This is a genomic window from Staphylococcus coagulans, from assembly GCF_022557135.1.
Lineage (GTDB): Bacteria > Bacillota > Bacilli > Staphylococcales > Staphylococcaceae > Staphylococcus > Staphylococcus coagulans.
Genome location: NZ_CP092966.1, coordinates 1,847,004 through 1,904,674, shown reverse-complemented (window position 1 = coordinate 1,904,674; position 57,671 = coordinate 1,847,004). Strand labels below are relative to the sequence as shown.

At 35.0% G+C, this 57,671-nt stretch carries 50 protein-coding genes and 2 tRNA genes (1 of these 52 only partly in view); 29 read left to right on the top strand and 23 right to left on the bottom strand.

The features are described 5' to 3' along the window. The 3 genes from KM149_RS09050 to KM149_RS09040 all read left to right on the top strand — a co-directional run. Nucleotides 1–410, top strand: partial view of a TerC family protein gene (locus KM149_RS09050; RefSeq protein WP_165545890.1) — the 3' portion only. 394 nt of this gene lie to the left of the window's left edge; only the last 410 of its 804 coding nucleotides appear in the window; the start codon falls outside the window, past its left edge; it ends in the stop codon at nt 408–410. 251 nt (nt 411–661) lie between these two features. Beyond that, complete coding sequence (locus KM149_RS09045; RefSeq protein WP_165545891.1) at nt 662–2,326, top strand: S1C family serine protease; 1,665 nt, start codon at nt 662–664, stop codon at nt 2,324–2,326. Nucleotides 2,327–2,337: 11 nt separating this feature from the next. Then, complete coding sequence (locus KM149_RS09040; RefSeq protein WP_165545892.1) at nt 2,338–3,702, top strand: TrkH family potassium uptake protein; 1,365 nt, start codon at nt 2,338–2,340, stop codon at nt 3,700–3,702. Nucleotides 3,703–3,816: 114 nt separating this feature from the next. On the opposite strand, the gene dltD is transcribed toward KM149_RS09040, so the two are convergent. Genes dltD through KM149_RS09015 form a run of 5 tightly spaced genes read right to left on the bottom strand, consistent with a single transcriptional unit; the run spans nt 3,817 to nt 8,047 of the window. After that, nucleotides 3,817–4,965: a D-alanyl-lipoteichoic acid biosynthesis protein DltD gene (gene dltD / locus KM149_RS09035; RefSeq protein WP_060830145.1), complete on the bottom strand. Its 1,149-nt coding sequence runs from the start codon at nt 4,963–4,965 to the stop codon at nt 3,817–3,819. Continuing rightward, on the bottom strand, nt 4,962–5,198 hold the full coding sequence (gene dltC / locus KM149_RS09030) for a D-alanine--poly(phosphoribitol) ligase subunit DltC (protein ID WP_165545894.1): 237 nt from the start codon (nt 5,196–5,198) through the stop codon (nt 4,962–4,964). The genes dltD and dltC overlap by 4 nt, the downstream gene beginning before the upstream one ends. Before the next feature lie 33 nt (nt 5,199–5,231). Next, nucleotides 5,232–6,449 (bottom strand): D-alanyl-lipoteichoic acid biosynthesis protein DltB, encoded by a 1,218-nt coding sequence (gene dltB, locus KM149_RS09025; RefSeq protein ID WP_050331425.1) that lies wholly within the window; start codon nt 6,447–6,449, stop codon nt 5,232–5,234. After that, nucleotides 6,446–7,900: a D-alanine--poly(phosphoribitol) ligase subunit DltA gene (gene dltA / locus KM149_RS09020; RefSeq protein ID WP_165545895.1), complete on the bottom strand. Its 1,455-nt coding sequence runs from the start codon at nt 7,898–7,900 to the stop codon at nt 6,446–6,448. Before dltA ends, dltB begins: the two co-directional genes overlap by 4 nt. Before the next feature lie 18 nt (nt 7,901–7,918). Next, entirely contained in the window at nt 7,919–8,047 is a 129-nt protein-coding gene (locus tag KM149_RS09015) for a teichoic acid D-Ala incorporation-associated protein DltX (RefSeq protein WP_081635134.1), read from the bottom strand. A gap of 354 nt (nt 8,048–8,401) precedes the next feature. Between KM149_RS09015 and KM149_RS09010 the strand changes: the two genes are divergently transcribed. Next, nucleotides 8,402–9,907: a bifunctional metallophosphatase/5'-nucleotidase gene (locus tag KM149_RS09010; protein WP_241415319.1), complete on the top strand. Its 1,506-nt coding sequence runs from the start codon at nt 8,402–8,404 to the stop codon at nt 9,905–9,907. Between the two features lie 135 nt (nt 9,908–10,042). Here KM149_RS09010 and KM149_RS09005 read toward each other — a convergent pair whose 3' ends face one another. The 3 genes from KM149_RS09005 to KM149_RS08995 form a co-directional block, all read right to left on the bottom strand. Continuing rightward, a complete protein-coding gene (locus tag KM149_RS09005; RefSeq protein WP_214971887.1) occupies nt 10,043–13,153 on the bottom strand; it encodes an SdrD B-like domain-containing protein in 3,111 nt (1,036 codons plus the stop codon). Nucleotides 13,154–13,567: 414 nt separating this feature from the next. Beyond that, on the bottom strand, nt 13,568–14,170 hold the full coding sequence (locus KM149_RS09000; protein ID WP_050331421.1) for a CPBP family glutamic-type intramembrane protease: 603 nt from the start codon (nt 14,168–14,170) through the stop codon (nt 13,568–13,570). Between the two features lie 6 nt (nt 14,171–14,176). Beyond that, entirely contained in the window at nt 14,177–14,362 is a 186-nt protein-coding gene (locus tag KM149_RS08995) for a YkvS family protein (RefSeq protein WP_016424687.1), read from the bottom strand. Nucleotides 14,363–14,551: 189 nt separating this feature from the next. On the opposite strand from KM149_RS08995, the gene lplA reads away from it, so the two are divergent. Next, nucleotides 14,552–15,544 carry a lipoate--protein ligase gene (lplA, locus tag KM149_RS08990; protein WP_182281291.1) on the top strand — a complete coding sequence of 331 codons (993 nt, stop codon included), beginning with the start codon at nt 14,552–14,554 and terminating at the stop codon, nt 15,542–15,544. A gap of 70 nt (nt 15,545–15,614) precedes the next feature. On the opposite strand, the gene KM149_RS08985 is transcribed toward lplA, so the two are convergent. Next, nucleotides 15,615–15,833, bottom strand: coding sequence for an IDEAL domain-containing protein (locus KM149_RS08985; RefSeq protein ID WP_016424689.1), 219 nt, complete (start codon nt 15,831–15,833; stop codon nt 15,615–15,617). Nucleotides 15,834–16,071: 238 nt separating this feature from the next. Here KM149_RS08985 and KM149_RS08980 point away from each other — a divergent pair, with 238 nt between their 5' ends. The 3 genes from KM149_RS08980 (at nt 16,072) to KM149_RS08970 (ending at nt 17,177) form a co-directional block, all read left to right on the top strand. Then, nucleotides 16,072–16,698, top strand: coding sequence for a competence protein ComK (locus tag KM149_RS08980; protein ID WP_050331419.1), 627 nt, complete (start codon nt 16,072–16,074; stop codon nt 16,696–16,698). 314 nt (nt 16,699–17,012) lie between these two features. Beyond that, nucleotides 17,013–17,087, top strand: a tRNA-Asn gene (locus KM149_RS08975). 1 nt (nt 17,088) lies between these two features. Further along, a tRNA-Ser gene (locus tag KM149_RS08970) sits at nt 17,089–17,177 on the top strand. 229 nt (nt 17,178–17,406) lie between these two features. Here KM149_RS08970 and KM149_RS08965 read toward each other — a convergent pair. From KM149_RS08965 to KM149_RS08935, 6 genes are all read right to left on the bottom strand, one after another. Beyond that, nucleotides 17,407–17,754: a tyrosine-type recombinase/integrase gene (locus KM149_RS08965; RefSeq protein WP_342589314.1), complete on the bottom strand. Its 348-nt coding sequence runs from the start codon at nt 17,752–17,754 to the stop codon at nt 17,407–17,409. Beyond that, nucleotides 17,667–17,906, bottom strand: a complete 240-nt coding sequence (locus KM149_RS08960; protein WP_241415318.1) for a site-specific integrase — start codon at nt 17,904–17,906, stop codon at nt 17,667–17,669. The genes KM149_RS08965 and KM149_RS08960 overlap by 88 nt, the downstream gene beginning before the upstream one ends. Before the next feature lie 841 nt (nt 17,907–18,747). After that, on the bottom strand, nt 18,748–19,164 hold the full coding sequence (locus KM149_RS08950) for a hypothetical protein (protein ID WP_182281036.1): 417 nt from the start codon (nt 19,162–19,164) through the stop codon (nt 18,748–18,750). A 78-nt stretch (nt 19,165–19,242) separates the two neighbouring features. After that, complete coding sequence (locus KM149_RS08945; protein ID WP_214970185.1) at nt 19,243–19,827, bottom strand: hypothetical protein; 585 nt, start codon at nt 19,825–19,827, stop codon at nt 19,243–19,245. A 51-nt stretch (nt 19,828–19,878) separates the two neighbouring features. Next, on the bottom strand, nt 19,879–20,253 hold the full coding sequence (locus KM149_RS08940; RefSeq protein ID WP_182281038.1) for a toxin: 375 nt from the start codon (nt 20,251–20,253) through the stop codon (nt 19,879–19,881). Nucleotides 20,254–20,540: 287 nt separating this feature from the next. Then, on the bottom strand, nt 20,541–20,951 hold the full coding sequence (locus KM149_RS08935) for a YolD-like family protein (RefSeq protein WP_060830135.1): 411 nt from the start codon (nt 20,949–20,951) through the stop codon (nt 20,541–20,543). A gap of 151 nt (nt 20,952–21,102) precedes the next feature. On the opposite strand from KM149_RS08935, the gene KM149_RS08930 reads away from it, so the two are divergent. The 3 genes from KM149_RS08930 to KM149_RS08920 are packed head-to-tail and all read left to right on the top strand — an operon-like array spanning nt 21,103 to nt 23,082. Then, the gene (locus KM149_RS08930) at nt 21,103–21,678 is read left to right on the top strand and encodes a GNAT family N-acetyltransferase (RefSeq protein WP_214970188.1); all 576 of its coding nucleotides are present in this window, start codon (nt 21,103–21,105) and stop codon (nt 21,676–21,678) included. Further along, nucleotides 21,671–22,315, top strand: a complete 645-nt coding sequence (locus KM149_RS08925) for an ABC transporter ATP-binding protein (RefSeq protein WP_165545710.1) — start codon at nt 21,671–21,673, stop codon at nt 22,313–22,315. The genes KM149_RS08930 and KM149_RS08925 overlap by 8 nt, the downstream gene beginning before the upstream one ends. A 2-nt stretch (nt 22,316–22,317) precedes the next feature. Then, a complete protein-coding gene (locus KM149_RS08920) occupies nt 22,318–23,082 on the top strand; it encodes an ABC transporter permease (RefSeq protein ID WP_082165761.1) in 765 nt (254 codons plus the stop codon). Between the two features lie 174 nt (nt 23,083–23,256). On the opposite strand, the gene KM149_RS08915 is transcribed toward KM149_RS08920, so the two are convergent. Then, nucleotides 23,257–24,195 (bottom strand): 1,4-dihydroxy-2-naphthoate polyprenyltransferase, encoded by a 939-nt coding sequence (locus KM149_RS08915; protein WP_060830132.1) that lies wholly within the window; start codon nt 24,193–24,195, stop codon nt 23,257–23,259. A 171-nt stretch (nt 24,196–24,366) separates the two neighbouring features. Here KM149_RS08915 and KM149_RS08910 point away from each other — a divergent pair, with 171 nt between their 5' ends. The 4 genes from KM149_RS08910 to menB are packed head-to-tail and all read left to right on the top strand — an operon-like array spanning nt 24,367 to nt 29,000. Then, a complete protein-coding gene (locus KM149_RS08910; protein WP_214970479.1) occupies nt 24,367–25,725 on the top strand; it encodes an isochorismate synthase in 1,359 nt (452 codons plus the stop codon). Then, nucleotides 25,718–27,388 carry a 2-succinyl-5-enolpyruvyl-6-hydroxy-3-cyclohexene-1-carboxylic-acid synthase gene (gene menD, locus KM149_RS08905; RefSeq protein WP_214970191.1) on the top strand — a complete coding sequence of 557 codons (1,671 nt, stop codon included), beginning with the start codon at nt 25,718–25,720 and terminating at the stop codon, nt 27,386–27,388. Before KM149_RS08910 ends, menD begins: the two co-directional genes overlap by 8 nt. After that, nucleotides 27,375–28,169 carry a 2-succinyl-6-hydroxy-2,4-cyclohexadiene-1-carboxylate synthase gene (gene menH / locus KM149_RS08900; RefSeq protein ID WP_214970194.1) on the top strand — a complete coding sequence of 265 codons (795 nt, stop codon included), beginning with the start codon at nt 27,375–27,377 and terminating at the stop codon, nt 28,167–28,169. Before menD ends, menH begins: the two co-directional genes overlap by 14 nt. Nucleotides 28,170–28,181: 12 nt before the next feature. Then, complete coding sequence (gene menB, locus KM149_RS08895) at nt 28,182–29,000, top strand: 1,4-dihydroxy-2-naphthoyl-CoA synthase (protein ID WP_016424699.1); 819 nt, start codon at nt 28,182–28,184, stop codon at nt 28,998–29,000. A gap of 202 nt (nt 29,001–29,202) precedes the next feature. On the opposite strand, the gene KM149_RS08890 is transcribed toward menB, so the two are convergent. Together KM149_RS08890 and KM149_RS08885 are read right to left on the bottom strand one after the other, a co-directional pair. After that, a complete protein-coding gene (locus tag KM149_RS08890) occupies nt 29,203–30,381 on the bottom strand; it encodes an aminotransferase class I/II-fold pyridoxal phosphate-dependent enzyme (RefSeq protein WP_165545706.1) in 1,179 nt (392 codons plus the stop codon). 123 nt (nt 30,382–30,504) lie between these two features. Then, complete coding sequence (locus KM149_RS08885) at nt 30,505–31,512, bottom strand: acyltransferase family protein (protein WP_050331409.1); 1,008 nt, start codon at nt 31,510–31,512, stop codon at nt 30,505–30,507. A gap of 267 nt (nt 31,513–31,779) precedes the next feature. Between KM149_RS08885 and KM149_RS08880 the strand changes: the two genes are divergently transcribed. Beyond that, complete coding sequence (locus KM149_RS08880; protein WP_214970197.1) at nt 31,780–33,588, top strand: acyltransferase family protein; 1,809 nt, start codon at nt 31,780–31,782, stop codon at nt 33,586–33,588. Between the two features lie 145 nt (nt 33,589–33,733). On the opposite strand, the gene KM149_RS08875 is transcribed toward KM149_RS08880, so the two are convergent. The 4 genes from KM149_RS08875 to KM149_RS08860 all read right to left on the bottom strand — a co-directional run bounded on the left by KM149_RS08875 (nt 33,734) and on the right by KM149_RS08860 (nt 40,364). Next, a complete protein-coding gene (locus KM149_RS08875; RefSeq protein ID WP_241415317.1) occupies nt 33,734–37,705 on the bottom strand; it encodes a GW dipeptide domain-containing protein in 3,972 nt (1,323 codons plus the stop codon). 228 nt (nt 37,706–37,933) lie between these two features. Continuing rightward, nucleotides 37,934–38,356, bottom strand: coding sequence for a GNAT family N-acetyltransferase (locus tag KM149_RS08870; protein WP_050331406.1), 423 nt, complete (start codon nt 38,354–38,356; stop codon nt 37,934–37,936). Between the two features lie 299 nt (nt 38,357–38,655). Further along, a complete protein-coding gene (locus tag KM149_RS08865; RefSeq protein WP_050331405.1) occupies nt 38,656–39,126 on the bottom strand; it encodes a DUF2538 family protein in 471 nt (156 codons plus the stop codon). 17 nt (nt 39,127–39,143) lie between these two features. Beyond that, nucleotides 39,144–40,364: an LCP family glycopolymer transferase gene (locus KM149_RS08860; RefSeq protein WP_165545701.1), complete on the bottom strand. Its 1,221-nt coding sequence runs from the start codon at nt 40,362–40,364 to the stop codon at nt 39,144–39,146. Between the two features lie 339 nt (nt 40,365–40,703). Between KM149_RS08860 and KM149_RS08855 the strand changes: the two genes are divergently transcribed. The 13 genes from KM149_RS08855 to KM149_RS08795 all read left to right on the top strand — a co-directional run bounded on the left by KM149_RS08855 (nt 40,704) and on the right by KM149_RS08795 (nt 56,486). Then, complete coding sequence (locus tag KM149_RS08855; protein ID WP_214970203.1) at nt 40,704–42,374, top strand: phospho-sugar mutase; 1,671 nt, start codon at nt 40,704–40,706, stop codon at nt 42,372–42,374. Nucleotides 42,375–42,771: 397 nt separating this feature from the next. After that, complete coding sequence (locus KM149_RS08850) at nt 42,772–44,034, top strand: nucleotide sugar dehydrogenase (protein WP_214970216.1); 1,263 nt, start codon at nt 42,772–42,774, stop codon at nt 44,032–44,034. Nucleotides 44,035–44,064: 30 nt separating this feature from the next. After that, nucleotides 44,065–44,877: an ABC transporter permease gene (locus KM149_RS08845; RefSeq protein WP_050331402.1), complete on the top strand. Its 813-nt coding sequence runs from the start codon at nt 44,065–44,067 to the stop codon at nt 44,875–44,877. A 21-nt stretch (nt 44,878–44,898) separates the two neighbouring features. Next, entirely contained in the window at nt 44,899–46,092 is a 1,194-nt protein-coding gene (locus KM149_RS08840; protein WP_214970219.1) for a glycosyltransferase family 4 protein, read from the top strand. After that, complete coding sequence (locus tag KM149_RS08835; RefSeq protein WP_241415316.1) at nt 46,093–46,665, top strand: hypothetical protein; 573 nt, start codon at nt 46,093–46,095, stop codon at nt 46,663–46,665. Then, nucleotides 46,662–49,244, top strand: coding sequence for a glycosyltransferase (locus tag KM149_RS08830; protein ID WP_241415315.1), 2,583 nt, complete (start codon nt 46,662–46,664; stop codon nt 49,242–49,244). Before KM149_RS08835 ends, KM149_RS08830 begins: the two co-directional genes overlap by 4 nt. After that, the gene (locus KM149_RS08825; RefSeq protein WP_165545698.1) at nt 49,229–50,371 is read left to right on the top strand and encodes a glycosyltransferase family 4 protein; all 1,143 of its coding nucleotides are present in this window, start codon (nt 49,229–49,231) and stop codon (nt 50,369–50,371) included. The genes KM149_RS08830 and KM149_RS08825 overlap by 16 nt, the downstream gene beginning before the upstream one ends. Continuing rightward, the gene (locus KM149_RS08820) at nt 50,358–50,717 is read left to right on the top strand and encodes a hypothetical protein (RefSeq protein WP_165545697.1); all 360 of its coding nucleotides are present in this window, start codon (nt 50,358–50,360) and stop codon (nt 50,715–50,717) included. The genes KM149_RS08825 and KM149_RS08820 overlap by 14 nt, the downstream gene beginning before the upstream one ends. A 15-nt stretch (nt 50,718–50,732) precedes the next feature. Further along, entirely contained in the window at nt 50,733–51,452 is a 720-nt protein-coding gene (locus tag KM149_RS08815; protein ID WP_241415314.1) for a hypothetical protein, read from the top strand. Beyond that, on the top strand, nt 51,449–53,467 hold the full coding sequence (locus tag KM149_RS08810) for a hypothetical protein (protein WP_241415313.1): 2,019 nt from the start codon (nt 51,449–51,451) through the stop codon (nt 53,465–53,467). The genes KM149_RS08815 and KM149_RS08810 overlap by 4 nt, the downstream gene beginning before the upstream one ends. Next, nucleotides 53,464–54,375, top strand: coding sequence for an ABC transporter ATP-binding protein (locus KM149_RS08805; protein ID WP_214970228.1), 912 nt, complete (start codon nt 53,464–53,466; stop codon nt 54,373–54,375). Before KM149_RS08810 ends, KM149_RS08805 begins: the two co-directional genes overlap by 4 nt. A 49-nt stretch (nt 54,376–54,424) precedes the next feature. Beyond that, nucleotides 54,425–55,762: a glycosyltransferase gene (locus KM149_RS08800; RefSeq protein ID WP_241415312.1), complete on the top strand. Its 1,338-nt coding sequence runs from the start codon at nt 54,425–54,427 to the stop codon at nt 55,760–55,762. A 127-nt stretch (nt 55,763–55,889) separates the two neighbouring features. Then, nucleotides 55,890–56,486: a PepSY domain-containing protein gene (locus KM149_RS08795; protein ID WP_165545692.1), complete on the top strand. Its 597-nt coding sequence runs from the start codon at nt 55,890–55,892 to the stop codon at nt 56,484–56,486. Nucleotides 56,487–56,738: 252 nt separating this feature from the next. On the opposite strand, the gene rihC is transcribed toward KM149_RS08795, so the two are convergent. Beyond that, nucleotides 56,739–57,644, bottom strand: a complete 906-nt coding sequence (gene rihC / locus KM149_RS08790) for a ribonucleoside hydrolase RihC (RefSeq protein ID WP_165545691.1) — start codon at nt 57,642–57,644, stop codon at nt 56,739–56,741. Nucleotides 57,645–57,671: the final 27 nt, after the last annotated feature.

The following is a 57,671-nucleotide window of genomic DNA, read 5'->3' as shown; positions in this document are numbered from 1 at the left end:
TTGAATTTGCAGATATTGCGTTTGCCATCGATTCAATGCTCGCAGCATTAGCAATTGCCGTGACATTGCCAAAAATTGGTGTCCACTTCGGTGGTATGGATGCCGGTCAATTTGCGGTTATGTTTGTGGGCGGATTAATTGGTGTCATCTTAATGCGTTTTGCAGCCTCTTTCTTTGTGGAGTTATTAAATAAATATCCTGGCTTAGAAGGTGCGGCTTTCGCAATTGTAGGTTGGGTTGGTATTAAACTTGTCATCTTAGTACTTGCACATGATGACATCGGATTAATTCCACACGATTTCCCACACTCAGCAACATGGCAAATTATATTCTGGACAGTTATGATTGGACTTGTCGTTATCGGATGGTTCACATCAATGGTTAAAAATAAAAAAGATCAAAAACATTAACATGTTAAAAATCAAATAGTGATATACAGGGTTCGAACAAAGGATTGTTCGGACCCTTTCCTATTAAAAGGGTTATGACATGAAAGAAAGAAATTTACTTTTAGAGCCTTGAACGCAACAATCTCATGTCGCTTTGATGATGAATTTTGTAACGACAGATTTAGGATTTTTGATATTAAAAAGTGAATTTTACAGAAATTTAAGCGCTGATATGTCATAATAGAGTAAGAGCAACATAAGGAGGGCGTGCAATGGATCAGGATAAAAAACATGTGATTCCGAGACATCTATATAAAAGAAAAAGACGTGAGTTTTTTCATAATGAAGAGCGTGAAGCCAGATTGAAAGCAGAAAAAGAAGAAAATGCGCTCAAAGCTGAAAAGGAAAAGGCTCAAGTTAAAAATAATGAAGAGCGTGTGAAAGACAATCTACGCAAAGCACGCATTGAAAAAATTACTCATGATGATGGTGATAAGTCCCAAAACAAAGTGAAGCACGAAACAGAACCAAACAAAGAAGCTTCAAGACCGATTCAGGAAACATCGTCTGTGTCAATTAATGGCAGTGAAGCAGAGCAATCAAATCATAAAGATGCAGAGGTACAACAAGAAAGGTCAGAACAGGGGCAATTATCAAAACAGGCGTATCATAATGAAAATCAAGATGATCATCAAGGCGCAATGACTAAAACATCTGACAAACATCAACAAGAACATCCTCCGAAGCATCAGTACTCAACGAAGCGCGATTGGACTGAAAAAATCACACAATTTCTTTCTAGAGAATGGGCTAAAATTCTCATTATATTAGCGATTATTTTAGTGGTCATTTTATTATTTGCAATATTTAATAATGTGAATAAAAGTGAAAATGACAATGTCAAACAAGCGATTCAAGAACAGCAACATCAAAAAGGTACAAACAAAACGGTTACTAAAACGATGGAAAACGCGAATCTCGCAGTTAAATCCGTGGTATCTATAGAAAATAATAGTAAGAGTACACCAGATACAGTTCAAGATGCTAAGCAACAAACGCAAGAAGAAAAAGAAAGCGGATCAGGTGTCGTCTACAAAAAAGTGGACGACACCCTTTATATATTGACGAATGCCCATGTCGTCGGTGATAGAGAAAAGCATGAATTAACATTTGGCGACCATCAAACCGCAATGGGTAAAGTAATAGGAAAAGACAAATGGTCTGATCTTGCAGTCATGACCGTTCATGCACCTAAAGGCGATGTTTTAAAGCCAATTAAACAAGGCGATTCAAGTGCTTTAATTTTAGGTGAGCCTGTGATTGTAGTAGGAAATCCTTTAAGTTTAGATTTTCAAAATACAGTTGGAGAAGGCATCGTATCGGGTCTCAATAGAGATGTACCTGTTGACATCGATAAAGATAATGAATACGATACACTATTAAGTGCCTTTCAAGTGGATGCACCGATTAATCCAGGTGATTCTGGCGGTGCCGTTGTTGATCAAAATGGTGAACTGATCGGGATAGCATCACTAAAAATTAGTATGCCGAATGTACAAAGTATGGGTTTCGCGATTCCTATTAATCAAGCGATACATACAGCAAAATTGCTCGAAAAAGATGGTGAAATCAAACATCCAAATACACATCTTCAGTTAGATAATGTCATCGATGTGACAGATGCAACAAAAGATGATTATAACGTGAATAAAAGTTTAACAGAAGGCGTAATGGTGAGTAATATTGACGATGACAGTTCTGCCCAAAATTCAGGGTTGAAAAAGGGTGATGTCATAGTAGAATTAGATGGTAAGCCGGTTAAAGATAAATTGGCCTATCGACAAAAATTATTTGAACATACAAACTTGAAAGAAGCATTAAAATTAAAAGTGATACGTGAAGGTGAGGTTAAGCAAATCTCATATAAATTGAATTAGCTTTGGGGTGAATGGCTTTGTCCATAGTCAAATTTTTATTGAAAAGATCAAGCCCACAGCAAGGGATTGTCTTATATTACCTTGTCGCTATCGTTGGTGCGTTTTTACTGTTGAATTTGCCGGGTGTACATAAACCTGGTGTCAAAGTAGCACCCATCGATACTTTGTTTGTCGCTGTTTCGGGTGTAAGTGTAACGGGGTTAACACCGATAAACATTTCAGAAACATATTCTGCCTTTGGTTACATTGTCTTATTGGTTATCCTTAACATTGGCGGTATCGGTGTAATGGCGATTGGTACATTATTATGGGTTGTATTAGGAAAGCATATTGGAATTCGAGAGCGTCAACTCATTATGTTGGATAATAACAGAGAATCGATGAGTGGGACAGTTAAGTTAATTTTAGATATTGTAAGAGCAATTTTAGTGATTGAGTTAGTAGGGGCAACACTGTTAGCATTTTATTTTTATCGTGATATTCATAACATCAAAGAGGCTATCTTACAAGGTGTGTTTGTTTCTATCTCAGCAACAACGAACGGAGGTCTCGATATAACAGGTGATTCACTCATTCCATACGCGAATGACTACTTTGTCCAAACGATTGTTATGTTTCTGATCGTATTAGGCTCAATTGGTTTTCCTGTGTTATTGGAGATTAAAGCTTATATTAAAAATAGAATACCTAATTTTAGATTCTCTTTATTTACGAAAGTTACGACCGTCACTTATTTAATGATATTGATTGCTGGTGTACTCGGTATTTTAATGATTGAAGGTCGTGGTGTTTTTGCACACGAATCATGGCACAAAACTTTGTTTTATGCCATGTTTCAGTCTGTGACAACGCGAAGTGCGGGATTAGAGACATTCGACGTTTCTCAATTTTCAGATGCAACCAACTTATTAATGGGTGCATTGATGTTTATCGGTTCCTCTCCAAGTTCTGTTGGTGGCGGTATACGTACAACGACTTTTGCGATTATTATTTTATTTGTGATTAATTACAAGCCGAATGCTGAGAAATCCTCAATTAAAGTGTTTAATCGAGAAATCCATAATCAAGATATTCAACGCTCATTTGCAGTGTTCTGTATCGCGATAATGCTCACGTTTTTAGGGATGTTTATAATCATTCTGTCAGAAGGAAGTCATATTGAATTTGTTAAAATTTATTTTGAAATTATGTCTGCCTTTGGGACGTGTGGGTTATCTACGGGGATTACTTCGCAGTTAAGCAATGTCTCAAAAGTTGTGTTGATGGTTTTAATGTTTATCGGTCGTGTAGGTTTAATCTCATTTATCATCATGATTAGTGGTAACCGTGAACCATCAAAATATCATTATCCAAAAGAAAGAATTCAGATTGGTTAAAAGGATAACTTTGCATTATTTCTTTGAAAGTAGCAATCTATTTTAATCTATAAAAAGGACCTCCATCTTATTTTGGAGGTCCTTTTTATGTTTCATACTTTTAAGGAAGTATGATTAATTTTTAGAATGAATATGTTCGTCAATGTGACGTGTCACATCAACCCAACCACGCCAACCAACGTGAACGGCATCACTCATATAGTAAGGTTCATAATCTTTATCTGATAAATCTACGACATGACCATGATGAGCCTCAATTGTTTTTACTATTTTTTGAGTAACCGGCAATCTTCTTTCTTTTGGAAGATTGATATGGTCATACCACTTACCATTAACAGGTAAGAGTACGTATTGCACGTCTGCACCTGAGTGGTTTAACGTATCTACGAGTAAAGCGAGGTCGTCATATTCAACTGAATTTGTATGGAATTCATGTTGACGGCTTACAGATTTTTTCTTCTGTAATTTTTTCCAATATTTATCTTTAATGTGATATGGATTTGTTTGACTTTGACTTTTTCCATATTCTAAAGCGTTTTCGTCTAATTTATTCCAGTTTAATGGTTGTTTCTTGTGTTCTTCTAACAGTTGTGGAAGTTTATTCGTGTGATGAATCGGTAAATAAGCACGTATCGCTTCCATTTTTTCCAGATGGTTCTCATATAAAGGATTTAAGAAATGACCATCTGAATGATGTTGAGTAGCCATATTTTTTAAAAACTCATTATCTTTATTATCTTTAAAGTGCAATAAGCGTTTTGCAAAACGCACTTTGATATCATTTGGAATATGTGGATTTTCAAAAATACTGTTGATTTGTAACTTAGAAGAACGCCCTTGATAGTTTAACTCAGTTAATCCATGTTTAGTAAACCATTGAGGTGAAACAATCACTGTCATTTTTTTGTCTTTCAAATGATCATATTGAGCGCCCAATGTCATCACTTGAATCAGGTCCGTCGAACCGCCGATACCCATATAAAATAAATCTTTTGTATGTCCTTTAAGTAATAATGCTGGTTGAAAAGGATCATCTTTTGTAAGTTCACTTGAACCATATACAGGGTAATAATGTGAGTCTTTAAGCATGTCAGTTTGTAAATATTCACCTTTTAACATGTTACTGTCATTAGCAACTTGATATTTAGGTAATTGGCTTGAGAGGTGAGGTGGAACAAACCATTTTGCTGGTAACAATATAAAGACAACAAATAATACGATACTTGTTAAAAATGCAATGAAGTAATGTTGCTTTGATTTCATCGTAATTTTGCCAATTCGTTAATGATTTGATTTGGCGTTCCCCAATCCTCTCTATTAAAGTCCATAATTGATACTTCGATATCAAGTTCCTCTTGAAAAGCAACTAATAATTGAACTGACTGTAAAGAATCCATAATACCCTCTTCGAAAAGTTGAATGTCAGGGTTTGTTTTTACAACATCGTCTTCTGCAACTTCCGCAATAATATCTAAAACTTTTTCATTAAAATCCATAAATATCGCTCCTTGTAAATTAAGTTTTAATCATTAAATTAATTGGCCTGAGAAAATTAAAAAGCCGAATGCAACAAAGTGGAATGTGATTACAATGCTTAATACATTGATGACAGGGTGATTCCATTTGCCAAAACGTTTCTTACGCCATTTTTCATAGTAGTTATAAAGGAAAAATAGCAATGCGTGATAGAGACCATACGCGACATAAAACCATTCAAATCCATGCCAAAGCCCCATGATACCAAAGTTAAGTAAAAATGCGATATTAGAAACATGGAACGTTGATTTAATGTATTTTTTCTTTGCCATAAAGAACACAAAACGCATGTAAATACAGTCACGGAACCAGAATGATAAAGTCATATGCCATCTATTCCAAAAGTCTTTGATGTTTTTAGCACGGAAAGGTTGATTAAAGTTCATCGGTGTTTCGATGCCATAGATATAACTTAATGCAATCGCAAATAAACTGTATCCAGCAAAATCAAAGAATAGATAGAAACTGTAAGTGTACATATAGAACCAGTAATCCCCAAATGTTTCTAGATGTCCTGTGTAAGGCGTAACCCCATAGTTTTGTATAACATGGGCAATGATATATTTATAAAGAAAACCAAGCATAATAAAATGAATGGCTTTGCCTAGTAGTTGACGATAACGCTCTTTTGTAAGTTCTTTATCATCATCTTTCTTAAAGCGACGATAGCGATCAATTGGACCTGAAGAAATCGTAGGGAAGAATGAAATAAACTGAATCAGCTTTATGACGTCTACTTTTTCTTTGAGTGTATGGTCATGAATTTCCATAATCAATTGAACACTTTTGAATGTGATATAAGAAATACCAAGGAATGCAAATAATTCAACAAGTTTTGAACTATGCATATGCAATTGTCCTTTACCAAGCCATGAACTTTGTAAAAGTTTAACCATAAATAATGGTGCAATCGATAAAACTAAAGCTAAGACATAGTAAGACGTTGAGCGATTTTGTGAAGTCATTCGCTCATAAACTTTAATAATCAAAGTTTGCCATAAAATATACGCAATGAAACTTATTAGTGGATAACTTATATAGCTAATTCCAAATAGGTTATGTTTTTTGTCAGCAAATATAATGACAATCATGATTGCTGTACTGATAAAATTGTATACTTTAGACCTTTTTCCGAATAACCCTAATATAATAACAGGGAGTAAAACAATGAGTGCAATCACAAAGAAATGAAAACTAGTGTATGGCGTCATGATTGATATACCTCATTAATTCGTTTGCGGTCTAATTTACCATTGTTTGTCAATGGCATTTCATCAGTAATCTCGATTTTTTTAGGAATCATATAGTCAGGTAATTCTTTTTTTAGACGCGTCTTGATTTCATGGCTAATGTCTTCAAAATGAGCGCCTTCAGCATTCAATTTTACAACCCCTGTAAGATAAACAATCTTACCTCTTTTATAAATAGGGACTACCATTGAAGCACTGATAAATGGTAAAAGGTTCATTCTTGATTCGATTTCTTCAAGTTCCATACGATAACCGTTATATTTGATTTGGTTATCGATACGACCTTTAATAAACCACATCTCATCCTGATGTACAGCGCGATCACCTGAATAGTAAGCGCGTTGTGCATCTTCTTTAAAGAATGCTTTTTCCGTCTTTTCAGGATCTTTCAAATAACCTGCACTTACCGAGTTTCCTTTGATGATTAATTCGCCTTCATCAGTTACACTTAACGTGGTACCTGGTCTTGGTACACCAACAGGTACAGTGTCATATTGTTCTAATAAAGATTGTGTGACTCTCACACTCGTGATGGCAACAGTGGCTTCTGTAGGACCATATGTGTTGTATAAATAAGAATCTGGAAACTTATTTAATAATGTTTTAGCTGTACGATGTGCCAAAACTTCACCACAAAATAAAAACGTTCGAAGCCCTTCCATGCCATTAGCATCAAATTGAGGAAGCATCAAACAGATTTCCATAAATGATGGTGTGGAGACCCAAACATTAATTCGTTCACTTTGGAACAATTCATATAAAGATTTAGGTGCAGCAATCATTTCTTTATCAATGAGTAACAGTGTGCCTCCTGAAAGTAAACAAGGATAGATGGCCATTACTGATAAATCAAATGAAAACGGTGCTTGGTTGACCCAAACATCTTTAGTTCCATATTGATTAAGTGAATCCACCCAGTTTGCAAATTCAACGAGACTATCGTAGTAAATTTCGACACCTTTTGGCATCCCTGTTGATCCAGATGTAAAGATGGTGTAGGCAATTGCATCACCTTTAATCGATGTGAAGGGTACCTCTTCTGTAAATGATTGAATATCTTGAATAAAATATTCAGTTGATACGTGTTGACCTATTGTTGCGTCAGTTGTATTAATAATATATTGCGGTACAACTTTCTCTAAAATATGAGAAATACGATTTGCAGGGATGGATTGATCAATTGGGACATAACCACATCCTGCTTTAAGTGCAGCAATCATACCCACAATCATAAATGGTGACATATGACCATATACAACAACTGGTGCGCTGCTATTTGAGAGTTGTGCCGCTAAGCGGTTCGAGTATGTTTCTAATTCTAAATAACTTAATGATTCACCACGATGTTGAACGGCGATATCATTAGGCTGTGTCTGACTGTACTGTGCAATCATTTTTAAAACATCTTTCATGTTTTAGCTCCTTTAATATTAAAAATCATTATAAATAAATGTGTTATGCGCATCGCCATTGCCATATATAAAGTACAAAGTCAACATAATAGCAAAATAAAGTAACGTTAAGGCGACGAATCTAACAGATGAGCGATTGAAATTCATAAACAATATTCACCTTTCGTGTAATGATTCATGACGTTTTGATAATGTAATTTAATCCGATAAAGTTAATTTAAGTTAATATTTTCTGAAAGTCAATTCATTTCTTGTAAAAAAGGATAAAAATACAAGAAAATAGGTCTGAAGATGTATGAGAATTTGTTAAAAAAATAAAAATATTTTTATAGTAAAATGAATAACTGAAAATAGATATATAATTAATAAGGTGCAGTTTAATCAAGGGCTATTGAATTTGATTGTGTTTATTAATGAAAGAGGATTCTTTTTATTCAATCGTTAAAGGGTTTAAAAATATGGTAAAATACGAATTGAATAATAATGATTGGGGTGAAAGCAATGAGTCAGCATGATGAAATGAATATCCAGATTATTGCGACGTCTGATATGCATAGTTATATTTTAAATGAAAGTGAGCGTTCAAATATTTATCGGGCAGGTACATATATTAATGAAGTAAGACGTCAATATGACCATGTCGTCTTATTGGATAATGGTGGTAATTTAGCTGGAAGTATCACTGCGTTTTATTATGCCGTCATTGCACCATATAAACGCCATCCGATGATTAAACTTATGAATGCAATGGCATATGATGCAAGCGGGATAAGTTCGAATGAGTTTAAATATGGTTTGGACTTTTTAAACCGCTCTATAGCACTTGCACGTTTTTCTTGGTTATCAGCTAATATTGAATACTCAAGAACAAGAGAACCTTATTTTTCAACACCTTATATGGTGAAAAATATTAATGGTTTAAAAATTGCGGTTGTGGGTTTAACTTCAGAAGGGCTAATGAAAAATGAAAATATAGAAATGGAATCAGATGTTACAGTAGAGAAAGCAACTGTAGCTGCTAAAAGATGGATTCGTTATATTTACGAAACGGTAGAACCTGAATTTTTGATTGTATTGTATCATGGAGGATTATCTAAGTTAAGTCATGATTCGAAATCACAAGGTGAGAATCAAGCAGAAATGATTATGAAACAAGTGGGAATCATTGATTTAATGATAACAGGGCATCAACATGAGACAGTAATTGAAAATGACGGTGAAACGCTATTTGTTCAAGCGGGACAAAATGCTGAGAATTTAGTGCATGTAAATGTTAAATTTCGTAAAAGACGGAATTCATTTGAACTGCTCGAAATGGAGCCTGAAATTGTCTCTTTAAACGAATATGAAGAGGACCAGTCACTGTTAGATTTAACACATTATGACCGAAAAGCGGTGAGAAGTTGGAAAAATGAATCCATTCATCATCACGATATAGATATGTGTTTTTCACATCTTCATGAGCTCCTTGTTCAACCACATCCATACATCCAATTATTACATGAAAGTCTCGTTCAAGAATTGGAAGCAAACATGACATGCGTCAATTTGCCTTTACCTAATGCGACGGGTTTAAAAGGTGTCTTGAAAAATGAAGACATATACAATATGTACCCACATCCTGATAAGCCAATGGATATGACACTGAAAGGGAGCGTTATTAAACAGCTCATTGAAGAAAGCGTAGCCCACCTTGAATGGGATGACAACTATTTAACTGTTGGTGACATGGATCCGACGCACTTTTTATTTTGGTCAGGTTTTGATTTCACAATTGATATCAATCAGCCGCCATATCATCGTGTGACACAGTTCGGTTTACGTGAAGATTATAGTTATCGCATTGTCATGACAGATTATATTTATCGTCACTATAAGGAAATTTTACAAGATGTGACATTACATCAAACTTATCCAGTAACGATGCCAGAGCTAATTGCGAAAATTCTTAAACAACAGTTAGAAATTAAAAGACCTAAGTCGAATATGTCCATTACCGGTTTATAATAAAAACCCCGTAAGACTAAGCGAAAGTGCTTAGAACTTATGGGGTTTCTTTAGGATAAAGTTGATGTTTTGTAATGAAATGAAGTAGGGGTTTCATTTACAAAATATCGTTACCATATCAGAAAAACGTGAAGATTATTTATCTTGACGGTGACGACGTTTACGTAATAAGAATAAACTACCTAATCCAGCTAATAAAGTACCAAACAGCATACCTTGATTTGAAGAAGTTTGACCGGATTTCGGTAATGCTTTAGATTTTTGCTGTTCATTCATCCCTTCATGATTTGAAGCATTTGATTGAGTCATATGCTGTGCAGGAGATGGAATCGTTTCATGTTGTCCTGGCATTCCTGGTTCATTTGGCATATTTGGTGATGGTTGATTTGGATTACCAGGTTGGTTCGGTTCATTCGGTAATGGTTGGTCCGGATTACCTGGGTCATTTGGTTCATTCGGTGATGGTTGATCTGGGTTACCAGGTTGATTGGGCTCATTCGGTGATGGTTGATCTGGGTTACCAGGTTGATTGGGCTCATTCGGTGATGGTTGATCAGGATTGCCCGGTTGATTAGGCTCATCTGGTGATGGTTGGTCCGGATTACCTGGATCATTTGGTTCGTTCGGTGATGGTTGGTCCGGATTACCTGGATCATTTGGTTCGTTCGGTGATGGTTGGTCCGGATTACCTGGATCATTTGGTTCGTTCGGTGATGGTTGATCAGGATTGCCCGGTTGATCAGGTTCATCTGGTGACGGCTGGTCCGGATTACCTGGGTTGTCCGGCTCATCTGGAGTTACTTTATAAAAGCCACTATCGATAGTCAGATCATTATCATCAACTAGAATCTTTGCTGTCGTACCGTTTGAGTCATTATTTAAAAAGCCTTGACCTGTAATTGTTGGTGTATAACCATTAGGTGTTTCAAAGTCTATAGTATATTCACCTTCTGTAACATCTTTAAATAAATATATACCATTCTCGTCAGTCACTTCTGTACCGATGATATTGCCATCTGCATCTTTAAGTGTAACGGTTACGTTGGCAATACCAGGCTCGTTATCATCTTGAATACCATCTTTGTTTGTGTCTTCCCAAACTTTATCACCCACATTATATTTAGGTTTTTCTGTTCTATAGAAACCTTGGTCAACTGTTAAATTGTTTCCATCACTAATTATTGCTAAAGCATCAGCTGGTCCATCAGAATCTAGAGCGTCATTGCCTACATTTGGCGTAGTTGGTGAGTAATTGTTAGGTGTTTCAAAATCGACTTTGTAAGTTCCGTTAGGTAGATTATCAAAAGAATATTTCCCATTTGCATTTGTCTCTGTCGTTTCAATAACTGTACCATTACTGTCTTTTAATGTGACTTTTACACCCGGGATGCCGAGTTCATCATTATCTTGAATCCCATTTTTGTTTGAATCTTCCCAAACTTTATCACCGAGTGAGTAGACAGCTTGTGAGCCATCAGCTGTACCACTTGAACTACTTTTTAAGATGTTATTATCCCAAGTTAAACGATCGTATTGGCGATATTGATTTTGAGTGTACATCGATGAGCGTAAGTTAAGATCAGCTTTAGAATCAGGTTTTTCCTTACTTGTCACTTTAATAATATAACGTGCACCATTTAAATCGCCAAAATTAATATAGGCTTTACCATTATCATAATAATAAACTTTGAATTGGTTCGTAACATCTTGATACTGACTATCTTCTACACCAAAACTATCATTTAGTTTGTCATTAGGACCGACTTTGAAAATTTGGATTTTAGAATTTTGAGGATCTAATTGACCATTACTTTTAGCTGGATCATCTTGATAAGATTGAAGAGCCACAACTGTTCCGTTAGCTTTGCGTTGCAACGGATTGACATAAATATATTGCTCATAATCGCCTTTATTAGGATCTTCAAGTGTAATCATCGATTTAAGGTTAGAATCGCCAACGTTGTAATATTTACCATAATTTACAGTGATTTGTGTATCTAAACTTTCACCTGCAATTTTGTAGTTCAAAGGATAGACTTTTGAGTCTGTTGCTACTTTACGATCCATAAACTGTGTCAAATTAAACTGACCTGAGATGTTCGTTAAATTATTTACAGCATCAGTAAACGTATAGGTCATACGATGATTTTGAACATCATAATCACCTAGCGCAATCACTTGACCATCCGCATTTTTAATCTTCTCTTGATGCTTAGGGTCAAATCGTGTATCCCCATATACATTGACAGTATTTGGCATTTCAACGGTAAAGTAGTCACCATTTTTTACTTGGCCATCCACGTTAAATTTACTTCTCAAATAATAGCTTCCAGAGTTGTTCGGTTCAATATATGTTTCAGAAGTAGAGATGTCAGTTGCATTAATCTTATCATTTACATTTGACCCTCCTGATGCGACAGGTTGCGCTTCATTTGTACTAACAGCACGCAATTTTGTTGTCCCTTTAACTTTTTTGAGTTCTGAAGATGTCGTAGGTGAAGTTGTCGCGTATACACTTTCTGTAGATGTATTTTGACTGTTCGTGTTAGAAGATTCAACAGGTGGAGTAGGTGTTGTCGTATTCTTTTGAGGAGTACTAGAATTTGAAAGATTTTCTTCTGGTGCATTATTTTGATCTGTTGAATTTTGGTCTTTAGTTGTTTGAGTATTTGTAGGTTGTTCATTCACATTTTGAGTATCTGTTGTTTCTTTTTCAGTAGATGTTGAATCTTGGGATGCTTTAGATTGTGTTTGTTGCTGTTCAGTTGAAGGTTGTTTTTCAGTTGAGTTCGTAGGTTGATTGTTCTCTGTTGTGGCATTTGCAGAATTTGTTGTTGAAGATGAATTTGTAGGTTGCTCACTTTCTGTTGATGCTTTTTCTGGGCTTTGTTGTTCTGCTTGATTTGTGTTTGACACAGATTCTTGATTTTCAGGAGACTGTACATTTTCATTCTGAGTATTTGCGTTATCTTTCGGTTGTGATGCAGACGCTTCTTTAGTTGCATTTTCATCAGCTGAGGGACTGTCGTTATTTGTTTCAGGTTGGGTGCTAGATGCATCTTCGTTATCTGGTGACTGTAACTGGTTAACAGTCACAGGTTGTTGCGTATTTTCTGCCGCAAATGCTTCGTGATGAATACCAAAAAATGCAACGGTACCTATTAAGAATGAGGCGGTGCCTACAGAACATTTTCTAATCGAAAAACGAGAAAGTGTTCTAGCCTTAGTTAGGTAATGCTTGTTCATAAAACTATCATCTCCAAATTCAAATTTATTGATTAACAGATTAATTAATCGTGTAAAAATTCTATCACAACAGATTGTTAATTACAAAGAGTTAAATTAAAGATTTTAATTAAACGCATATATTTAAATAGAAATTTATGATATTTTAAAAAAAGATGTTAAACAACTGTAATGATATTTGTGATAATAAAAAAATATATATTTATTAGAATTAATAGATTTTAAAAATAGGTAGTTTACGAAATCGTCGTAGGTTGAGAATCAGTGCTATTTTTAATTTGTATACGTAAAGTTATAAGGATTTTTGATACATTGAGGCATGATTCTCTATATTTTTGGGGGTGAAGGTAAAAGGGGAAGCGGGTATAAAAAAACAGCAAACGGCCTATAAATCGGCAACATTTGCTGTTGAAATTAACCATGAAAAATTAATAAAATTACAACCGCTACAATTTGGGCTACTGTCGTTGTGACAATACGGCGTGTATACGTATAACTTAAACTGAGGAATAACTGACAAATAAATATAAAGACGACAATCCACCATTGATCAAGGTAGATAAAAAATGAACTAGAAAGTAATGCGCTTATCAAAATTGCAGGCCAATCGCGATGTGTCAACTGCGTGACTGACTTTTGCAAAATTGAGCGAATATAAAGCTCGTGGCAAGGCATAACAAAAAGCAATGTGACGAGCATTTGCCATTTGAAGTAAACCCCTGTCCGCGATAACTGTCGAATTAATGACGTATAGGATAGGTCACTTGTAATCCAAGAAAAAATGACTTGGACAAGGACGAGGACCACACCTGTAATAAGTCCTGTAATAATTGACGTCGTTAAACGCTTAGATTCAAAATCACGTTGGTAAAAAACATAACTAATTCCAGCAATCAGCATGATGCCCGTATACAACTGCCAATAAACTTCATGTTCACCCCACATGATAAATAATATAATGTGAAAGGCAATAAAGCTGAGTATAAACCAAAGTAGCGACTTATTTATTTTTTTCATACGAATTTATCCTTTGTGTTCAATAATTTTATATCTTTTATGGTTAATAACGGTTTTTTCTGGTAAATCTAACTGATTAAAGTTCTCCATAATTGTTAAGTCAACAATAACAGAATTGTCGTTAATCTTTTCCACTTTTCCTTTTATACCATCATAGAATTCTACAATATCTCCTATTTCAGCGATTGTCATTATCGTAGCCCCCTTTAGAAATTAACTAGCATTTATTGTACTAAAATTTACATTTTAAATAAACAATTTACGTCATTTTTCCTAAAATAGTTACATTATGAGAAATTTTAAGGTGAATTATTGGAAAAAACAACTGGAATCGTGCATAACTGAGATAAGGGCATATTTTGGGAAAGGAGCGTACGTATTATGAAATTTATTAGTAACAACAATCATACCGATCCAACTTTAAATTTAGCTATGGAAGAGTATGTGTTGAAAACAGTGCCGATGGACGAAGATGACAGCTATTTTTTATTTTATATCAATAGACCTTCTATTATTGTAGGGAAAAATCAAAATACAATAGAAGAAGTGCACCAACCTTATATTGACGCACATCACATTGATGTGGTAAGACGAATTTCAGGCGGTGGTGCGGTTTATCATGATTTTGGGAATTTAAACTTTAGTTTTATTACTAAAGATGATGGAGATAGCTTTCATAACTTTAAAAAATTTACTCAACCTATCGTAGAAGTATTAAAAGAATTAGGCGTGGCAGCAGAGCTAACAGGGCGTAATGATATTCAAGTTGGGCAAGCGAAAATATCGGGTAATGCAATGGTCAAAGTTAAGGACCGGATGTTTAGTCATGGTACCTTGATGTTAAACAGTGAATTGGATGAAGTTCAAAATGCATTGCGTGTTAATCCAGCTAAAATACAATCTAAAGGTGTTAAATCTGTTCGAAAACGTGTGGCGAATATTCAAGAGTTTTTAGATGAGCCATTAGATATTGAAACGTTCAAATCAATTATTTTGAAAAAGCTGTTTGGCGATGCCGAAGTAGAATCCTATCCATTAACTGAAGAAGATTGGAAAAATATTGAAAAACTAAGTAATGAAAAATATCGAACATGGGACTGGAATTATGGCAAAAATCCTAAATATAACTTTGAGCGAGAACATAAGTTTGACAAAGGGTTTGTTCAATTGAAGTTAGATGTGAAAAAAGGGCGCATTGCGCATGCCAAAATATTCGGTGATTTCTTTGGTGAGGGGGATGTCACAGATTTAGAAAATGCGCTCGAAGGTGTTTCTCATCATAAAGATGCGATTGAAGAGGCGCTAAAAGATTATGATATGTACCATTATTTTGGGGATATTCCACGAGACGCATTAATTGAGTTAATGGTATAAAAATAACAGGACTATTCATTAATAAATGATGGATAGTCCTGTTTAATTTGGAAGTGAATGTGTGATGGAATTACTCAACGTTAACTTCCTCCAACTTCAAATATTCTTGAGTGTACATGTTAAATGCCTGTTCATTTCTATCAATCAGTGCAGCGTCAATTAATTGTTGAAGCTCTCGCTTTCTTTGATTTTTTAAAGCTTCTTCAATGACAAGTTCAACACCAAGCTGGTTAATTGTGTGTACAGAATTTACAATAAAATGTCTTTTTACATCTGTTTGGTTTTCCATGATGTGTCACTCCTTTGTGTATTGTGTATGAATTAAGTTATTAAACAGTATAACGAATGAACCTATAAAACGCAATAAGTTTTCTGAATTTTTAAAGTAATTAAGGCAGAATTTTAACATATTTGTGTAATGAAACATATTTAGTAACTAATTATCATTGACTTACATTAAGATAAACATATAATAAGTATTAGAAAGAGAGAACCTACACCTTTTGACGAATAGGAGGGGTTCTAATATGAACCATAAATTTAATTCAGCCTACGCCATTTGTAAAGGAGATATGTTTCTTAGACCTGTCGATGGACCTGACGGTATTCTCATGAGCACAGAGGTTTTCAGATATGATGGTGAACAGTTTGTTGTTCATGATCGCACACAGCGTATCATGGAAAGAAGTTGTAGGCATTATGGTGAAACCTATGCAGGAAGAAAAGGCCAAGCGAAGCGTATTGCAAGTATCTCCAATAAAACACCAATTTTACTCACTCCCATTTATCAAACTTATTTTTTCCCCACACATTCCGATAGAGTTCCCGAAAACTGCTGGATTAACATGCATTATGTAGTCAAATTAAAATCGATGAAAGGATCGCGCTGCAAAGTTACTTTTGCGAATGAACAATCCATTATTTTAAATGTTTCTCATCATAGCATTAAGCATCAATTTTTAAATTGTATTTATTTCGCTTATTTGATGGGAAGATCTAATCAAGTCCAAACGCATAATCCAGAGAAACCCATTGATTATAGCCAAGAGCGCTTTAATATTTTTGAAGCTTTGTCTCAATATGCATTATTAGAAAAAGCTAAAAAAGACATGAGCGAGAAGAAAAACAATGATAGTCATTTTTTAAATCTTTAGAAAACACCGCATAGTTTTTCGTTTAGGCTGCTTGAACCTGAATGACTGTGGCCGAGTAGCCTAAACTAATATTACATAGCAACATGTAGATTTTTAGCATTATCGCCATAAATAGGTTAAATTAAACATTTTAACAGTGCTTGGTTAGAAGCGGAAAGTTAAGCCAAAGTGCGTTAGGGTGAGATTTTTTAAACAAAGTGTAAAGATTACAGAATATCTATCCGCATAGTGTAAATGTTCTATTAACTTTTTTACAAATTTCTCTTGATTTCTTCATTGATGTTGCTATAATTGTATTTGTGATTGAAAATTAATCCACAGTAGCTCAGTGGTAGAGCTATCGGCTGTTAACCGATCGGTCGTAGGTTCGAGTCCTACCTGTGGAGCCATGGAAACGTACTCAAGTTGGCTGAAGAGGCGCCCCTGCTAAGGGTGTAGGTCGCGAAAGCGGCGCGAGGGTTCGAATCCCTCCGTTTCCGCTAGATAGAAAACAATGGCTAATATTTGTTTTCTTAAAACTATAACGAACGCTGTTGCGACGGCGTTCTTTTTATTTTTTCAAATATCTGTTAGTATCTGTTTTGAAATAGAATGGTCAAATCATGGTAAAATAAATGATATTTTCATCTTTTTAGTCTCTCGTTGACCAAATTTTGACCAGTATAAGTCCTTCAGTGCTTTTGTAACTTTTTCAACTTCTGTTTCTTTTTAGCCATCTAATAAACGACTATATATACGCCATGTTACTTCAATATTTGAATGCCCTAATCTTTTACTAACGTATTGAATTGATAAGCCATTAGCCAATAACATAGAGGCATGTGTATGTCTTATTGCATGTGAAGTGAAGTTACCTAACGAGTTTTGGATTAAAAACCTTTGGAATGTCTTAGTTACAGCATTATGTGTGATTAGTCCTGAACCGGTGTTAAAAATGTATTTGTCGTTAATATTGCTTACTTTGCTATTCAAAACACTTTGAATGTATGTAATATCTTGTGACGCGACTGTAACCGTTCTATCAGATGACTTTGTTTTTGTTCCTGGTAAGTGTATGGTATTTTTTTATAATCAATATCCTTAAAAGTTAATTTTTGTACTTCTCCAAATCTTCCACCAGTAATCAATAATATTAACAATACTAAGTAAGATGCTTGATTGCTAGATTTACTATACTCTTTTAATTTTTTAAAATCTTCATGTTTCATAAATTTTAACTTCTTCTTTTTTGGTGACTTGTATTCATAAATAGGGCATTTCACGTTGAATCTTTTGAAATAAGCTCATCATTTAAAGCGTCTTTTAAAAGCTTGTAAAAAACAATTATTTAATTTACGAACACTGTCTTTCGTTCTTCTTTGTTTTCTTCCACCAACATATTTACCTTCCGAGTATTCTTTTAACATTTCGCGATATTTAATTTGAGAGACCTCAGTTATTGGTATAAGTCCGAATTTTTATTCAAACACATTTATCGCATTATAATATCGGTTTAAAGTTGATTGAGTAACAGTACCTTCTTTGTTTATTTTTTATCCATTCATCAAAATAGTCGACAAAAGGTTGTTTTTTGTTAACTATTATATTATTAGAAGCTTTATCATAAGCTTCATTATATGCTTTCGTAGCTTCTTTCTTTGAGTTGAACCCTGCTTTTCTATACCGTTTTTTTGTTATATCTAAAGTCGTAAGCCTATTTTCCGTTTCGTTTTACTACAGTCATTATAGTTCCTCCCTCAAAAAAATAAAAAGGGTACGAGTGTACCCAGAAATTACATTCTTGAATTGCTGTTTATAATGTCATATAATGTATTTAAGATAACTCGAGAAGGATTAGCTCTGGGTCCCTGAATGGGGGTAGGCGAAAGCTGAGAATTCCTATGACCCTGGGGTTATCTTTTTTTATTTGCTTTTTTAATGTTACTAATTATATTTGGATCGTTTTTAATTTCTTTACACTTTTTTAATAATCGTTTTTGTAAATTTTCTCTCTCCATCCCTCAAACCTCCAATCCAATTAAAAAGGGTACGCGTGTTAACTTTGAATCATTATTGAGTATCATTATTTATAATTTCAGAAACGCTATCATTGTATTCTTCTTGTGGTAGTCCATGAAAATCTTTTTGTATAGTAAGTTCCTCAATTTGTCTTTGAGCCTGTTCAGACATTCCCTCTGTACTAAAATCAGTGGGAGGCATACTATTTAAATCAACTTTTTGTTTTTCGTTTTGTTGAAATTGTGCGTTTTGCTGAGGAACGTAATTTTGTGATGTTTGTTGTTGCGGTTGTTTTGCAACTTCTTTTTCTTGCTTTTCTTTATCTTTTTTCTTTTTATTTTCCTTATCTTTATCAACTTTCTTTTCTTTCGATTGATCCTCTTTTTTAGGTTCTTCCTTTTGCTCGTTATCTCCACATGCAGACAAAACTAAAATACTAGCAAACAATAAAAGCATTAACCTTTTCATATAACACACTCCTTAAAGTTTTTTATATAAAGCGCACAAGGGCACTAAAATTAAAGGGTAGGTGGGTTACCCTGAAAATCATTCGAAACTTGAAACTATAAGGCTTTTCACTTTCCCCTCATCAGTTAGTGATAAAGTAACATAATAATCCTTATTTAAAGACTTGGAATGATATTTTTGTTCTGTGTCTGATTTATTAGAAACAAATTCAGTGTCTTTTGCCATCAAATCTTTCGCATGTTCATTCAAAAAGTTTTTATCTGTATTTTTATCTAATGGTAAATTAGAAAAATCTTTTTCAGCTTGTAATATTTTATCCTTATCACTTAATACATATGTCATATCTTCAATAACCACAGGATTGTTATCGTTATGCTTTCTAGTTAACTTTCCATAAACCGTGTTATCTTCAGGAGTAATTTTTTTCTTTTTAGTTTCGGATGTTTTAGCTTCTTTCTTTTCTTTTTGTTGAGTTTTTTTCTCGTCTTGTTTTTTAGATTGTTCATCTGTTGCTTTTTGTGTTTGTGTTTCAGTATCGCTCTTCTGTTTATCTTCATCGTTGCCAAACAAGGCGCTGCAACCACCAAAAACTAAAATAATTAACACAATGATACCTAGACAACCAAGACAACCTTTTTTGTTTTCATCTTTCTTCTCTGACATTCACATGCCCCCCTTAAGAATGAATTTTATTAAACGCATAAAGCGAATTCATCAGGTTTCTAAATTTTTATATATTATTAATGGTTCAAACTCTATTATGTATTTACCATATCGAGTTCTTAAACCGTATTTTTGTTTATAATGTTGTATGGTATCTAGTACAAAATCTTTAGTGACTTCAAAATATGTAGCTAAATCATAAATATTTTGCACACTATAATCAAAAGCGTTTATTAAGCCTTGCAATGTAATCACTGATTCATTTGCATGGCGTCGCGCTTTTAATTCGAATTTACAATTAAGTATATTAGATTGATCTAAGATGTTACCTGCAGAAATTTTATAATGTGCAATTTCTTCGGCTAAAATTTCGTGCTTCTGATAGGTTTTTAAGCTTTCTATCAACAAGAATAACGTCGTTGTCATAAAATCCTTTGAAGTTACCAGGAAGATTATATTTGTCCTTGATGTCGATATGGTCAGCTTTGAATACGTTATAAAAATTGAGTGCGCATTTTGTACTATCTGATATCAAGTATAGTACTTCATGTTTTCTTTTTTTTATTGTAATAAATATGTAGAAAATAAAATAATTGCCAAAATTTCGGGTATATTAATGTAGGACACGCGAGATGACGTGCATTTTAATGTATGAGTAGCAAGATGAATTATCGTGATGGTTTTCTTAACGATAGGATTATTTTTATTTTATATTATTCGACGCCGTAAAGTTCATTTAAGCCAATTGTGAGTTGATCGGTACGTCGTTCATTCGCAATGACCAATATATTTTCTAATGTGTTAATGCTTGCAATGTAGCCTTGAATGGTATGAATCTGTCCAGAACGCCAATAGCTAATTTGAGTGAAGGCGTTTTTAGCAATTTTAAAATGCAACATTTGATTGATTTCGTTGATTTGATCTTCGCTTAAATCTGGGCGGTCGATTTTTAGTTGATTGGCTTCGAATTGTTTAATCTCTGAAAATTGTTCGGGTAGTGTCGCAAAGGGCGCCCATTTCACAATACCGCGTCCTTTAGGGATGCTCGTATTTAAATATTGTCTAGGAATCTTTCGATAATCAGTTTCAGATTGATACGCAGTCGGCAGTGTTTTATCTTTCATTGGAAATCACCTCACATCAATTATAGAACATATGTTCTGTTTTGTGAAGTAAAATTAGAACGTATATTTGCTAATTTAAATTATTTATTTTAAATCTTGCGTTATATAGACTAAAATATAAAGGGATTACATAGAAGAGGTGTGGAGAATTATGATTAGAAAAGCAACATATGAAGACGTACATGCGATTGCGGAATTGACCTACATGATATGGCAAGATATGGAATTGGAAATTGTGCAACGTTATGCTAAATCGACCGTCATCCATGCACTGATGAAAAGTATTACGGATGTACATTATCGAAATGCATTGGCACATGTTCATGTCTATGAGGTGAACCAACAAGTAGCAGGTATGATTGTGGCATATCCTGGGAAAAATGAAGCACAATATGAAAAAGAATGGGAGCGTTTACAGTTTGATACGCCTATTGAACTTGAACATACGACGCCTTTACCTGTGTTAGAGGCAGATGAAGGTGATATTTATATTGAATCAATTGCGACATTTCCTGAGTTTCGAGGACGTGGTATTGCGCGTCAGTTAATGCGCTATCTTTTATCATATGATAATCATGCTACATGGGGGTTAAATTGTGAATATATCAATGAAAAGGCATATCAACTCTATCGAAAAATGGGCTTTGAAACAGTAAAAGATAAAATGTTGTACGGTCATCGTTATCGCTATATGAAATATAAAGGTGGGAACAAAATAGATGCTTGACGTGAAAAATGTGAGTTACTGTATCGATGATCAGCGAATTTTAGATCGTGTCAGTTTCCGTGTAGATCAAGGTGAAGCGATTGCGGTTGTAGGACCTTCTGGCAGCGGAAAAAGTACACTATTAAGAATAGTAGCTGATTTGATTAGTCCAACGGAAGGAACGATACAGTTTAAAAATGAGCCTTACGAAACATACGAACCAGAAGCTTTAAGACAAAGAATTAGTTATTTACCACAATCGGTTGAACTCTTTGGTGATACGATACGAGATAATCTCATTTTTCCATCGCACGCACGAAAAGAAGGATTTGATAAATCCCGTGCGAAATTTTTATTGGATGCGATGGGGTTGAAAAAGTATAAACTTTCAGACTCTGTTCATCACATGTCCGGCGGTGAAAAACAGCGCGTGACAATCGCGCGTCAATTGATGTTCAAACCAGATTTGCTTTTACTGGATGAAGCAACGAGTGCATTAGATGATATTAATAGCAAAAAAATCGAAAAGTTTATTTTTGATTTAGTCAAAGAAGGAATGTCTGTGATGTGGATTACACATAATACAGAGCAAAGTCACCGTCATTTTCATCGACAACTTGAAATTACAAACGGCACCATTACAAAGGAGGAACAATGATTATGATGAGTACAACTTCTTTGTTGTTAACGTCTTTATTGTTATTGATTCCGATACTAATTTCTTTTAAAGAAAGATTGCACATCGCGAAAGATTTAATTGTTGCTGCGATACGTGCAGTGATTCAGTTGGTCATTATTGGTTATTTGTTAGAATTTGTCTTCAAATTAGAACAAGTATGGATTGTTATCGCTTTAATAGTAGTCATTATGATTAATGCTGCAGCGAATACGCGAAAACGTGCTTCAAAAATCATGCATCATGTTTTTTGGGTTTCGTTTGCTGGAATAATGACAGGTGCTGTCCTTTCTTTAGGAGGCGTTCTGTTAACAGGTGCGATAAGCTTTAAGCCGAATGAAATTATTCCGGTTGCTGGTATGGTAGGGAGTAATGGAATGATTGCGATTAATTTGAGTTATCAAAATTTAGATCGGATTTTTACGAAAGAGACAGAATCTATTGAGGCAAAACTATCGTTAGGTGCGGGACCTTCATTAGCTGCAAAAGAGGCAATTAGAGAGAGTATTAAAGTAGCAATTGTTCCGACAATTGACTCAGTAAAAACATACGGGCTAGTCTCTATTCCAGGAATGATGACTGGGCTTATTATTGCCGGCGTCCCACCTTTACAAGCGATTAAATTTCAACTCATGGTTGTTTTTATTCATACAACGGCAACGATTATTTCAGCGCTTGTTGCAACTTATTTAAGCTATCGACAATTTTTTAATTATCGCCATCAGTTAATTCAAATTAAGGCGGATTAAAACATTTGTATATATCGCTATATATCATTACAATGAAATTGATAGTCTACAAGAGACTTTTGAAAAAAAGAAAAAGGTGGGAAGTGAAATCTCATGATTGAAGCGAGATTTCGTACTTCCACACCCGTCGTGATTTAAAAATACATCACATAAAATGAATGCGTACTGGATGTTTTATACGCCACCCAGTAAAGCGCTGATATAAATGCCTAATGCATACAAAACACCGAAAAATGTATTTGTTTTTCCTGCTGCTGCCATTGCGGGCATCATCGTTTGTGGTGTATCGTTCTTTTTAAAACGGCGATAAACTTTGATTGGCAGTGGAAAACTTAATAGTGCAAGTAAATAGAAGAGAGATCCACCATCTTTGAAAAGTGCCGTATAAATCACGAATAGATATGCTAAAATGTAGCATGCTGCCATAAAAATAAGCGAGCCACGTTTGCCTAATAAAATAGGTAATGTACGACGACCACTTTGTTTGTCTTTGACGCGGTCACGAATATTATTAGCCATATTAATGAGGCCGATAGTAATTACAATTGGAATGCTAATCCAAAAAGCATAGTTTTGCAGGTTGCCTGTTTGTATGTAAAATGCGATGACGATAATAATCATCCCCATGAATACACCAGAGAATAATTCACCTAGGGGCGTCCATGAGATTGGGAATGGCCCACCTGTGTAAAGGTAGCCTACTGCCATACATAAAAGTCCAACAGGTATTAACCAAAATGAAGTTTGGATTGCTAAGTAAAGTCCAAGTAAAGCTGCGATGACGTAAAAAATGAGTGCGAGTCTTAAAACGTGCTCAGGTGTCATGCCATTACGGACGATGGCACCACCGATACCAACTGACTCATGATCATCTAAACCTTTTTTAAAGTCATAGTATTCATTAAACATGTTCGTAGCAGCTTGGATGAGTAGGCAAGCGACCAACATTGCTAAGAATAGACTAAAGCGTAGATGATCTTCGCTGCCTAATAAAAAAAGTTTAGCAGTTGCAGTTCCAACTAAAACTGGAACAACAGAAGCGGTGAGTGTATGTGGGCGCATAAGTAGCCAGTATTTGTGAAATGTTGAATGCTTTTCAAATTCAGTCGCCATATCAATAACCTCTTTTTATAATATTTATAATACATGGCTATTATAAATAAATTTTACTATTAAATCAATAATAATATTATAGGAAAGGCACTTGCGCACACAACGACGATTAAAAATGTTAGAATGGAGTAATGGATGAAACTTGATTATGATGAAAGAAGTGAGAATGAGATGACTGTTGACGTCTGTGAACAGGCAATCATGGATGCGGTCAAACAAACAACACAGCAATGGGTTTCGATTGAAGTGAAGTTGCAAAAACAATTGGATCCGATCACGTTGTTTGAAATGTCAAAAGAAGATGCAGGAGATCGTTTTTACTTTCAGTTAAATGATAGTAAAACAGCTTTTTTTGGTTACCGTGTTGCAACAAAAATTAAAAATGATTTCACAAATAAACGCTCTATTTTTAAAGAATGGGAAAAGTTTAAAGACAACATTGCACTAATCCATCCTGATTCTGAGCGCCATCATTTGCGAATTTGTGGGGGGTTTCAGTTTTCTACAAAGCGTCTAGGGGATGAATGGCGCCGTTTTGGTGTGAATCACTTTATTTTGCCTGAAGTTTTAATATCACAAGTAAACGATGAAACGTTTTTAACCTATACAGTGCAGAAAGAAACGTTTTCTATAGATCAATTTAATGCGCTATTCGATCAATTGAATCATTTAGAAACAATCGAAATAAAAGATACGGCACCGCCACCGGTGAAACGTATGGAAGACATATATAAAGATGAGTGGGAAGCATTAGTTGCAAAGACAACAGAACAGTTAGCTCATGATGAAAAAATTGTGTTATCGCGCAGACGTATGGTGCAATTTGATGCAGATTTAAGTATTCCAACGATACTTTATCGGGCGTTACAAAATGAAAAAAACAGTTATCTATTTGTTTTAGAATCCGAAGAAGATGTCTTTATATCTCAAACACCGGAACAATTGTTTAAAGTTACAAACGGTGAATTATCTACCAAAGCCGTTGCGGGAACAATTCGTCGTACGCATGATGAAAAATTAGACCAAGCACATGTCGAAGCTTTTCTTAAAGATGCAAAAAACTTAGTTGAGCATGAAATTGTAGTCGAAAGCATACTTGAAGATATACGACCTTTTACGACACATGTCGATTATAATAAGGAACCTAAAATTTTAAAAAATGATCATTTATATCATTTATATACAGAGATGGGTGGTCCACTTGCACAAAAATCATATATCGAATTGATAGACGACTTGCATCCCACACCTGCACTTGGGGGATACCCGAAAGCGCGTGCATTAGATTATATTGAAGCGCATGAATTCGGCGCACGTGGTTTATATGGGGCACCTGTAGGCATGATTGATATGTATGATGATTGTGAGTTTATTGTGGCTATTCGTTCGATGTTAATGAACCGACATCAAGCCTTGCTTTTTGCTGGCGCAGGTATTGTTCAAGAATCTAATGCAACTGAAGAAGTAGCAGAAACAGCTTTAAAATTTAAACCAATGATGGAGGCACTAGGGGTGACTGAATATGACTAATCAAAGTGATTTAACAGAACAAGTTTTTCATTTCGTTTCTGAGCTCTATGCGTATGGCTTGCGAGAAGTCGTGATTAGTCCAGGTTCTCGTTCAACACCAATCGCTTTGGCGTTGGAGTGTCACCCTGAAATTAAAACATGGATTCATCCAGATGAAAGAAGTGCTGCTTTTTTTGCACTAGGATTAATGAAGGGAAGTCAACGTCCAGTTGCAATCGTATGTACTTCTGGTACTGCGGCTGCGAATTATGTCCCTGCCATAGCAGAAAGCCATATTAGTCGTCTGCCACTTATCGTATTAACGAGTGATAGACCACATGAGCTTCGAAATGTAGGGGCACCACAAGCCATTAATCAAGTGGGGATGTTTCAAAATTATGTTCGGTTTCAATGCGATTTGCCAATAGCAGATGGTACGATGCATATGACTGAATTCAATGCATATCAAATACAAAAAGCGAGCCAATATTTTGACGGACCACAACAAGGGCCTGTCCATTTTAATTTGCCGTTTCGCGAGCCGCTTACACCTGATTTATCACGTTTAGACTTACTGAAAACAGAGACGTATGACCGTCCTAAATATCAAAAAGCAATAGATTTAAGTAGTATTGAAAAAACATTGAAGCAAGCGAAAGGCTTAATTGTCGTTGGTGATATGCAACATCAAGATATATCACAAATTTTAACGTTTGCTACCGTGTATGATTTACCGATACTAGCTGACGCATTAAACGGCATACGTGCCACACAACATCCAAATGTGATTGCAACCTATGATTTACTTTTGCGTGCTGGACTTGAAATTGAAGCCGATTTCGTTATTAGAGTAGGAAAGCCGGTCGTATCTAAAAAATTAAATCAATGGTTGAAAACAACAAATGCGGATCAAATTTTAGTTCAAAACAGCTCAAACGTAGATGCATTTCCTAAAAAACCTAATTACTTTTTTGAAATGTCACCGAATGACTTTTTTAGAGCTTTAGGTGAGGTGCCTGGTACATATCGTAAAATGTGGCTAAGTCAATGGCAAAATATGGAAGAACAAGCCCGTTTAACGATTATTGAGCATCAAAAAAATGCTAATGATGAGTCTGCATATGTGAGTCAGTTACTGGATAAATTAACAGATGAAGATTGTTTGTTTGTAAGTAATAGTATGCCAATACGCGATATTGATAATTTATATTTTAATCAGCGCGGTCGTATTTATGCTAATAGAGGTGCAAACGGAATAGACGGGGTTGTTTCAACTGCTTTAGGTATGGCTGTCCATCAAAAAGTAACATTACTTATTGGTGATATTGCTTTTTACCATGATATGAATGGTTTACTTATGTCTAAACTAAACGACATTCATATGAATATTGTGCTACTCAATAATGATGGGGGTGGTATTTTCTCATATTTACCACAGAAAAAGAGTGCTTCCCAACATTTTGAACGCTTATTCGGGACACCTACAGGGTTGAATTTTGAATACACTGCGTTGCTTTATGATTTTAATTTTAAGCGTATTCAAGACTTACAGGCATTTGCGTATGCTAATTTGACGACGATGACGCCAACATTGTTTGAAGTGATGACGAATCGTGAAAAAAATTATGACGCCCATCAAAATCTTTATCAGAAATTGAGTGAAATTGTAAATGTTACATTATAATTGGCATCGGGCACAACAACCGACCGACAAGGTTTTAGTATTGCTACATGGGTTTATTAGTGATCAACGCACATTTGATTCACATATCGAGAGATTGACGAGAGAAGCGGACTTAGTTTGTGTTGATCTTCCGGGACACGGCCAAGATCAATCTCCTACAGATATTCAATGGGATTTTGATTGGATTGCTTCTGAATTGCATATAGTGCTTCAACAATTTGACAGCCAAGCTATTTATTTACATGGCTATTCAATGGGGGCGCGGGTAGCACTTTATTATGCACTCAATCATGCTTCATTGTTGTCAGGTTTAATACTCGAAAGTGGTTCTCCAGGAATTCAAGATCCTGTTGCACGTCATGAGCGACAACAAGTGGATGCAGCACGTGCACGTGTACTTGAGATTGCAGGGCTCGAAGTATTTGTGAATGATTGGGAGAAGTTGCCATTATTTCAGACACAGAAATGGATGCCTGAAGTGAAACAGCTTCAAGTTCGACAGTTAAGAATGGCACAGAACGCGGCAGGCTTAATTAAAGCTTTAACAGATTACGGAACGGGCCATATGCCGAACTTATGGAATCAGTTGAATACTTTGGAGTTACCTGTGCAATTAATTGTTGGTGAATGGGATGAGAAGTTTGTATCGATTGCACATCAAATGAAAGTGGCGTTACCTAATGCGAGTTTAGAAATTGTAGAGCGTGTAGGGCATACAGTTCATGTGGAAGATTCACCCAAATTTGATACAATATTATTGGAGTTTATTAAAGGTTACTAGAGGAGGCCAACCATGGAAAGACAATGGGAAACATTAAAAGAGTATAAAGAAATAAAATACGAATTTTTTGAAGGGATTGCAAAAGTCACAATTAACCGTCCGCATGTACATAATGCATTTACACCTAATACTGTACAAGAAATGATTGATGCTTTCACACGTGCGCGTGATGACGAGCGTGTAGGTGTCATCATTTTAACTGGAGAAGGCGACAAAGCGTTTTGTTCAGGTGGAGATCAAAAAGTACGCGGTCATGGGGGCTACGTTGGAGATGACCAAATCCCACGTTTGAATGTATTAGATTTACAACGTTTAATTCGTGTCATTCCAAAACCGGTTATTGCGATGGTTAAAGGTTATGCTATCGGTGGAGGAAACGTTCTTCAAGTCGTATGTGATTTAACAATTGCTGCAGATAATGCACGTTTTGGACAAACAGGACCAAAAGTGGGTTCATTTGACGCAGGTTATGGTTCAGGCTACCTTGCACGTATCGTAGGACACAAAAAAGCACGTGAAATTTGGTATTTATGTCGTCAGTACGATGCACAACAAGCACTTGACATGGGTATGGCGAATACAGTCGTTCCTTTGGCAGATGTTGAAGATGAAACAGTGAAATGGTGTAAAGAAATCATGCGTCATTCTCCAACAGCTTTACGATTCTTGAAAGCAGCAATGAATGCAGATACAGATGGTTTAGCTGGGTTACAACAATTTGCAGGTGACGCAACACTCTTGTATTACACAACAGATGAAGCAAAAGAAGGCCGAGACGCGTTTAAAGAAAAACGTGATCCTGATTTCGATCAATTCCCTAAATTCCCATAAGTTGAAAAGAAGGAAAAGCGATCAAAAATAAAAACCGATGGACTTTTTGTAATCAATGGGTCCATCGGCTTTTTTTAGGTCGTAAAGAGGAGGATAAACGAGCATTTTTAATTATTCTTAAATCGCTCTGATTTTTAGTGAATAAAGTATTTATAAGTAAACAAGCTTATTCAATATTTTAATGATATGTCGATAATGGTGATTATGAGTTGATTAAACGGTCTGCATATTTGCTTTGTAGGTATTGTCTTAAGCGCGCCATACCTTCTTCTAATGACTTCATATCATAGGCATATGAAATACGGACATAACCTTTTCCATAATCCGTAAAAGAAGATCCAGGAACCATAGCGACGCCAACGGTTTCTAAAACATCGACACAAAAGGCAAAGTCATCATCGGTATAGTTTTGAATGTTAGGAAAGATGTAAAACGCCCCTTCAGGTTGCCCTTCTAATTCAAAGCCCATATCTGTTAATGCTTTAATCAAGAAATCACGTCGCTTTACATAAGCAGCATTCATCGTTTGAGGGGCATCTGTAGCCTCAGTTAAAGCAGCAATCGTAGCCATTTGAGCCGGAACATTGGCACAAATACAATTATAAGCATGCATAAATGTTAAGCGATCTATTAAGTATTGAGGACCAGATAAAAAGCCAATACGGATGCCTGTAGCTGAATGTGACTTGCTTAAACCATTAATCAATAGTAACTGGTCTCGGATGGATTCGTATCGTGCAAACGACGTATGTGTAGCGTGAAATGTATTTTCTGCATAGATTTCATCACTAATAATAAAAATCGACAATGTTTTCAAAGTGTCGACGAGTGCTGTCACTTCTGCTTCAGAAAGTATAGCGCCAGTAGGATTAGATGGGTAATTGAGCAGTATCGCACGTGTCTTTGGCGTGATATGTTGTTTGATGAGTTCTGGTGTCACCTTAAAACCGCTTTGACGCGTATCCATAAATATAGGTGTACCACCGAGCGTCTGAATTAAAGGAATATAGCCAGCATAAACAGGTCCTGGAAGTAAAATTTCATCACCTGGATTGATGATACAACGCAGTACAGTATCTAATGCTTCGGAAGCGCCATTAGTAATAATGATTTCTTCAGGGGCATAATGGATATTGAAACGTGTTTGGTAGTATTGAGAGACTGCTTCACGTGTATCCAATCGTCCCTTATTATGTGAATAAGTCGTCTGATTATTTTCAATGGCTGTTTGATATGCCTTTTTAACAATATCGGGCATATTAAAATCAGGTTGGCCAACTGTAAGGTTGATGACATCATCCAACTGATTAATTCGACTCGAAAATTGTCGGATACTCGGTGCTCTTAAATATTTTGCATATGTATTGAGTTCTAATTTCATTTTTAAATCACGTCCTAAAAAAAGAGAAGTTAACATTTAGAATAACATGTGTACGCATGAGAAGCTATCTAAAATGATAGTCAACGATACGTACACATGATCATGTTCTAAATGGTATCTTCTCTAAAAATAAGGTTTAAACTTTGATGGTCGTTGCAAATTAATCATAGGATTAGTCCATTTCGCCACAAAATCACTCGACCATAACCAAACGATGAAGCATGAAAGTACTATATTGTAAAGTAATCCTAAAATTGGTGTATCAATAAAAGGATAAAATTGGTGGCCACGAATGACACCGATAAATAAGCCATGTAATAAATAAACATACATCGTTCTTGACCCTATATAAGTATACCAATGATGGTGTCTTGGAACTAAATTAAAGAAAGAGAACATCGTGACAAAGATAATACCGTATAAAGATAATCTTTTAAGCGGACTCATCAGTAAATGCATGCCGTCCACGTGTTTATATGGTGTACTTGCTAATAACCAGTCCGCATCAATAGGATGAACGATATAAATTACAAAAAAGCCTACTAAAACTAGAATAGAGATAGGGATAAAACGTTTCATCTTAACGAAATGACTAAATTCAATGTTTAATAAATACCCAACATAAAATATAGGGAAAAATACGAGTGTACGTGACCAACTTAAATAGTCTCCTACATTTGAAGAAAAACCTGCTAATAGTGCTACAATGATGGCGATAGGTAAAACGTATTTAGGTTTAAACTGCCGGACAATAACGATAATGACGTTAAAGAAAAACAGTGTTAATAAAAACCATAGTGCAAAAACAGGTTCAAATGGATCTAAGTCTAACTCACTATTTTTTCCTGTAATAAAATAATAAATTGAAAAGAACGCAAAAAAGATGAGATATGGACCTAACAATTTTTTGCCTACTTTTTCTATGTAACCAGATTTACCCACATTATTGGCGAAATAGCCAGAGATGAATAGAAAGGCGGGCATGTGAAAACTATAAATAAGCAAATATAATGCATTAATCGCAATATGAGTATCAACATAAGGCCTAATTAAATGTCCTAAAACGACAAGAAATATTAAACCAGCACGTGCATTATCAAAAAATGCATCTCTTTTTTTTACAGTTGTCATAAATAGGTGACTCCTTTTAACAATCTCATAGTTAATGTATTATAAATACCTTCAAAAATGCAATGAAAATGTATATATGATAAATTAATAGCATACTTATTTTATACAATGCCCAAACAAAAATAAAAAAGAACTTTGAAGCATAAGATTATTTTATTTTGCAAAACCTCATCGACTCACGGTTTAAATTCTACTATTTTTGTGGTAAATTGAAGGGCGTATATCTATAAATCGTTCCTTAAAAAATTGGAATAGGAGAAATCAGCTATGTCTCATAATAATTTTACTGGAATGAAACGATTGAAGCATCCTCCACGATATTTGCCGGGTTTAGATGGTTTGCGTGCGATTTCAGTTATAGGGATTATCATTTATCATCTTAATTCTCAATGGCTTTCTGGTGGTTTTTTAGGTGTAGATACGTTTTTTGTAATTTCAGGTTATTTAATTACATCATTACTACTATTTGAATATGAAAATTACGGTGAAATCAATTTAGTGAATTTTTGGATTAAACGGTTTAAGCGTTTAATTCCCGCAATGTTATTTGTTACTTTATTTACAGTACTCTACGTCTTAGCATTTGACCCTAAGCTTTTAGAATCAATTAAAGGTGATGCGATAGCAGCTTTACTCTACATCTCAAATTGGTGGTATATTTTCCAAGATGTTGATTATTTTGATCAATTTAAACCTATGCCACTTAAGCATTTATGGTCTTTAGCTGTAGAAGAGCAATTTTATATCTTTTATCCTATGATTTTAATGTTATTTTTTAAATTATTTAGACGAAAAAAATGGGTCGTTGTCGTATTCGCTATCATTTCTATCGCTTCAGCAGCATTAATGTTTTATTTATCCGCACCAGGTGCGAATAACTCACGTACATATTTTGGAACAGATACTCGATTACAAACACTATTATTAGGTGTTATATTTGCATTTGTGTGGCCAGCATTTAAATTGAAAGCCAAGCCGCCACAACTTGGGAGAAATCTGATTGATATTTTTGGTATTATCGCATTAGGTGTTTTGTTATGGTTATTCTATGCTGTCAACGAGCAACAGTACTTTCTGTATAGCGGTGGCTTTTACGCCATTTCATTAATGACTTTAGTTATTATTGCAAGTGTAGTGCAACCGTCGGGCTTACTTTCTAGATTTATGGGTAACCCACTTTTCTTATATATTGGTAAAAGATCGTATAGTTTATACTTATGGCATTTTGTCATCGTTACATTTGTACACCATCACTTTGTAGCGGGACAATATCCATTTTACATGTATATTATTGATGTCGTATTAACGTTTGTTATGGCAGAAATTTCTTATCGATTTGTGGAAACACCTTTCAGAAGACATGGTTTTAGAACGTTCTTCCTTAAAGAGAAACCTGTGATTTCAATCATTCGTACACCACTTGTTTTAGCTGCTATTGTGTTAACTGCATTTGTGTTGACTGGACATTTTGATGGTTATGCAAAACAAGAGCAAAAAGCAACGGCTTATAAGACAAATCATAAAACGACTGAAAAACCTAAAAAGCCCGAGCCTGAAAAACAAAACAAAACAACTGATGAAAAATCTTTTGATCCTAAAAAAGAGTCACCTCTATTTATTGGGGATTCATTAACAGTAGGGATGGGCTATTATTTAGATGATCATTATCAAAAACCAACCATTGACGCAGAAGTCGGACGTTCTATGGGTGTTGCCCTCAATGTTGCTAAGAAATATACAGATTACAATAAAGCAGGGCAACCAGTCGTGATTCAAATTGGTACAAATGGAGATTTCAATGAGGCGCAGTTAGAAGAAATCGTGAAAGATTTTGATAAAGCGAATGTTTACCTAATTAATACGACAGTGCCACGTGACTATAAAGATCATGTCAATCAGTTAATGAAAAAAGTCGCTAATAAACATAAGCATGTCACATTAGTGGATTGGAATAAAGTCGGCGTAGGCCATACGGATTACTTTGCTTATGATGGTATTCATTTAGAACATCCAGGTATCCAACGTCTCGTGAAAGAATTAGATCAAGAAATGAAAGATAATCAAGACGATAAATAACGACCAATACAAATTTGAATATCTAAAGTAAATATTATAAGTGTTAAATAGGACCGGTGATTTAAACACCGGTCCTATTTTTAATACAAAAAAGCAAGCCCCAAAAGTGAGGAACCCACCTTTGAGGCTTTTAATATAAGGAATTTTATTTACTTTGACGATATAAATCGATATCGAAGTATTTACCAACTTCACCAATTTGATCATAGAATTGTTTCATACGTTTTGCGTTAAAGTCTGCCCATGCGATATCTGTTGCATATTGATGTGTCGCTGGGTTTTGTGGATTCCAACGCATGCGGTATAACGTGTTTTGACCTGCGTGGATGTAATTTTGACCAATAAATTTAGCGCCGCCGACGATTGCTTTTTTAACAGTATCCCAGCCATATTTTTCAGCTGTTTTAAAGCCACCGCGAATGGCGTCAGTGTCAACTGCCCCGATACCAAACATATTGTAGTATTTTTTAGGACCGTTAGTGATCACTTTATTGTTTTTATCTACGTATCCACCATTTGCTAATTTAGACGTACCGTTTCCAGTTTCTAAAAATGCGTGTGAAATCAAGTAAATTTCATTAATATTATTTGCTTTTGCCGCTTCTGCAAACGCAGCACCTTGGCCAGCTAAGATACCTTTACCTGCGAGTAATCGGTTCAATGCATCTGCACTTAAGCCTTGATATTGATCGAGTTTTAAGAATTGATAAATGCCTGAAGCGCTGTTTTTAATGTTTTGTGTATCCATTGCCGCTTGCACTTCTTGACGGTTTGCATCTTCCCATTTACCTGGTACATGTTGAACTTGTGGTTTGTATGACAATGCCATTTGTTTATTAACGGCTTCTTTTAAAGAAGCGTTAGCATTGTAATATTTAACAAGTAATGAGCGTAAGTCACCAGATTTAATCCAACCTTGTGTACCATTCTCGAAAGTACCGTAAAGCCATGTCACACCATTTACCTTTTGTGTACTTGTCACTTTAAATAATGTTTCATAATACGCATTTAAAGAGCCTAATACTTTCGCATTTGGTTTCGCATAGTAATAGCCATTTCCGTTATAAACAAAGTAATCTTGAGGTTGGCTTAATTTTGTGGCTTTAGTTGCTGAAGTTGACTTAACTGTGTAAGCAGAAGCAACAGGTTTTAAATCTTTAAGATTAATCCAGCCCATTTTATGGTTCACTTGACCGAATAAATAAGTGTCTGAGCCTGCAACAACAGATTTAACGGCACTAAAAGTACGATTTTTTACGGTGCTAGATAGGGCATCGATACGTTGTTTCGCCGTACCCCATGGGATCGAATATAATCCAGCTGTTTTGTCATTAACTTTATATTGACCATGAATTGGTTTTTCAGCACCAAGGGAACGTAGAATCACGTCATTTGCGTTAAACCAACCTAATGGTGTGCGACCGTCAGCGTTTTGTAATAAAACGTAATTGCGATTTTGGTTAGACGCTGTCTTAGCAATTTTGTAAGTACGATCAGTGAATTGGGCAGCATTTTTAGCTGTTTTATCATAGATTGAAGCTCTTATTCCTTCAGTTGATGATTTTAATTGACCAATTTGAGATACACTTTGTGTGGCTTTTTTAGCTGCTTTTTCTTGTGGTTGTGTTAATAATGATTGGTCGATCCATCCAGATAATTGATTAACAGTGCCATAAACGAAAGTTAAGTTTCCAACTTTTTGTGATTTTGTTGCAGCAAAGTTTTGTGCGCTCTTACCAGCGACTTTACCAGCCACTTGTGCGCTAGTGCCCCAAGGGACTTTGTAAAGTGTAGCGCCTGGTTTGATTGTGTAGTTTTGCTTCACGTTTTTAGCCGCTTGACCTGCACGATAGTCAACATCTTTTTGTTGAACCCATCCAACATAAGTGCCCGTTGCATAGTCAGATACAAGATAGAATGATTTTCCATTGAGCGTTGCTTTTTTCTGAACACTTAAAGTTTGATTTGTTGCTGATGTAGGTTGGCCTTTCGCATCGTATACGGTTTTATATAAGCCGTTATTTTTATTATTAATACGACCAAAACCTGAGTCACTCGTCACTTTTAATGGTGAAGAAGGTGCAGTTGTTGATGAAGATGGTGTTTTTACAACGTTACTTGCATCAATCCAACCTGTTAAATTGTTAACTGTACCATAGAGCCAATTTGTATTTGCGACTTTCTGTTCTTTTGTTGCTTTGAAAGCTTGGTTTTTGCTACCGCTAATTGTACCTGTGGCTTGCGCTTTTGTACCCCAAGGCACTTCATAAACAGTTGTACCTGGTTTAACTTGGTATGATTGCTTCACATTCTTTTCAGGTTGTGCACTTTGATAAGTGACATCATTGCTACGTACCCATCCGAGTAAACCATTGTTTTTCGAAGTGGATACAAGATAAAATGATTGACCATTTAGTGTTGCTTTTTTAGTGACTTTTAATGTTACATTTGTTTGATTTGTACGTACACCAGATTGATCATACACTGTTTTGTATAAACCATTGTTTTTAGATGAGATACGGCTATAACCTGTATTGTCAGTCACTTTTAAATTGTTATTTTGTGTTTTAGGTTTTGATGTTTGACCAGAAGTGCTACCAGCAGGGGAAGCATAGCCCATTTTCACTTGGTATTTTTCATTTATAAGATCATACAATTCATCATAAGAATAACCATGTGCTCTTAAATAACCGTGTGGGTCTACGTGGTCTGTACCACCTAAATATCTAGAAACAGCGTCATGTGTCCAAACTGTCCCTTTACCGTCATATTCTGCACTATCAGGTTTTAAACCATAGTATTGTAAGTTAGTTGCTGCGTAATCAGCAAAGTTGTTCATTTGACGTGCAAAGGAATTATAGTCATGCACATGAACAAGTTCAATATGAATAAAACGTTGGTTCGCAATAGGGCCAGCACCCCAAGCTAAATAATCAGTTGGTTGCGTTTCAATAATGCGGTTACCATCGATAAATCCATGAACAAAAGCATTTTGATAATTATTTTTCATATATTGTATTTCACTTGTAATTGTTGAATTATCGTTAGCTGTATCATGAACTACGATGCCTTCAGGTCTTCCAACACCGTAGCGATAACCATAGCGTGGAATAAAGCTTGAATAGTCTTCTTCATATTTAGGAACTGTAAATTTTTGTTTTCGTATGTAGTTGTTAATTTGTGATTTGACTTGTGGTTGATATGCTTTAGGTGTAGTGGCTACTGAACGAACTGAATAGTTTGTAGGTTCAAGTTTAACTGTTGCAGGCCCACCTTTACCTCCAACGCGAGGCGGTGTGGGTCCATTTGGATTAGCATTGATATCTACTTTTTCATTTGTTGGTGTAGATTGTTGTTTTACAGTTGGTGTTTTTTCTGCTGAACGTGCAACGACACGTGCTAAATTTTTCTCTTGATTAGATGTAGCAGTAGTTCTCTCTTGTGCGGAAAAAGCTGTTGTATTTGATTGTACTGTTTTAGCCGTTGGTTGCGTGTTGTTAGTTGGTTGTTGCGTATGAGTTGTTGGTTGCTCAGTTGACGCTTGATTACTTTGTTGTCGTACAGTGACATTTTGTGAATCATTTTTCGGTAATGCATCAGAAGGGGATTGCTGTGACTTTGTGACATCTTGTGGTGTCTCTTGTTGTGCATCTGTTTTTTGATCTTGTGCAGCATGATAAGCTTCAGTTGATACTTCAGCTTCGTGATGTGGATCGATTTCTTCAGCAGTATAAGGTGATGCAACAGGTTGTTCAGCTACGTCTGCTTGTGCATGGTCATTTTGAGAAGTTGCTTCTTGTTCAGTAGCTTGTTGCGTAGCTGATGAAGAAGCAGAAGGTTGTTCTAAAAGACTTGAGTCTGCTTTTGGTTGTGTCGGTTTTTCAATTTCAACTTGATTTGGATCTTTATACGCTTGTGTTCCAGAAATCGTAGGAGCTTTCGTTTCGTTCTTGGCCTGATTGGCTTGCTGAACTTGTTGATGCTCGTCTAATATATTTGTTGGTGTTTCTTGCGCTTTTGTTTGTTCAGCTGCATGTGCTTCATGCGCAGTTAATGCAGACCCCGCTAATGTCAATGCAATGATAGTGGGCGTTTTATAACCTAATTTTTTAACCATTTCATTACTCCTTTTAGATAAGTTAATATAAAGTTGATTAATGCCATTATAGAATTAAAGATACAGGAATTGTGCATTTTAACTTGATTGTAATTTAACTTTAATAATTGTCCCCGTTATTTTATGTAGTTCATGCATAATTAGAAATTATAGAATATTTCAAATAAAGTAATATATAAAGTGAAAGTAACCCGTTTTATTATGATGCCCTATTAAACGCTTTCGTAATTAAAGATACTTCTCCATGTAATAATGCGGGATACCTGCATCTAAAAACTGATCGCCATATGCTTGATAGCCTAATGATTCATAAAAGGGAATCGCATGTGTTTGGGCACCTAATTTGAAATGATGAAAACCTTGGCGTTGCGCTTCTTGCTCGAGCGCGCGCATTAATGCCTTACCCGTCCCTTGACCTCTTTCAGTTTTCAAAACTGCGACACGTTCAATTTTTGCAATGCCATTCACATCTCGAAAGCGTGCAGTTGCGATGGGTTGATGGTCATCGTTATAGGCAATCATATATTGTGCGGTTGTTTCAAATTCATCAATTTCTTCTTCAAGTGACACCCCTTGTTCTTCTACAAAAACGACCTTTCTGATGTCCAATACATCTTCATATTCATGTTCTGTTTCTACTTTTTTAATCATCGCTGTACCCCTTTCTTATCAATATGATATCGATTTTATCATAAATGATTTTGAATAGACTAAGTATGAAGTAAAATGTATAATCTAAATTTAGACACGTGCAAACAATAGGGCATTCGAATTGTATACCTTCTATCGTGAGCACAATGCTAAAAAACAGGTTGATGTCTTAAACACACATGTCAGACGTCAACCTGTTTTTGTATTTATCGTTATGAAGTCAAAATCGTTATATTATCTGCACATTGTGCGCTGGCAAGAGATTATTAGAACATATTTCGCGTCACTAGGCGCTAAAATTACATTGCATTTTGTCGTACTAGTGCGGTATATTGCCAAAAAATCCGCATTTGAATAATATTCCAATTGTTCATTCCCATTGTATAACCAGAAGGTGTGAAAATGTTAACATCGGTTACTTCTAATGCTGCAGCAACGAGATATTGAATAGGCACACTCAAATTTTGCATCTCTGGTGTTAAACCATTTTCATCATAAACCCATGAAAATGGGAGGGGTGATTCAAAGACATCGATCGCATCAAAAATTTCAGGAAGTGCAACGATATAACACGCGCCATTGATCACCGGGTTATTCTGGCTGTCTGAATAATAAAGTAGGAGTGCTTCATAATTTTCACGATGTGCATGATTCACATAAAATAACTCTTGTCGAAAATGCGCCATGTCTTTACTGTGAATGATTTGTTGCTCTAACATGTTGAATATCCCATTGATTTGCATGATTTTGTCGTGTGTAGGGCGTGGCATGTATAGGCACCTCCTTATTAATAAAATGTATTGTTATTTTGAGATGGGTCTGGAACCCCTTGTGACTGTTGCGGTAAAGCAGGCTGTTGACTTGGTGCTTGTTCAGTAACAGCGGGCTGATTTTGATTATTTGCCGGTGATGCTTGACTATCACCATTTTGTTGTTCTGATGATGTGTTATCTTTTTGTGATTTTTGGTGTCCTTTTAATAGCTGATCATCGATTTCTGTTAATGGTGGAATTTCACCGTAAAAGGACTTCGCACGTTGTAACAGAAAATCGCTTTTATTTTTAAGCGGTCTTAATTCTAAATCTTCCCGTAATAAGTTCGATGTCTTAATTAAATCATCTACGTCAGGATTAATGTAGTAAATGCCGTTAAGCAATTCATTTTCACCTTTAAGTTGTTGAGATTTGATTGTGACATCATTCGCTAAATAGTTTGTTGCAAGTGCACGAATTTCAGAGTAATTTAAGTTATGTTTAGAATTTTTTCCTACAATTTCAATAATATCATCTAATTTGTGTAAAGAATTTGTCTCTTGCGCTTTGCGGAAGAGAATTTTTAAAACTTCCATTTGTCTTTCGCCACGTTTTAAGTCAGAGTCTTGTTTACGTGTGCGTGTGATTGCGAGTGCTTCGTCGCCGTTTAATTTTTGCTTGCCTTTTTTCAGCTTGATGCGACCTTTATCTTTAGTGTTTGGTTCATTGAGATCGTATGGCACATTATATTCAATACCACCAAGCTCATCAACTGTATCAGCAAAAGCATCCATATTAATACGAACATAATAATCAACAGGGACATTAAGCTCAGTTTCCACCGCATCCATTGAAGATTCTGGTCCACCATATGCATGTGCATGTGTAATCTTGTCAAAGTAACCGACTTTTGGAATGTAGCTCAAAGTATCACGTGGGATACTCAGTAAACGGATTTGATGTTTATCAGGATTTAAAGTGGATAAAATCATTGCATCTGTACGTGAATGTTCCGTACTTTGTCCGTTTTCTCTTCGTGAACTACTGTCATCAATACCTAAAAACAATATTGAAACAGGTTCCTTTGCAGCATTGACTTTACTATCTCTTAATTTAGATTGACGCTCATCAGTGTGAGAAAATGAATCGTCAAAAGCATGTTTCGATGAATTAAATAGAATAAACGCAAAAATTGTAGGAACAATTACAAGCATTAAAGCAAGTAAGTACAACAGATATTTGAGACCTTTATTCATAATAAATTGCTCCTAAAAAGATATTTTTAACATATGATTATATATTGTAATGCAATTGATTGTAAGATTTCAATCATTTCAGATGCACCGTTTCGAAATAAATTGTTTTTTCATGTGTAGGACTTCGTGTTGGTGTATAATGGAGTTAATAATGAAAGAAGTGGGACATCATATGATCTTTATTGATGATTGTACCAAAATCGATGCACGCGCTGTTGATGACTGGAGGTTGTGTTGTTTTATACAAAGCTTTCCTCAAGCGTGGTATCTTGTTGCAATTTTGAGATTGCAAAATCGTTTTGATTCTGTCCCACCCCAATGATAAAGAGCAAAATAAGGATGGTGGATTTTTTGAAAGCACAATGGATGTCACATCTTGATGAAAGTTTAGTTAAACCCTTTTATGAAGAGCAAACAAAGGAAGAACAAGAAGCGGGCTTTGAAGATGTTTTAACTTTTGGTACCGCTGGAATTCGGAGCACGTTTGGTCTCGGTCCAGGTCGTTTAAACAAGTTTACAATACGTAAAGTGGCATTAGGACTCGCACAATATTTAAAACAAAAAAATGAGCATCCAACAGTTGTGATTCACTTTGATACACGATTTTTATCACATGAATTTTCTCAAGAAATTGCACGTGTATTAGCAACTGAAGGTGTTAGCGTAGTATTAGCAGATACTTATAAATCAACACCGGAGTTGTCATTTGCTGTACGCGAGTTAAAAGCAACAGCAGGTGTCATGATTACAGCAAGTCATAATCCAAGTCATTATAATGGTATTAAAATTTATGGTTCAGATGGGGGACAATTATTACCTAAGGCATCTGAAGACTTGAGCCAATATATTAATGCAATTGAATCTCCATTAGAAATTGAAGCACGAGATTTCAATTCGTTGAAAAAAGAAAAATTGATTACGTCTTTGCCTACTGAAGTGACTGAGGCGTATAAGCAAGGTGTTAAAGATTTAGTTGGCACAATTGAAGAAAACAATGCACGTGTCGTATTGACAAGTTTGCATGGGACAAGCTTACCCATAGCCGCAGACATACTCACAGAGCTTGGATTTGATAACTATGTCATTGAGACAACTCAGTCAGAACCAGATGGCAGATTTCCAACTGTTAAAAGTGCTAATCCTGAAGAAGAAGCTGCGTTTGAATTTGGCAAGCGTTTAGCAGAACAAGAAAATGCATCACTTATCATTGCTACAGATCCAGATGCAGACCGATTCGGGTTTGTTGAGCGCTATGAAGACGGCTCAACACGTTATTTTAATGGAAATGAAATTGGCTTGATCTTACTTAAATTACGTTATCAACAGCTGCAAACATCAGGCAACGCGTTCTACATGGTTAAATCAATCGTTACGGGCGCTTTGAGTGAGGTATTAGCATCAGCATTAGATATTAAAGTTGTGAACGTTTTGACAGGATTTAAATATATTTCTGAAGAGTTAGAACTTCGTCAACAGCAAAATGATGACGCGCAGTTGGTGTTAGCGTTTGAAGAGAGCCATGGTTATTTAGCGAAAGATTTATCAAGAGATAAAGATGCAATTCAGTTTATCCCTTTACTCGTTAAATATAAACAGCTATTGTATCAAAATGGTCTCACATTTAAAGCGGTACTCGAAGATATTTATAAAGAAATTGGTCGCTATGAAGATTTAACGCTTTCGCCGTCTTTTGAAGGACCAAAAGGTAGACAAAAAATAGAGGCCATGATGACTCATTTTAGAAATGATACAAGTGAACATATTGTAGGATTAAAAGTAAAAACAAAAGAAGATTATTTAACGCAAAAGACAACACATCTTCCAACAGGTGAAGAGACTGCAATCATGTTGCCACAAGCGGATTTAATTCGTTACACATTTGATGAAGGCTTTATTGCATTAAGACCTTCAGGGACAGAGCCAAAAATAAAAATTTATTTTTCACTTAATGTGCCTGATTTTAAAGCGCTAGTCAACAATTTTAAAGCATTGTATTTAGCTGAGTCATAATATTTTGTTGTTTAACATAATAAAAATGATGAAGGTAACGTAATTTCGCACATTCACCTTAGCATTTATAAGGTTGTCACAAACACTATATTTAATCTTTTATCACTTTGTCTATTAGCAAACGATAAACCTCTGAAGGAATAACGCATTGTTATTTCTTTTGAGGTTTTTTTGTGCTTAAAAAATTGATCTATTTATAAAAATATTAAAGAGATGTAAAGAATGTTAAAAATAATTTTAGCCCAGTCTAAGATAATGTAAATTTAATAATAAATTTGTATTTTTAATTGAAATTAGACCGAATTTACTTAAAGATTAATATAGATTTAATAATTTAAATAAAAATCAGTTAGATGTGATGGAATGATTAAACTATAGAGAAGAAAGGTGTATGAGCGTGAAATTAACTACAATTGGTTTAGGTTATATTGGTTTACCAACATCTATTATGTTTGCAAAACATGGGGTGGAAGTGCTAGGTGTGGATATTAATCCTCAAGCGGTAGCATGTTTAAATCAAGGACAAATCCATATCGAAGAGCCTGGATTACAAGAAGCATTTGAGGCTGTATTGGAAAAAGGGAATTTTAAAGCATCTCAAACGCCTGAAGAAGCGGATGTTTTTATCATTGCGGTTCCAACACCTAACAACGATGATACGTATGAATCATGTGATATTTCAATTGTGATGCGTGCACTTGAAAGTATTGTACCTTATTTGAAATCTGGAAACACAGTGATTGTGGAATCAACGATAGCACCGCGCACAATTGATGACCATGTCAAACCATTTCTTGAGCAACAAGGCTATACGATTGGTGAGGATTTATATTTAGTACATTGTCCTGAACGTGTCCTCCCAGGAAAAATTTTAGAAGAACTTGTACATAATAATCGGATTATAGGGGGCGTCACACCTGCATGTGTGGAAGCGGGCAAAAATATTTATCGCACTTTTGTTCAAGGAGAAATGATTGAAACAAATGCACGTACTGCTGAAATGAGTAAGCTAATGGAGAATACGTATCGCGATTTGAATATTGCATTAGCCAATGAGCTAACAAAGATTAGCAATCATTTAAACATTAATGTACTTGATGTCATTGAAATGGCAAACAAACATCCAAGAGTTAATATTCATTGGCCTGGACCTGGAGTAGGTGGCCACTGTTTAGCAGTAGATCCTTATTTTATTATTGCGAAAGATCCTGAACACTCTCCATTAATTCAAACAGGTCGTAAAATTAATCGTTCGATGCCACAGTTTGTCGTGGGTCATGTGAAAAAGATTTTACAAACAGTGAATGGTCATAAGGTTACTGTTTTTGGTTTAACGTATAAAGGTGATGTTGATGATATACGTGAATCGCCTGCATTTGATATTTATGAATTATTAAAAGCAATCGAAGGATTAGATGTTGTCGCGTACGATCCTCACGTTCAATTGGACTTTGTTGAAAAAGACATCGCAAAGGCTGTAGAGGGCTCATCCCTTGTCATTGTCTTAAGTGATCATTCGGAATTTAAAATACTTAAAGACCAAGACTTTAGTTCAATGAAAGATAAGTTGATACTTGATACAAAAAATGTCATACCGAACACTTTTAATGAAGTTAAATACTTCAACTACGGTAATTTATATGAAATAGAAAGTATGTGAAGACTTTTATAAAGATAGTAGGTTATAAGTGTGAATATATTATTTATGATTTTAAAAGAACAAGTTGGAAATTGGCAAAAAATACTTCAATTAGCAGCATATAATATGAAATCTCAGTATTCTAACCACTATCTCGGTGTGTTTTGGAATATTTTACAACCTATGATGCAAGTCGGCGTGTATTATTTAATCTTTGGATTAGGTTTAAGAGGTGGAGGAAACCATTTAGTGGATGGTGTGCCTTTCATCGTTCATTTAATTTCTGGTTTATTTCCTTGGCTCTTCATTTCTCAAAGTATTAATTCAGGCGCCAATGCGATTCAATCTAATCTAGAGTTAGTGACGAAAATGAAATTTCCATCCTCTGTCTTATTATCGATTTCATTCACCAATACATTGTTTAATCTGTGCTTTATGACCATGATTTTATTTGTCATTTCTATTGTTAATGGTTATGTTGCGATTTGGAAGTACTTTATATTTCTTTATTTTATTTTCGCTGCATTTCCAGCAATTTTTGGGATTTCTTTATTAATGAGTTCACTTGTCATTGTTGTCAGAGATACAAAAAACCTTTTGCAAAATATATTGAGATTAGGTTTTTTCATGACACCTATATTTTGGAGTCTTAATTCTGCACAGCCTATTTTACAAAAAATAGCTAAATTAAATCCTTTTACTTATTTAGTAGAAGTCTATAGAAGTGCTTTTTTAACAAGTCCACATTTGCTATATGGGACAATGGCAGATCATTTTTACTATTGGACGTTTACATTGTTGATGTTAATTTTAGGGGCTTTAGTACATCAAAGATTTAAAGACCGATTATTAGATTTTTTATAGCACAATGCAGAAGGAGCAGGTATGAAATACAAAATTTTATTAATCAGTCAAAATTTTTATCCAGAACTTGGATCAGCAGCAAATAGGATGAAAAATATATTTGAGCAACTTCAGAAAAAGGGATTTAATCCGATGATTGTGACAACAGATCCATCCTATCCCAATAGAGAGATCTTTAAAAATAAGCGTTATTTCGATAATAATCCTTTAAATCAACTTGAAGGCACACAAATCCATCGCATCCAGATGAGATTTGATAAACAACATCCGAATTTAGTTTATCGCTTGCTTTACTATCTTGAGTTGACAGTTAAATTAAAATATTATCTTAAAAGATTAGAAGGTTTTGAAAATATATTTGTTAGCAGTCCTAATATATTTATGGCTTGGGCCACTCTGTTTTTCAAAAAGAATAAGACAGCGAAATATTTTCTAGAAATTAGAGATTTATGGCCTGACAGCTTTTTAGATATTGGGAAATTTAAACTCAAATATTCAAAGCCCATTCTAAAGTTTTTAGAAAAAGAAATGTATAAACAAGCGGATGATGTGGTGATTAACAATCCTTTTTTTGAGACCTATATTAAAAATATGATTGGTAACAACAAGCATTTTATTTATATGCCAAATGCCATTACTAAAAGTGAAGTTCAACCTACCAATAAATTAGAGGCATTTTCAGTCATCTATACAGGTAATATTGGTTATGCACAAGATGTGGAACAATTAATCTCGATTGCGCGACAGCTTAACGCAAAAAAAGTCCATTTTACAGCCATTGTTTATGGTGTAAAAGCAGACCGATTTAGAAGCGCTGTCAAACAGGAGCGTATGCATTATGTTCATCTTATTCCTCCGTTAAAAAGAGAGGAATGTTTAGCAATGATTTCAACCCATCATGTTTCACTATCTATTTTAAAAAACACACCTGTATTTATGAATGTGATGCCTGGCAAAATTGTTGATAGCATATGTTCAGGTACACCGGTTGTCAGTAATTTAGGAGAAACGGTGTGTGATTTAATACAACAAAGCGGCGTAGGTTTTTCAAAAGAAAATGCCTCATCGAAAGAAATCGTTAACTATATTTTAGAACTGAAAAATAATCCACAACTATTGAAACAAACCATCGATAATACGCAAAGTTTAAGAGACGCGGATTTTATATGGGAAAACAACATCGAACAGTTAACGCAAAGGTTGAGGAGGGGTTAAATGGAAGCGAACTTTAAACAATTCATCTCTGGAACATCGTATGAAGGCGCTTATGTAAGATTAAAGTCTAAGAAAGTTCCAATCTATCTAGACGAAGCGATGACAATGCCATTTGAATTAAATGACCCAACCTCAAAGTTATATCAAGTGTTATATGAATATAAACAGTCAACTAAGCTTGCTTTGAAACAGGGCGAGCTTGAGCTTTATGTGAATAAAAATGATGTACAGTTAATGTTATTTTTACACGTTGATTTACACTTAAATGAGATTCATCTTGCTTATTTTGATCAAAAATGGAAGCAAGTTTATCTTGGAAATCAAAATGAACCGTTCGATTATCAAGTCAATGATGTGGGGTACTTAATCGCAAATCATTTAAAAATCCTCATGTGCATTCAAAGAAAGCAACAACTTAATGTTGTAAAAAAATTGCTCGGAGATACGATTGAAAAACGACAATCCATTACGCAATTGATGGAACAAAATAACACATTAAAAGACAGATACTTGAAGTTACGCAATTCAAAATTGGGAAAAATTCAGATTAAATGGTGGGAGAGGCTAAAATGAATTTTAGAGCGATAAAATATTTATTATTTGGCAATCCTAAACCGTTCCAAATGACGAGAGAAAAGATTGACTTCAAAAAAGAAGAACTCACAGCACTCCAAAATATTGCGGACGTTATAGAACAAGATGAGAGTAAAGGGTTATACGAAATCTATCGATCCCATGCTTTAAAACCTTACGTTGACTATATTCGTACATATCATCAAGTAGGGAAAGGGGATCAAAATTCATCTTTTGACTTAGTGAACATGCCAGAACAGACCTTATTAAATCAAGAGAGATTGCCTTTAAATGTAGGCATTGTCGCAGATACATTTTTATATGATGCTTTAAAAGGAGCTTGTAATTTAATTTACATTAATGAAAAACATAAGGATGAACACTATGATTTAGTCATTGTTGCATCAACTTGGAAAGGCATAGATGGTTATTGGGAAGGAAATACGAACGTTTATAGTGAAAAATATAAAGAACTGAAAAGGCTTGTTAAAAATTTTCAAGATAGAGAGATTCCTATCGTATTTTTTAATAAGGAGGATCCTATTAATTTTGAGGTCTTTCAATCCCATGCACAATGGTTTGAATATGTGATAACGACGGAACAAGAGTTTGTGTCAGTTTATAAGGAAAAATTACGCATTGCAAAGGTGAAACAGATGCAGTTTCCAATCAATCCTCGAATCCATCATCCGATAGCGTCCAGCCGAGATGTTGCGGATAAAAAAATTGTTTTTGCAGGATCTTGGCTAGATAAATATGAAGAACGTGCGGCGGATATACAAACGATTTTGGAAGGCGTCATTCAAAATGACTGGGATTTGACTATTTATGATCGAAATCTATGGACAAATAAAAAGAAGTATCAGTTTCCAGCAGCATTCTTACCCTATATTGCTGCACCGTTAAGCCATATGAATACGATGAAAATGCATCGTGCCTATCCATTTGCTATTAATGTGAATACAATTAAATATTCCCAGAGTATGTGCGCGAACCGAATTTTCGAGTTACAAGGCATGGGCGTGTTCTTGCTATCGAATTATAACACTTTTGTGAATGCCCATTATCCACAGATACAGATGGTTTTTGAGCCAAAAGATGTGAAGAAAATTAATCGATTAGATCCCGTTTTAATCAAAAGAGCACAATCCATCGGTATTCAAAAGGTTATGCTTTCAACAGCGCATCAGTTGAAGTGGTTGGACAACGTCAGTCAATTCATCGGATTGTCTAGCCAAAGTTCAAATCTTCCTGAGATTACGGTAGTTATCGAGGAAGCGGATACGAAAGCAATGGAAATGTTTGAAGCTCAAACTTATGAATTGAAAACATGTGTATCCTTTACGGACGACATTCGTACAGATTACTATACGTTTTTCTCATCCGATTTCAACTATGATCCCGAATACTTGAGTGACTTTGCAGCCGCTTTTATGTATACCGATGTCCAATTTATTACCAAAAAAACGGAAGGATATCGATGGGTGAGTGGTTATGAGAACCGCTATTTAACAGTTTTTAATCAACAGCATGACAATAATCAACAAGGCTTTGCATTAGACATGACATTTGTAGACAGCAAGAATCAAATTGAAGCAGAACTATCTGTGAAACCTGAACTCAGTGTGATCGTGCCTGTTCATAACAATGGCACGCATTTAGAGCATAAATGTTTGCGTTCAATCATAAGTCATCCTTTATTTCCAAAATTAGAAGTTATTCTTGTTGATGATGGGTCAACGGATTGTTACACACGAAACTTAATGGAAATGTATAGTCAATGGTACAAAAATATTGAAGTGATTCATTTAAGTGAAGCTTCAGGGAGCGCTTCGACGCCAAGAAACATAGGGATTGATTATGCGAAGAGTGACCTGATTACTTTTCTAGATCCTGATAATGAATGGATTGGAGAAGGAATTGACCGTTTGTTTGAGGAAATGACACAAAATGATGAGATCGATGTTGTCATTGGCAACATGTTAAAAGTAGACCAAACTGAAACGAAAAAACATGACTATTATCAACAATTTGTTCATGTCGTGCATGCGGATATGACGCGACAGACGCACCAATTTTTACATGATATGAAGCTTAAGACAGCTAGTATTCAAGCGCTCATTGTTAGGAAGTCTTTATTAAAAAAACATCAAATTAAAATGGTGCCGGGTGCTTTAGGACAAGATTCATTGTTCTTTTTAACAGTGATTCATCATGCGCAAGTGCTCAAAGTGGTTGATGCTACAGTGCATGTCTACTACGCAGGGATTGCCAATTCGATGACGAATCAAATTTCTGAACAATTTTTTAGAAAATATTATTTAGTTGAGCGGGAAAAGGTGAAATTTCTTAAACAGCATGGCTATTTATCAACATATATGAATCATCGTTTTAATTACTATGTTAAGCATTGGTATATTTCAAGGATAAATAGAGCGACAGAGAAAGATCCGAATGTGTTGAAAGCATTTTTAGCCATCATTGATTTATATCAACATTTTGATCGTCCGTATGATGCGGAATTAGTAGATGAAATTGAAATGATGAAGAACGAGGTGAAAGAATGGGGTATTTACTGATAACCAATGCATATCCAAACAAAGATAAAATATATGCGAATGCTTTCATTCATCGAAGAGTCAAAGGCTACTTAGCACGAGGACTCGATGTAACGGTTGTTATTTTTACGACTAAAATCAAAAGAGATGAATACTTTGATGGTGTAAAAATCATGTATATGGATGAGGCACAATTATACAATCACCTATTATATTACCGTTACGAAAAGCTGCTATTCCATTTTATTAATTATAAAATGTTTAACGCAGTAGAACGCTTAAAAGTAAAGCCGAATGTTGTTGTCTGGTTACACGGCTTTGAAGCTGAGGCATGGTATACACGTTATTATAATTACTTATCCTCACCAGGATCACTAAAAGCACAACTGCAGAAAAAAGAACATTATTATCCAGTTCAAAAAGCTTTTTTGAAAAAATTAATGACACGGCAAGATATGCATGTACAGTTTATTTATGTCTCTGAAAGGTTTAAGACATTGTATGTAGATCCATTTGTAGGTGTTGAGCCTGAAAACTTTGAAATCATACCGAATATGATTGATGCAGATTTATTTCCTTATCACGAAAAAACAAAAGAGGACCGCTTTCATATTGTAACGATTCGGCCCTTTACTGCTAAAAACTATGCCAATGATTTAACAGTAAAAGTCATACAACAATTAGCTAAGAAGAAATATTTTAAGAAGCTCCAGTTTTCAATTTATGGTGATGGACCCCTGTTTGAAGAAATTACAAAACCTCTTCAAAATAAGAAGAATGTTAATTTGAATCAGATGTTTATTCCGCAAAATGAGATCTCAAGTATCCATCGAGAAAATGGCATTTATTTAGGGCCTAGTCGCCATGATTCTCAAGGTGTATCAATTAATGAAGCAATGAGTTCAGGATTAGTTCCCATTTCGAATGAGATTGGTGGCATCCCCAATTTTATTCAGCAAGCAGTATCAGGGTTTTTAGCACCACGAAATGATGTTGATGAAATGGTCGCTTATATTGATTTTTTAATTCAACATCCAAAAGTATTTTTAGAAATGAGTAGAAACGCATCCGAAATGATACAAAGTATAACAGGTTCAGATGTTGTACTTCAAAAAGAACTTGAGGTGATTACAAATGGGGAATATTAATTATCAAGCCGCATATGAATATCTAGAATCACAATTAGAAGACATCATGCTCGAAACAGCATACTTACTCGATCATAATCCAGCAACTTTGAAAATCGATGATATCGTAACGCATCAGGAAAAAGAAGGCGAAATTGATGTAACAATATGTAGTTCGGGAGAAAAAATGAAATATGCACTCTACATTTATAAAAAGGGTGAATCAGTAGCGATTGATAAAATCATGTATCAAGTTCAAAACCATTTTCAACTCGAATTAGAACCTGGTAAATATAGAATCAAAGCCTTTGTACAACAAAACGATCATCAAAAAGTATCAAAATCAAAGGAAATGAGAGTCTATTAAGAAAAGAGGATAGCGATGTCTAAAAATAAGTGTATTTTTTCTTGGGATTTTAATACAAATACGCATAAACTCGAAATTCATTTTAAGAACAATGATTGGACACATAGAAATGAAACGCAATTTAACACAGCTTTAGAAAAAGTGACGGAAATTCATTGCCATTTTTATGAAGTAATAGATGCGCGCACAATCGCAAATTTTAAAGCGTTATTAGCTGATATACCGCATGTATTGAAATTTAAATGCATATTTCACGTCCTTGAGACAAATGAAACGACAATCATTAGCCTCTTATCTCAGATGCCTGCAATGTATATGCTTAACATTTACAACTTCAAGCATCATATTCTATCTATAGATTTTATAGAAAATGAGGGGACACAGGCGCTAGTCGCTACACATAACCAGCAATTAATTGGACAATTAAAGCTAGCGATCCAACAACAAATAGGCAGAAATACAGTGAATGAACATCAACTTAAAAATGCTTTAACGCAGCTAGAGCATGACTATCAAGACTTGTACTCAGAATATATAAAGCAACATAAAAGGATGCAGTATGCATTTAGAGAATTACACCGCTTTAAACGAAGTGCTTGGAAATATAAAAAAATCTATTTAAACCATGAAAGGTTGATTGACCTTCTAGAAAAGGCAAATTCTTATCAGAAAAAAGTGAACAAGAAAAATGTTAAAAAAGGTATGAAATGGTTTTGGAGGGAGGTTGTAAAATGAATGCATCGCCAGAACAATATTCACCGGAACAATTAGAAGCAATGCAAAAACCTATTGCAAGAAAGCCTCATTCCTTTGTCAAATCATTGATTAATAGTGGTGATGTTCAAAATAACAAAAGGTTAAAAAAGGGGATTTCCTATATCTTATTTTTAAACAATCACTTAGAGCAGGAAACCTTCCTACAACTTCAAAATCACTATGACCAATTGATTTTAATATTTAAATCAAAAGAAGAGCTTTTAAAGTTTAAAGAGATGGCAATTCCAAAGCAATCACAAATCTTTTGTCATTTATTCGAAAATGACCTTAACGCTTCATTTGAATATGCAATAAAACAGGTTGAATACAGCCATGCTCTTATCACGCTGTTTCATGAGGAAAAGGTCAGTACATTGCCTATTGCTAATCATACATTATCACGCGATATGATTTATTTAATCGGTTCAGAATGGCTTTATCCGACACATGCGATACAAAATATCTATTTAGAATATCCACTTGATAGCTTTATAAAGTCATACATTAATGAAAGATGTAGCGAGTATAGAGGTGTGTCACAATGCAAAATAGGAGTATCGAATTTAACACAAAACCGAAAGACGAACATCGAAACGGTAGCAGAAGCTTACCAAGCATTAAAAACGATTCAAGCTATTTATTCAGAGAGTCTCCTCACTGATGTTACCTATCATTTTGAAGCGAATAATTTAATCGTTAAACTTAAAGCTTTTATGGAAACGCAATCGTCAGAAGTCAATGCGCGACTAATGATTTATATCAGGGAACATATCCAACCTTTTAATTATCATTTGTTGAATAAAGGGCATGCCAAGACATTAGTGGTGGCATATTGTTTTCCACCATTTATTGATACGAGTGGGAATGTCATGGCGAAGCGTATTCGAGATCAGGAAGAAATTGTAGATATTATATCAAATAACATGTCACGTATTAGAGACAAAGATTTTATGTTGAATACGCTAGCTGAACATTTAGTAGACACGCATTACTTACTTGATGTTAAACAAGCCTTTTCTAGTTGGGGAAGTATTAGTGGATTTATCGAAGAAGGATTAAAAGTGCTAGAGGAAAATCCAAAATCTTACGAGCACCTCTATTCTCGAGCCATGTTTCCACAATCTCATTTTTTAGGATATGAAATTAAAGTTAACCATCCGCACATTTTTTGGCGAGCTGAATTTTCTGATCCATTGCACACGACTGTAACAAGTGACTTAAGATATGCACCCATTGAAGATGAACAGTATATAACTCGAATTAAGAAATCCTTAAGACCTGAACTTGTGCCATTAGTTGACGATAATGTCTTTAATGTTTGTGAGTTACTTGCTTTATCTCATGCAGATGAATTAATTTTTACGAATGAAAATCAAATGGAGTACATGATTGGGCGATTTGATGACAATATTAAAGATAGTATTAGAAACCGCGCAGTCATATCGAGACATCCTATCCCTCGAAAAGACGATTATTATAAAGTGATGACCACTTATGAAGTGGATACTGAATACATTAACTTAGGTTATTTTGGTAATTTTTATGCTACGAGAGGTTTTAACGAGATTGAATTGGTATGCAAATATTTAGAATCTAAAGGGGAAACAAACTTTAGAATACATTGTTTTACAAATATTAGAGGTAATGTCTTGAATATGTACAAAAACAGTGATTTTAAAGAATATATTATTTTACATCCGCTTGTAGGTTATTTTGAATTTTTAAATATTACTTTGTTATTCGATGGCTTACTTATTTTTGACGCACATACGATTGGTATTAAACAGTTGAATCCTTATATTCCTTCGAAGCTTAGCGATTATAAAGGCAGCGGTAATATGGTTTGGGCATTTACAGAAGAAGGAAGTGTAATGGATCAAGATCAATCGATTATTAAAACACGAATGGGAGACTTTGAAGATTACGTGAATTGCTTTCGCGAAATTAAAGCAAACGCACGAAATAATTCACATCTAAATCAGGTGATAACATGACTTATAAAGTAAAGGTAGAAAATGTCTCAAAAATATATGACTTAAATAATAGTAAAATCAGTAAAATGATTTCTTTATTTTCATTTGGTTATTTTTACAAACCTAAACCCTACTATGCGCTTTATGATATTTCATTTGAAGTCGAAAAAGGGACGTCAGTCGGACTCATTGGATTAAATGGCTCAGGGAAATCTACTTTATCAAACATTCTCGCAGAAGTATTAAAACCTTCGAGAGGGAAAGTAACAATTAATGGTAATGCTTCACTCATTGCGATTTCAGCAGGCTTGAAAAATGATTTTACAGGTGAAGAGAATATACGTTATAAATGCTTAATGCATGGCATGTCTACTAAAGAAATTAATCAAATATTCGATGATATCGTAAAATTTTCTGAGCTCGATGAATTTATTTATCAGCCAATTAAAAGTTATTCGAGTGGGATGAAAGCAAGATTAGGTTTTTCAATTGCAATTCATACAAATCCAGATGTTCTTATTGTGGATGAAGCGTTATCAGTTGGAGATGAAACGTTTGCGAATAAATGTATCGCCAAAATGAAAGAATTGCAACAACAAGGAAAAACGATATTTTTTGTATCTCATTCAGCAGCTCAAATTAAAAATTTATGTGATAAAGCCATCTGGATTCACTATGGAGAAATGATTGAATATGGCGAAGTCAATTATGTTGTTAAGCGATATAATACGTTAATTCGTGGTTTTAAAGCACGAGATAAAAAAGGACAACTTGCTTATAAAAAGAAAATGCTAGGCTTACAACAACAGAGAAGTGATTCAATTGAAGCGTCAGAATTATCCCCTGTACATTGGCATACTTTTTTACCTTTAGGGGGTAGTTTCATTTTATTTTTAATCGCAATTATATGGCAAGTGGGTGGTTTTTAATATTTTAGACAGTATTACATTTTAAAAGATATAAGAAAGGGCGTTACAGATGAAAAAAGTAGGTATGTTCGTTTGGAATCACTTTACAAATGATGCGCGTGTGCATCGTGAATGTACCGCATTAGCAGATGCAGGTTATCAGGTTGATTTGATTGCGATTAATGATCCGAAAAATCCCAATATCCATCCTTATGAAAAGATTTCAGATCGTTTTAGCGTTCATCGCGTAAAACGTTATCCCACACTATTGCAAGCTTATTCAGATCATGGCAAACGCTTTTTAATTGTTGTCGGTGGTGTATGTACAGTTGTGGCAGTCGGCTTGTTTTATGTGAATTACATGTTATTAAGCAGCTATTTAGCGTTATTATTAATTAGTATGGGTGCAATGAAATCTCGTTGGCTACGCAAGTGGGTGATTAATAGTGCGATTATTTTAAGAATGATTGTTAAAGGTTATCGCCTCAATCCAGATGTTTATCACGCAAATGATTTGAACACATTACCCCAAGGGATTGTGTGTGCGAAGTTGCGCCTCAAACCTAAACCCCTTATCTATGATAGTCACGAAGTTCAATCAGATCGTACAGGGTATCGTCCTGATTTAATTAAGCGTATTGAAAGATTTTTATTACAATTTGTTGATGAAATGATGGTTGAAAATCATACAAGAGCAAAATATAATGAAGACATTTACGGATTTTATCCGAAAACACTTTATAATTATTCAGAACTTTATGATATTGAAACAAAACCTAAAATTAATTTACATCAAAAGCTTAATTTAAAGCCAGATGAAAAAATATTACTCTACCAAGGGGGGCTTCAACAAGGTCGAGGTCTTGAAAAAATAATTGAAGCGATGCCTTTAATTAAAGAGGGCGTATTGGTTTTTGTCGGAGGCGGTAAATTGACAGAGACGTTGAAAACACAAGTGCAACAATCCTCTGCACGAGATCGGATTTATTTTTTAGATAAAGTCCCATTTCAAGAACTGCCAAGTATTACACGTGAAGCTTTCGTTGGTTTTCAAGTTTTACAAAATGTTTGTTTTAATCATTATTCAGCCAGTTCAAATAAATTATTTGAATATATTATGGCGCATGTCCCCGTTATTGGGTGTGATTTTCCTGAAGTTAAACGTGTTATTGTAGAAAATGAGATTGGCGTTGCAATTGACCCTCATAACGTTCAGCATATCGCAAAAGCTGTTAATCAAATGATTGATGATCCGTCTTTTTATGCGCAATGTAAGGAGAATACGAAAAAGGCCAAAGCCATTTACAATTGGCAAAATGAAAAATCGAAGTTATTAGATGTTTACAACCACTTAGAGAAAGCACCACGCTTTATAGGCGCTATAAAAAATCGATTGCAATTACGATAGACAACTACACCTCACGACGGATTTTTGATATGTAAAACAATAAATTGTAGCATTTATGCATAAAAGTCTGTATAAAGGGAATGTGAAGTTTAAGTAAATATTATGTTAAAAATTTGGAGGTTATACAATGAGGTTCAAAGTACTATCGTTATTATTATCAACAGGGGTTGTTCTAGCAGCTTGTGGTCATGATGATCAAGACGACCACGATGATCATCAAGAGCATGCACAGAAAACTGAACAAAAATCAGACAATCAATCTAACGCATCGTCTCAAAATATGACAACTCAAAATGTTAATAAAGTGAAAACTCAACCAGAAGATGCTATTAAAACTGCACAAAAATCATTTGATGGGGACGTTAAAAAAATAGAATATAAAAACGACCATGGCGAATGGATTTATGAAATCGGCTTATTCAAAGGAAATAAAGAAGCAGAAATTAAAGTATCAGATAAAGATAATAAAGTCATACACAAAGAACAAGAAACAGAGCACGAGATGGATAATGAAAAAGCAATCCAATATCAAGATGCGATTTCATTTAAAGAAGCTGTTAAAAAAGCACAGAAAAAATATGATGGTGATTTAAAACAATGGCAATTGAGCCAAGATGATGGTCAATTTGTTTATGAAATCGAATTATCAAGCAAGCAAGGTGAACAAGAAATCACATTGGATGCGAAGTCTGGTGACGTGCTTAAACAAGATCACGACAATTAAAATAAATGATTGAGGTTAGGTTAGATTTACATCTAATCCTACGAGAAAATTTAAACAAAAGAACAGTGGCTAATAGGATTTATTTACACTTAGAAAGCTTGTAAAATTCTAGCCATATTGTTTATCTTTAGACTAAATAAGCGCTAAGATGACTTTGATTGAAAAAGTCATCTTAGCGCTTTCTTTATATCATTGTTATTGCTTGCTATGGATTCACACTCGTCTGAATTTCGGCGTTTCGTCTAAGTTATATTAAGGGCAATAGGATAATAATGAAAAGAAACAGTCAAGAAAATCTTCATATTGGATCTGCATCACAATTTGTGCATTCGGCTGAGAATGTTGGAAATCCATAATGGTCATACCTCGTGTGTGTTCACCTTTGAGTTCAACATCGACATGAGCTGGACGTAGCGTAAATAAATCTGGATTGATTAAATACATGATGGTGTAGGCATCATATACATTCAAGCCTTGTTGGAAGTTTTCACCTCTATAATGGCGGAAAAGCTCAACAAGCATCGCGCCTGTTTGATTCGTATTTTGAATCTGTGGCAACTTTTCTAAAGGAAGATTCGTTGTGCGCACAACATCTAAACCAATCACGGTGATAGGGACACCACTATCAAAGACAATTTGAGCAGCTTCTGGATCAGCATAAATATTAAACTCAGCTGCTACAGTCACATTTCCTCGTGAAGCACTGCCGCCCATTAACACAATTTCTTTGATTTGATGTTTGATGTCTGGATGATGCTTCAGCAATAATGCGATGTTAGTTAAAGGACCAATTGGAACTAAGGTAATAGGGGAATGACTTTCAACAATGATGGATCTCATTACTTCAACCCCATTGTCAGATTTTACCGTACGTGTGAGAGGAGGAAATTCAAAGCCATCCATACCCGTTTCTCCGTGTACATGTTCTGCATAAATTGGAAGCTGAATTAAAGGGACAGCTTGACCACGACTGACTGGGACATCTTTATTGAAGTATTCTACGAGTGTTAACGCATTTCGTGTTGTTTTATCTATAGATACATTACCATGGACCGTGTTAATCAATTTGACATCGATTTCTGGATGATGAAGTGCAAAACTGATGGCCGCAGCATCATCGATACCAGGGTCTGTATCAATAATAATAGGGATAGGCATCTCTATTGTCGCTCCTTTAAAATAATA

Bases quoted from the DNA above. Each gene is read 5' to 3' on its own strand.
- KM149_RS09045 (WP_165545891.1), top strand. From the start codon at position 662: ATGGATCAGGATAAAAAACATGTGATTCCGAGACATCTATATAAAAGA.
- KM149_RS09040 (WP_165545892.1), top strand. From the start codon at position 2,338: ATGGCTTTGTCCATAGTCAAATTTTTATTGAAAAGATCAAGCCCACAG.
- dltD (WP_060830145.1), bottom strand. From the start codon at position 4,965: ATGAAATCAAAGCAACATTACTTCATTGCATTTTTAACAAGTATCGTA.
- dltC (WP_165545894.1), bottom strand. From the start codon at position 5,198: ATGGATTTTAATGAAAAAGTTTTAGATATTATTGCGGAAGTTGCAGAA.
- dltB (WP_050331425.1), bottom strand. From the start codon at position 6,449: ATGACGCCATACACTAGTTTTCATTTCTTTGTGATTGCACTCATTGTT.
- dltA (WP_165545895.1), bottom strand. From the start codon at position 7,900: ATGAAAGATGTTTTAAAAATGATTGCACAGTACAGTCAGACACAGCCT.
- KM149_RS09015 (WP_081635134.1), bottom strand. From the start codon at position 8,047: ATGAATTTCAATCGCTCATCTGTTAGATTCGTCGCCTTAACGTTACTT.
- KM149_RS09010 (WP_241415319.1), top strand. From the start codon at position 8,402: ATGAGTCAGCATGATGAAATGAATATCCAGATTATTGCGACGTCTGAT.
- KM149_RS09005 (WP_214971887.1), bottom strand. From the start codon at position 13,153: ATGAACAAGCATTACCTAACTAAGGCTAGAACACTTTCTCGTTTTTCG.
- KM149_RS09000 (WP_050331421.1), bottom strand. From the start codon at position 14,170: ATGAAAAAAATAAATAAGTCGCTACTTTGGTTTATACTCAGCTTTATT.
- KM149_RS08995 (WP_016424687.1), bottom strand. From the start codon at position 14,362: ATGACAATCGCTGAAATAGGAGATATTGTAGAATTCTATGATGGTATA.
- lplA (WP_182281291.1), top strand. From the start codon at position 14,552: ATGAAATTTATTAGTAACAACAATCATACCGATCCAACTTTAAATTTA.
- KM149_RS08985 (WP_016424689.1), bottom strand. From the start codon at position 15,833: ATGGAAAACCAAACAGATGTAAAAAGACATTTTATTGTAAATTCTGTA.
- KM149_RS08980 (WP_050331419.1), top strand. From the start codon at position 16,072: ATGAACCATAAATTTAATTCAGCCTACGCCATTTGTAAAGGAGATATG.
- KM149_RS08960 (WP_241415318.1), bottom strand. From the start codon at position 17,906: ATGAAACATGAAGATTTTAAAAAATTAAAAGAGTATAGTAAATCTAGC.
- KM149_RS08950 (WP_182281036.1), bottom strand. From the start codon at position 19,164: ATGAAAAGGTTAATGCTTTTATTGTTTGCTAGTATTTTAGTTTTGTCT.
- KM149_RS08945 (WP_214970185.1), bottom strand. From the start codon at position 19,827: ATGTCAGAGAAGAAAGATGAAAACAAAAAAGGTTGTCTTGGTTGTCTA.
- KM149_RS08940 (WP_182281038.1), bottom strand. From the start codon at position 20,253: ATGACAACGACGTTATTCTTGTTGATAGAAAGCTTAAAAACCTATCAG.
- KM149_RS08935 (WP_060830135.1), bottom strand. From the start codon at position 20,951: ATGAAAGATAAAACACTGCCGACTGCGTATCAATCTGAAACTGATTAT.
- KM149_RS08930 (WP_214970188.1), top strand. From the start codon at position 21,103: ATGATTAGAAAAGCAACATATGAAGACGTACATGCGATTGCGGAATTG.
- KM149_RS08925 (WP_165545710.1), top strand. From the start codon at position 21,671: ATGCTTGACGTGAAAAATGTGAGTTACTGTATCGATGATCAGCGAATT.
- KM149_RS08920 (WP_082165761.1), top strand. From the start codon at position 22,318: ATGATGAGTACAACTTCTTTGTTGTTAACGTCTTTATTGTTATTGATT.
- KM149_RS08915 (WP_060830132.1), bottom strand. From the start codon at position 24,195: ATGGCGACTGAATTTGAAAAGCATTCAACATTTCACAAATACTGGCTA.
- KM149_RS08910 (WP_214970479.1), top strand. From the start codon at position 24,367: ATGACTGTTGACGTCTGTGAACAGGCAATCATGGATGCGGTCAAACAA.
- menD (WP_214970191.1), top strand. From the start codon at position 25,718: ATGACTAATCAAAGTGATTTAACAGAACAAGTTTTTCATTTCGTTTCT.
- menH (WP_214970194.1), top strand. From the start codon at position 27,375: ATGTTACATTATAATTGGCATCGGGCACAACAACCGACCGACAAGGTT.
- menB (WP_016424699.1), top strand. From the start codon at position 28,182: ATGGAAAGACAATGGGAAACATTAAAAGAGTATAAAGAAATAAAATAC.
- KM149_RS08890 (WP_165545706.1), bottom strand. From the start codon at position 30,381: ATGAAATTAGAACTCAATACATATGCAAAATATTTAAGAGCACCGAGT.
- KM149_RS08885 (WP_050331409.1), bottom strand. From the start codon at position 31,512: ATGACAACTGTAAAAAAAAGAGATGCATTTTTTGATAATGCACGTGCT.
- KM149_RS08880 (WP_214970197.1), top strand. From the start codon at position 31,780: ATGTCTCATAATAATTTTACTGGAATGAAACGATTGAAGCATCCTCCA.
- KM149_RS08875 (WP_241415317.1), bottom strand. From the start codon at position 37,705: ATGGTTAAAAAATTAGGTTATAAAACGCCCACTATCATTGCATTGACA.
- KM149_RS08870 (WP_050331406.1), bottom strand. From the start codon at position 38,356: ATGATTAAAAAAGTAGAAACAGAACATGAATATGAAGATGTATTGGAC.
- KM149_RS08865 (WP_050331405.1), bottom strand. From the start codon at position 39,126: ATGCCACGCCCTACACACGACAAAATCATGCAAATCAATGGGATATTC.
- KM149_RS08860 (WP_165545701.1), bottom strand. From the start codon at position 40,364: ATGAATAAAGGTCTCAAATATCTGTTGTACTTACTTGCTTTAATGCTT.
- KM149_RS08855 (WP_214970203.1), top strand. From the start codon at position 40,704: ATGGTGGATTTTTTGAAAGCACAATGGATGTCACATCTTGATGAAAGT.
- KM149_RS08840 (WP_214970219.1), top strand. From the start codon at position 44,899: ATGAAATACAAAATTTTATTAATCAGTCAAAATTTTTATCCAGAACTT.
- KM149_RS08835 (WP_241415316.1), top strand. From the start codon at position 46,093: ATGGAAGCGAACTTTAAACAATTCATCTCTGGAACATCGTATGAAGGC.
- KM149_RS08830 (WP_241415315.1), top strand. From the start codon at position 46,662: ATGAATTTTAGAGCGATAAAATATTTATTATTTGGCAATCCTAAACCG.
- KM149_RS08825 (WP_165545698.1), top strand. From the start codon at position 49,229: ATGGGGTATTTACTGATAACCAATGCATATCCAAACAAAGATAAAATA.
- KM149_RS08820 (WP_165545697.1), top strand. From the start codon at position 50,358: ATGGGGAATATTAATTATCAAGCCGCATATGAATATCTAGAATCACAA.
- KM149_RS08815 (WP_241415314.1), top strand. From the start codon at position 50,733: ATGTCTAAAAATAAGTGTATTTTTTCTTGGGATTTTAATACAAATACG.
- KM149_RS08810 (WP_241415313.1), top strand. From the start codon at position 51,449: ATGAATGCATCGCCAGAACAATATTCACCGGAACAATTAGAAGCAATG.
- KM149_RS08805 (WP_214970228.1), top strand. From the start codon at position 53,464: ATGACTTATAAAGTAAAGGTAGAAAATGTCTCAAAAATATATGACTTA.
- KM149_RS08800 (WP_241415312.1), top strand. From the start codon at position 54,425: ATGAAAAAAGTAGGTATGTTCGTTTGGAATCACTTTACAAATGATGCG.
- KM149_RS08795 (WP_165545692.1), top strand. From the start codon at position 55,890: ATGAGGTTCAAAGTACTATCGTTATTATTATCAACAGGGGTTGTTCTA.
- rihC (WP_165545691.1), bottom strand. From the start codon at position 57,644: ATGCCTATCCCTATTATTATTGATACAGACCCTGGTATCGATGATGCT.